We start from the raw sequence: 41,392 nt of genomic DNA, 5'->3' as shown, positions 1-41,392 counted from the left end.
TGTTTTAAGCTTTCACTGTCTAGTTTTGGTGGCAGGTCTTTTTCCATAATTGCTATATTCTGCTTCCCATACCACACTTGTCAATACCCCACCACCTGAATCCTTACGTTTGTTATTAGGTAGAAATGGTGAAATAGTTATTGGGATTAGTGGACTATTTTTATTTATTTTGTGTGTTACTGGCTTAATCTTATGGCCTGGTTGGCGCAAGCTAATTGCTGGATTTAAAATTAAATGGGATGGTCATCCCCAACGAGTCAATTTTGATATTCACAAAGTAAGCGGCATTGTTAGCGTTATTTTTCTATCCTTTACTGCATTTACAGGTTTTTGTTGGCTTTTTCATGATTGGACTTATCCCGTAATTTATGCAGTTACTTTTACAGCCCAACCACCAGAGGTAACTTCTACACCAATTCCTAATCAAGAACCTTTAAAACTTTCTCAGTTATTGGAAATTTCCAATAATGTTTTCCCTGAGTCATCAACATTTGCAGTCAATATTCCCAGTAAACCAGAAGATGCTGTTTATATCCACAAAAGTCAACCCCATGAACTTGTATTTTCTGGGAGTAGCGGCGTATATTTAGATCAGTACAGCGGTATGGTGTTACGAGTAGTTAATAGTTTGAAATTATCATTAGCAGACCAAGTATTTTATGCTTTTGAATATTTACACTATGGGACATTTTGGAGACTAACTAGCCGGATTATCTATGTTTTTGTTGGGTTAATTCCGACTTTGCTTTTTATCACTGGTTTAGTGATGTGGAAATATCGGTGTAAAAATAAAAAATCAAAAATTAGTCTTTGAATGTGGTTGAGATGGTTGTAGTTTTTCATCCATCTCACCAAGATTCAATGCCAAAAAATTGTTTAAATATCTACTCCTTGTTTCTACTTCTTACCTTCAATGGTAAATACTTTGCGTTCCGTTAAATGTGCATTAATTTCCTGGCGAGTACGCCAGATTGGACGCAATTTTTTGTCAGCAAATAGTTGTAATTGGTCGCTTCTATGGGGTGAATTTGGTTGTGTGGCGTTTCCATAACCGATAATTGCCATTGCTTTTATAGGCTGAGAAAATTCTACTGCTGCCACAAAGGAATCACCACTGACAGCTTGAAAACTTCCTTCGGTTTTTGGTGCAAAGTTGACAACTCGAAAAATGCCTAAATATCCATCACCACCATTACCAGATAAATCTTGTTGACCAACCTGGAGACGGAATACTGTTCCCCAATTAACTGCTAAACTGCCGTATTTCTGCTCTACTTCCTTGGCAGCTATTTCTAATAGTTTCACTGCCTCTTGAGGTTTAGCTAAACCATCTGGAGTGGTGCGCGGTTGCGTTTCCTTCCAAGGTTGACTGAAGGCATGATCAAAGTCTAATTTTTCTGCCCAAGCTGCAAATAAAACTGCACCGCGACTATCAGCATTAGCTTGTCTATCCCATGTTTCTAATACGTCGGCAGCTTGCTGTGCTAACTTATTGCCATATTTCCGGACTGCGGGAATTAAATCATCAAGAATGCGATCGCTCAATTCCATCCTCGTAGAATGTTTATAGGCAATCATTTCTGCTAAGGAAATTTTTTGATCTTCATCTAGCATCCTCGCTGAACGCTGGGCCCGAAAATCCATAAATCGGGGAGCCATATATGCTGGATAATCATCCGCTTTAATAGCTTGTGGAAAGGTAGTTGTCCAAGGTGGGTCATTGGCATTTTGCAACCAACCACTAGGAGGGTCTATTACCTTGGGTAAGTCTTGATAGGGGTGGTTTTTCGTCCACAGGGTTTTAGAGGTATCACCGGGAATTATACCTTCCCAATAGGCAAAATCCCCTTGAGAGCGTACAGGTACTTGACCATTAAACAGGTGCATAATATGTCCTGCGCGGTCTGCATACATGACTGTAAACATGGGTAGCTGTAAACGCTGGAGTGCTTGTTCAAATTGTGGTAAATTCTCGGCCCTTGCCATATCCCACCACTGTTCCAACACTCCAGGTTGGTCTAGTCCCACAACCCGCAAAGCAATAGCTGTATTCCCTTGTTCCGAAATTACTGGTCCCTGAACGGAACTTTTGATGACTAAAGGCTGTTCTTTGATGCTACCGTCTGTTTGCTTAACTGGGAGAGACAGGGTTTGAGTTTGTAATGGTAGAACTTTACCGTCAAACAAATAACCTTTGTCAGTTAACTGCAATTTGTAAATATCCCAACCATCATGGGTGTTGACAGTGTGAGTCCAACCTAAGTTATTGTTAAAAGCGATCGCTAAAACGGGAACTCCTACCAAAGTTGCACCGTAAGCATCAATTCCTGGTGCAGTGATTTGGGCTTCGTACCACAAAAACAAATCTGACCAAGGTAAATGGGGGTTAGCCAATAGCATAGCATTTCCACTAGCTGAACGAGATGGAGCGATCGCCCAACCATTAGAACCTGCTTGCGATTCTTGTTTCTGCATACCCGCAAGCATACCGGGATTCACAACAAAGGTGAAATGCAAGACCCTATGCAAATGAGCTAAAACATCCTCACCTGTAACAGGTAAAACTACCTTTACTCCATCATCAATAGCATCAGGATTTTCCTGGGCATAGGCATTAATCCCAGCCGCAAAATTATCCAAATAACGGCGAAAATCAGGGCTTTGGGCTTGATACCAAGCACGAGCACGACCAGGTATACCCATGGTCAGCACCCATTTATCTGAAGCTACATATTTCTCTCCCCAGTACCCGGCCGCACGTCCCCTAGCTTGGCCATACAGACGCAGTAACAAGTTACCATGACTGTGCATTTGCGCCCAACCAAAGGCATAAAATGCACCCTCATTATCCTGACCGTAAATATGGGGTATACCGTAAGTATCCCAAAGTAACTCTGTTGATTTCACTGGATAGGAAAAACCAGGATTTCCTAATAGCAAAACCAATAGCAAACTCAGTACAAAGGGTAAAATCTTCACAGATTTTCCTTTGTTAAATATGAATATTGATTGATTAAACATTGACTATTTGCGAGTAGCTATACCTAACTTCGCACCCTCAACTCGCCGCACTTGATCCATGACTGCCACTACTTGGCCGTGATTAACTTCTTCATCTGCATTGAGTACAACCATCAACTGTTGTTGTGGTTCCACCTTTTGTCTAATTCCGGCTTCTAGTTGGTCTAAACCAATCGCTTCCTTATTCAGAAATATTTCTCCAGTATTATTAATTGTCACCGTTACCTGTGCAGGTTTGTCTGTTTTCCCTGTGGCAGCTTTCGGTAAATTAACTGGTAAACCCTCGGAACGAGTTAAATACAAAGTTGACATGATAAAAAACGTCAAAATCGCAAATATCACATCAATCATCGGCACAATGTTAATTTGTGCTGGTATATCTGGCTCATCTTGTAGACGCATAGGTCTTTTCTCCTCGTTCGTAGCGACGACGGTATAAAAGTTCTAGCTGTCCACCATATTCTTGAATCAACGCCATTTGTCGCTGATACAGTCCCCGGAAAGTATTAGCAAATAAGAGAGTAAAAATTGCCACAATTAATCCGGTCGCCGTAGAAACTAGGGCCTCACTAATACCGCTAGTTACCCCAGGCGCTTTTGTTCCACCCACATCGCCAATATTCAGAGAAGCAAAAGAGGTAATTAATCCTAATACAGTACCCAGTAATCCTAACAGGGGTGAAAGGGCAATAATAGTATCAAAAATTGTTGTAAAGCGTTTGAGTGCGGGGATTTCTGCCTGTGCTTCACTTTCCAACGCCAAGCGAAACTCTTCGGGGTTGGGTTCTTCTAATTCCAAAGCCGTTAAAAAAATTCTAGCAATAGGCAAATCTGCGTTCTTTCGCAGTGTATCAATTGTACTGACCACATTATCCTGGCGATAGAGATTCAGCACATTTCTGACTACTTTTTGCTGTCGAGTATTGATTTTTACCCAAAATTTGATGCGCTCGCCAATTAATCCTACTGCCAATACCGAGGAACCCAGCAGCGGCCACATGACCACACCACCGGCGATAAACAAATTTTTGATGTCCATGTACGATTTCTGACGTTTCTAGATGAAATTTATTTACTTAGAATTAAAGCTACAAAGAAGAATCACTATTTTTAACTGGGAGTTGGTTACGGAAAGCAAATGATATTTCCTCTGCCTACACCTAACCTCAACGAATTATTTGGTTGTGTTCAGTCTGGCTAACGCTCAGTCAATTAAATGACATATCTTCTCAAAGTAATCTAAAATAAATGAAAATATTTGTCAATGAGTTTATCCTTTTTCATTAAATCTTATCTTTTTATTTGTGGGCGAAAAGCCTCAAGCTATTTATTGACAATACTTTGGTAGAATCCAGAGATTAGATAGCAAAGAAATAATTCTCAACTAAATGATTGACATTTGCATTTAATTCTTGATATTCTCTCAAAGTTACTGAGAATACGTAGCAATAAATCTATGAGCTTTTCCGGCACTGCTGTAGAGCAGCGAGAACAAGAATTAAAAACAATCAAAACTTTTTTGGTTTATAGTTTGCTAGGCTCGTTAGCACTACATATAAGTTTGCTCGTCTCTGGCCTGGGAAATCTCCTGCTGAAAGTGCCGGACATCGCAGAAGAACCTTTAGAAGTAACTATTTTAGACACCCCACTAAAACCAGAACCCATACAAGAAGTAGAACCACCCCAACCAGATGTAGTGGAAAAACCGCAGATTGTTAATCATGCAGAGAGTCAGCCTAGTGGTGGTTTGACTATTAATAGAAGTGAACCAACACCAGAACCACAGCAAAGCAGGGTAGTCCCTACTCAACCAATTGAGAAAATAGAACCTCTGAAACCCTTACCTTCCATCCCCAAAGACAACGTATCAGAAAAAACAGCACCTCAATCTCAACCTCAAAACATACTTAGTCAACCATCTTCTTCAGATAGCACCACAGTAGACGCATCTATCCAACCTAGTGCTAATTTAAGCAAGTTATTAGCAGGGATTAGAGACCAGCGAGGTAGTCAAACAGCCACACAACCCTCAGAAGGTACAGGACAGGGTAATGGTACCGTAGGCTCTAATTCATCAGGTGCTTCTGGTAATGGTGCTGGTGGCAGCAGTGGCAATGGAAATGGTAACAACACTGGTAATGGTAGTGGTCGTGATACAACCGTAGCTACAGCACCAACAACCCCTAAACTAAGAACTAATTCCAGTCCTGGTGATGGTCGTGCCGCTTGTCGAGAATGTAATAACAATTACCCCGAATGGGCGAGACGCAGAGGAGTGGAAGGCAGGGTAGAAGTTGCCGTTGATACCGATGCAGATGGCAATGTTACTAATGTGCGGTTGTTGAGATCCAGTGGTAACGACAGATTGGATGCAGAACATTTAGAAAGAGCACGAAAATGGAAGCTCAAGCAAAGCTCTAATGGTAGACAAGGGGTAACCATTGGGACAGAATATGCGATCGCAGGTTCTCAACGTCATCGTCAACTACAAGAACGCAAGAGACAACGAGAAACAGAAGCGAGAAATAGTGAATCTACTAATACCGCTAGTAACTCTGCCACCACGACACCCAAACGGAGAAGAAGGTTAGTAGCATCAACCAGTGAGAATGTTGCTAGTTCATCTTCCACTACTCCTACAAGAAGAATTCGCCGTAGACGAGATTTAGCAACATCTACCGAATCACCAAGAAGACAACAAGTTGCAAATAATTCTTCTTCATCGGAACCCACCAGAAAAAGAAGAAGACGCAGATTAATTAACCAGACTCCTTCAGTTAATAGCAGCAGTGGTAATACTTCCTCTCAACCCACCAGACGACGCAGACGTTTAGAACAGCCTGTTTCCTCTGAACAAAGCGCACCACCTTCATCATCTAGCGGTAACTAGCAAAGTGTAAATTCAATCGAGATATCGTTTCCAGAAAATGCGTTGAAACTATAGTAGATGACAGTGCTAAAAGCCAGTGTCTCAGTTTTAGTTAATGTCCTGGCTATTTATACCCCCAGCTTTGCTGTCCCCCTGCTGCATTGGCATCAGGGGGTATTATTATGTGCATCTTCAGAAAAAATTGGTATATAGCTATAACTATGATGAATAAAGGAGTTGCTACGACCAACGACGGATGTAAAACTTCAGCAAATCAATCAGAATATAGCCATATTTAAGAGCTTTTTTGCTCATATTCAATTAATCTTTACTAAGAGGAATCATGGACAGAAAATTGATTTTTCTGGCTTCAGCTTTTGGTTTAATTCTACTTTTAGGGGCTTGTCAACCTGCTACACAGCCTCCCACAAATACACCACCCACAGTACCACCTGCAACACCAACTACTCCTTAAAAAAATCATTGCAATAACAAGATTAGCTAATCACCACATAACTAATCATCTGGATGCAAATTGATGCAAAAACATGACAGCAACATCTGAAATAAGCACCCAGCCAAAGCAATGGCATAATTTACCCACGTCGAAGGTCGCTCAGAACTTAAACACCAATCCAGAAACAGGTTTAACTTCAGATGAGGTAGTAAAACGGCAAGAACGTTATGGTGCTAATGAACTTAAGGGTAAATCGGGAACGAACCCAATAATCAGATTTCTATTGCAATTTAACCAGCCATTGCTGTACATTTTGCTGATTGCGGGTGCCATTAAAGCTTTAATTGGACAGTGGGTAAATGCTGGGGTAATTTGGGGCGTAACTTTGATTAACGCCATTATCGGTTTTATTCAAGAATCAAAAGCCGAAAGTGCGATCGCAGCTTTAGCTTCTTCAGTCCAAACCAATGCCACTATTCTCCGCAACAGTCAAAAGGTACAAGTTCCCTCGACAGAGTTAGTACCAGGAGATGTCGTCTTACTCACTTCTGGCGATAAAGTCCCGGCGGATTTGCGTTTGGTAAAATCTCGCAATCTGCAAGTTAATGAATCAGCACTAACGGGTGAGTCAGTCGCTATTGAAAAAAATACCGCACCCGTTGAAGTAGATGCAGTTTTAGCAGAACGGGCTAACATGGCTTATGCTGGTAGCTTTGTCACTTTTGGTACTGGTAAGGGAATTGTCGTAGCTATTGGCGAAGCCACAGAAACCGGACGTATCTCCCAACTGATTGAACAAGGAACAAGTTTAAAAACTCCCTTGACGCGAAAATTTGATAAATTTAGCCGTACCTTGCTGTACATTATTCTGGGCATCGCTGCAATGACCTTTGCAGTGGGGTTGGCCTACGGCAATTCCTGGGCGGGAATGTTTGAGGCGGCTGTGGCTTTTGCTGTGAGTGCCATTCCTGAAGGTTTACCAGCAGTAGTAACTGTAACATTAGCCATTGGTGTTTCCCGTATGGCTCGCCGCCATGCGATCGTGCGGAAATTGCCAGCCGTGGAAACTTTGGGCAGTGCTACAGTCATCTGCTCTGATAAAACAGGGACGCTCACCGAAAACCAGATGACTGTACAAGCAATTTATGCAGGTGGGGAACAATATACAGTCACAGGTACAGGTTACTCGCCAGAAGGAGAGATTTTAGCAGATGAACAGCCTATAGACTGGCAGAATTTCCCTGTGTTAGCAGAATGTCTGCAAGCTGGATTGTTATGTAATGACTCGCACCTAGAACAAAAGGATGGACAATGGCAGGTTGTGGGCGATCCTACCGAGGGAGCATTGATTACTGCTGCTCATAAAGTGGGACTACATCGCCGCGACTTAGATACTCAAATGCCCAGGCTAGATGTCATCCCCTTTGAGTCTGAGTTTCAATATATGGCAACCTTGCATCAGAGCGAAAGTTCCTCCCAAAGAACCATCTACGTTAAGGGTTCAGTAGAAGCCATTCTCAAACGTTGTCAGCAGATGCTAGATAGGGAGGGTAACAAGACCTCTGTTGATGCAGACACCATACATCAAGAAGTTGATGTGATGGCGAACCAGGGTTTACGGGTGCTGGCGTTGGCAAAAAAATCTGTCTCAGCTACTCAAGATACCCTCGACCATAGAGATATCGAGCAGGATTTGGTATTTTTGGGATTGCAAGGAATGATTGATCCGCCTAGAACAGAGGCGATTAAGGCAGTGGAAACCTGTCAGAGAGCAGGTATTCAAGTCAAAATGATTACTGGCGACCATGCAGTCACAGCAAGAGCGATCGCCCAGCGTATGGGCTTTAATAAAAATGGTGAAGTGTTGGCTTTTACAGGTAGTCAACTTGCCCAAATGGAGCAATCAGAACTAGCTACAGCCATAGAAGATGGTTCAGTATTTGCCCGTGTTGCGCCAGAACAGAAACTCCGCCTCGTTGAAGCCTTGCAATCAAAAGGCGAGATAGTGGCGATGACAGGGGATGGTGTCAACGATGCACCAGCCTTGAAACAAGCAGATATTGGGATTGCAATGGGGGGTGCGGGTACAGAAGTCGCCAAAGAAGCCTCAGACATGATTTTGACTGATGATAACTTCGCCTCCATAGAAGCTGCTGTGGAAGAAGGGCGGACTGTTTACCGGAATTTATTAAAAGCGATCGCCTTTATCCTACCTGTTAACGGTGGTGAATCAATGACGATTTTAATTAGCGTCTTATTTGCCAGAGAATTACCAATTTTATCTTTACAAGTCTTGTGGCTAAATATGGTTAACTCTATTGCCATGACTGTACCTCTAGCCTTTGAGCCGAAATCTCAAAGAGTTATGCAACAACCACAGCGTAGCCCCCGCGAACCTTTACTTTCAAAAAGTTTGGTTAAGCGCATTGTGGCCATTTCTATCTTTAACTGGATTTTAATTTTTGGTGTATTTGAATGGATCAAACAAACCACAGGCAGTATTGATTTAGGTCGAACAATGGCCATTCAAGCTTTAGTAGCTGGTAGGCTATTTTATCTTTTAAGTATCAGTCAATTAGGCATGGCTATAATTAATCAACTGCGAGGAATTAGACAAACATTCAGCGATGCTTTTGCTATAGGAATTGGCATTGCTACGACGATATTTTTACAAATAATTTTCAGTCAGTGGAGCTTAATGAATAACTTATTTTCTACTGCTCCCTTGAGTTTAAATCAATGGTTCATTTGTTTAGTAGTGGGTTTACCAATGATTCTAGTAGCCTCACTCGTCAACCGTTTTGATCCTCTTGATTGAATTTCAATTTCAGGACTAAAAACAGCCATTCACTTTTATTAGATAAACGCAGAGCCGCTAAAGAGGCATTAATGCGACCAAGAATTGAGATATCAACAGATATTGATACTGTCAAGTTAAGCGGTTTACCGTAATTTAGTAATAATTATCATATTAATTCTGAAGAGCAAAACTAAGTCAAAAATTATCAGTAAATCCCATATTCAATAAATTGTTAGAACAAATAAGTACCAACAAATTATTCCGCTACTTACTTCTCTTCGCCCTTGGGTGGGGAATAGTCCAAGTTTTAGCTTACTTTTCCACGGTAATCGTCATTTTTATTTTGGCAGCCGTTGTAGCCTTTTTACTCAATTATCCTGTGCAGTGGCTACAGCGTTTTTTACCCCACACTGTAGCAGTGATGATAGTCTTTTTGCTCAGTCTCTTAATTCTGATTGGTTTTACATTGACAATCGGTTTTGCAGCTTTATCTCAAGGACAACAATTACTTCAGCAATCTCCAGATTTCGTTAATTTCGTTATCTCTTTATTAGAAAGACTACAAAATTTATTGCTACAGTGGAATTTGCAAGTAGATTTTAGTGCCATTGAAGCAGAAATTCGCAACCAGGCTTTAGCAGGAATTGCTGTGGGTTTAGGAACTGCTCAAAGATTACTCGCCAACTTAGTTGATCTAATTTTAATTGCCGTTGTAACTTTTTTTATGTTGCTCAATGGTGCAAGTCTTTGGAACTTCGTTCTGAAACTTTTTCCCGAACATTTGCGTAATCAAATTACAGGTGCTATTCAGCGCAACTTTTTAGGCTTTTTTTGGGGACGGCTAATATTATCAGTTTTCTTTGGAGTTTCTACATTTATTGTATTTTTAATTTTACAAGTGCCTTATACATTAATTTTAGCTACCATTGCCGGAATTTTTGATTTGATTCCAGGCATTGGAGCGACATTAGGCATTAGCATTGCAGCTTTGATTGTTTTACCGCAAGGAATTTGGCTGAGTATTAAGGTATTAATAGGTTGTATTTTACTGCAACAGGTCGAAGAAAATTTGTTGATGCCTCGGATTATGCAAGGCTCTTTAAATATTAATCCAGTGGTGATGTTTTTCGCCTTATTAATAGGTGCGAGAATTGCGGGATTAATAGGAGTTTTTCTATCAGTTCCCATTGCTGGAGTGATTATTAGTTTATTGGAGATAGATGAATTGAAAGCAGACCAATAAACTTTTGTTATTTATCATCAAGGATAAATACACAGTGGACTATTAGCAGGGTCTATAATTATAACATTTCCTACTGTAATAAAGTACAAAATTATCTGCGTTTATCTGCGCCCAAGGGAATTTAATGCTCCTGCTCAGTTCTGGTCATCTCCAACCCCACAGCAAATATTAATAGTTGACCCCAGAATTTCAAAGCTCTCAGTAAATTTAACAATTCAAAAGTAAACTATTTTGTTATAGGATGCCTGTAGGATTGGCTTATAGTTTTTTATGGCTAAAATGCCTGCTATATATAGTTTTTAGTAATTTATAACTCTTAATTTTTAGGTCTGGTGAGCAATCTGGGTCAGCCGCTATTGTTAAAAATGTTTACCATCAAAGCTGGGGTGCATATCAAGAATGGGGAAAGCAATCGGGATTGATTTGGGAACTACTAATTCTGTAGCTGGCTTCAAGTTGGCAGATGTGGAAGTGGTGACAGCTAGTGATAACACACCCCCAGATAGAAAACTGACACGCTCTGTGGTGGCTTGTGAACAGGGTAAGCTGTTGGTGGGCGAACAGGCATACAATCAGCTACGCCATGACCCGGAAAATGTGATTATTTCTATCAAGCGGTTGATGGGTAGGGGTTTTGCTGATTTAGCGATACAGGAACAAAAAGCCAAGTTTGGTTATAAAGTTGCCCAACCTAGTCAAGGGACAGATAATAGTTTGGCGGTGTGGTTGGGAGGTCAGGAATATCAGCCAGAGGATATTTCGGCAGAGATTCTCAAAAAGGTGGTGCAAAATGCCCAAGCCTATCGTCAGGGTATGGGAATGACTGGGGAAGTGATTGACCAAGCAGTCATTACTATTCCTGCCTACTTTAACGATAAACAACGCCACGCAACTCGTACAGCCGCCCTCAAAGCTGGTTTAACTCCCCTGGAATTGTTACCGGAACCAACAGCAGCGGCTATATCCTACGGTTTTGCCCCAGATAGTGATGATGTGAAGACGATTTTGGTTTACGACTTTGGGGGTGGGACTTTTGATGCTTCTGTGATTACGGCAGCGGGAAACCAATTTATTGAACATGGGAAAGCGGGTGATTTGTGGCTAGGAGGTGATGATATTGACTCTCGGTTGGTGAAGTTTGTCAAAGACCAAATTGCCCTAACAGAAAAAATCGCTGATATTGATGCTTTGATTGCCAAGATGCCTTTCTATCAACGGGTGCGATTTGCGGCTGATTTGAAAATAGCGGTGGAAAGAGCGAAGGTAGAATTAAGTTATGGGACAGTGGCGCGAATTGCCCCACCTACTCAATTATTAGATGAATTGGGAATTGCTATTCCTATTGAAGTGGAAATTACCAGGACGCAATTTGAGGGCATAATTGAGGATTTGGTGGATCGTTCTCTGCAAATTTGTCGAGAGGCTTTAAAATACGCCGATTATCATCTGGAAATGGTGGATGTGGTGTTGTTGGTGGGTGGTTCTTCCCAAATACCTTTGGTGCAACGGAAATTGCAAGCAGCTTTTGGTGAAAATAAGGTGGTGCTTCATCCCCGACCGATGTATGCGGTGGCCGAGGGTGCGGCAATTGTGGCCGCTGGATTAACTGATAAGGTAACTACTGTTTCTCGTGATTATTTTCTGTTGTTGGCAGATGGTAAGTATCCAGTGATTAATCGAGGGGATATTCTGCCGGTGAAGACGGCCCATACCTTTAAAACTGTGGTTGAGGGACAGCGGTTAATTCACTTTCAATTTTTCAGCCCTGATGGAGTGAGGGAAAATTTAGACGGGGTGCAGGAAGATGAAATTATTGGGGATATGTGGCTGGGTTTAGATGACAAATATCCAGAGGGCACGGAAATTCTGGTGACTTTGGAGTTGGACGAGAAAAATAGCGATTTGCGAATGATGGCAACTCTGAAAAATGATCCGTCGGTGCGGGTGAGTTGTGTGTTTTCCCGCGGTCGTGCTGATGAGAAAATATATCGGGACTTAGAAGTAGCGATCGCTCAACTCAATGAACAGGATTTAACCTCTACGGGTGTGGAAGCGGCTCTCCAGTTGGCTGTGCCTGTGGTACAGTTGGCCAATGAGATTATTGATCCCAAAACTGGTGTTGAAAGAACTGATTTAGGCGCTCGCGCTCGCGCTAGTTTACAACAATTTCAAGTATCCATGTCTCCTGAACGGTTGGAAGCGGAGACAATTATTCATGAATGCGATCGCATTTTGGCATTATGTGCATTTATGATTCCCGAAACCCAGCAGGAACGCCTGGTAGAATTGAGCCAAAGGTTGCACTCTGCTATTAATAGCAATAACATCTCTCAGATGCAGGCTGATACTGAAGATGCGAGAAGAGAACTACACAATCTTCCCCAAGATGTGAGGTTGATTCAAGCCTGTTTTCTCGCTCTCCAACAAGCCAAGACGGCAGCACCAACTCAAGCTAATGCTATGTCTGATAAACTTTCTCGGCTGCTAGTGGCAATGGCAAGGGGTAATGGTCATGAGGCCGAATACCTCTGGAATGAATTAAAACCAGATGTACATTATTGGTTAAATCAGGAATTACCAACTAATAGCATTATTACAGGACTCAGACGATGAGCATAAAACTTAATTGTCCTGTTTGTGGATACAAGGAAGTTCAGGGTAACATTTGTCCTAACTGCGATACAGATTTATCTGTCATTCGCAGAATCCAGGAGTTACCCCCAGTAGAACAGGTACTACCACAGGAAAACCCTTGGACAAAGGGTGTGGCAATTCTCATGTTAATGATTGGCATTACTGTGGGTGCAGGAGGTAGTTTTTTTGCCCTGCAAAATAATTTTCACAATGCTTCTATCTCTAATCAGAACGCCTCCACTGTTGCCAATGTCACACCAGCAACTACTGCCCCAGTAGTCAGGCCTACCACCCCGGAAGAGTTGAGAACCTATACGGTGAAGTCTGGGGACACTTTGAGTAAAATTGCCGCACAATTTTGCGGTAATGCAGGTGTATGGCAACAAATCGTGCAAGTTAACCCCGAACTGAAGCAAAGGGAAAGTAAAATTAATATCGGTGAGGTATTAAAAATTCCCAGTAACTGTAAGGGAGGTGTGAATGAGCGTCCTTGATAGTTTGAACTCTTTGAGTAAAGCTATCTCTGGCGTGGGAATTGTCGATATTTGGCAGGAACTACAAACAACCAAAGTATCCTGCCAAGAAGCTGCAAGACTCGCCCAAAATCGGCGATTACGGGAAGCTGTGGCCATGGCAGAAACAGCGATCGCTACTTGGTCGGGAAGGAAGGATTGGCCACACAAGTTAGTGATTCATACCTGTTTGGGTAATAGTTTAGACGAACTTAAACAGCAATTATCCCAGTGGCGTAAACAAATAGCTCAAGCTAATAAACTCATCACTAATGCCCAATGGACATTGCAAACAGACACTGGCAATCCTTTGGACACCCAAGCCCTAGCGGGAGCGATCGCTATTTATCAACGCTGTGATGACATCATTGAAGATGAAAAAGTTACCAAGGCCATTCAGCAATGTCAGGATGAATTAGCCCGTCGTCATCAGTTTAAGGAGTTGATGAGTGCAGGAGAAAGTCACGCAAAAAAGCATTATTTTAAACAAGCTATTGCTATTTATCACCAAGCCGGGAAATTATATCCCACTGAAGAAATTAAGCAAGCGATCGCTGCGGCTATGGCTTTGGTTCCCCAGGAGGAAAAGTACGAATCGGCTTTACAACGGGTAAAACAAGCGGAATCGGAAGGCAGATTCAGGGGGGCGATCGCTTTATTAGAAACTACTATTACTGCCTTTCCCCGGCTGGATGGTATCGATTTACTCAAGCAATTAAAGGCTGTGGTGAAAGGTCGTGAACAGTTTCGTCAAGGGTTACAAGCAGAGAAAAATGGCGATTTTCCAGCAGCAGAGTCTTTTTATCGCCACGCTCAAAAACTTTTAGCGGATACTAACGATTGTCAAATTCGTTTAGGCATAGTAGCAATTAAAACAGAAAATTGGCAAGAAGCACTAGCTTACTTAGAAGGTGTCACAGGAGAACAAGCGGCTTATTTACGTGGATTAGCTCTGGCTCGACAAGGCAATTTACAATTAGCTTATCGTCAATGGCAAACTGTATCTGACCCTATCATGGTGAGACAAAAGGAAACTTTACGGCAAGTTTCCCAGCGTCAACGACTGCTGTTAATTCAAGAAATTGAAACATCAGTTCACAGTGGCAATTTACTACAAGCCCAAACACTGAGTACAGAATTTTTCCAAAAATTTGGCGTTAATCCGGTAATTGAAGCTAATTTGTATGAACATATTCAACCCAGATTAGCTGCGGAATTTTGGCAAAATCATGATTGGGAAACCATCACTGAAGTCACTGAAAAAAAATGGATTGAACAGCCGAATATTACTAATTTACATAATTGGGCAATTGCCACATATTTTTATGTCCAAAATTACCCAGATAAAATTTTTAATTTAATTATTGCCTTGCCCACAGCTTTAGCAAATATCCGTAAAGATCCAATTTTGCAAGATATTCCTTGGTTAGGCAATCAAAGTATTGATTATCATCTGCTATATGCAGAATTTAAACGCCGTTTAGAAACCGCAGTCGATGAGCAAAAAGATATTGATATTGAAGTGTATTTAAATTTACGCGATCGCTTGCGCTTAGAGTGGGCAGCTTTGCAATTAATGATGGAGTCATCACCATCAGGGATGGAGATTAACGAGATATTTTTGACTCCTAGTTGTTATTCCTATTTTCAAAGTCATTGGTCAAATTTAGAAATTCAACTTAATTCTCAACAGCGAGTTTTATCTGCTCTGTATACGCCTTGGGGCATGGCAATTGCTGCTTGTCTAACCGGAGATAGAGAAAGGGCAATGATTCTCAAGCCCATGACAAATCCTACTACAGAAATAGAAACCTTTGCTCAGAACTTTGTCGCTTACTATGAAGGCTGTTATTATCTCCAGCAACAGCAATGGCATCATGCCGTCAAATTTCTCCAACAAGCCCAAGGGGAAATTCAATTAAATCCTGATTGGCAAAGAGAATTAGACCAACTATGTTTGTTACAAAGAGCAGCTATTCAAGATGTAAGTGAGCATTTAAGTTTTGCTCAAGTTTGGTATGACATATTCAGCAGTCAGGCAGCTAGCAGTTATTTGGCTGAATACAAAGCCGAGGCAATTCGCGCACAATTAGTCAATAAAAACATCGATTTATCGAACGCCTTAGAACAACTAGCAGCAATTAAAGAAATTGATGCTAATAATCCTGTACTTCTCGATTTAATTGAGAATTTAGAACTCAGTCGAGAACTAGAAGAAATAGAAAGATTATTTCAACAAGGTGAATATGAAATCATGGTGAAGAAAGCCAAAAATTCTCGCCGTGATCGAGTTAGATATGTCGTAGCGGAGTTTTTTATTGATATATTGATTAATAGCATTACTAATAGCAATTTAAATGAACCGCAAACAGCCTATCAATTAGGGAAATGGGCTTACGAAATCTGTCCTGACGAACCAGAATTTCAAGACGTGTATCGTAGCCTCAGACTTCGTTAAATCAGGGTGTATAACTACAGGGTGTGTCATGCAAAATAATCCTTATGATATTTTGGGGGTATCTCCCGCAGCATCAAAGGTGGAAATTACCAAAGCTGTAGCGTTAGCAATGAAGCGTAAGGAATATCCTGTTGATGTCATTGCTAGGGCGCAAAAAAGCTTAATGAAACCAGAGGAAAGGATTATTGCTGACTATTTGCGTCCTATTTTACCAACCATTAAGCGGTTCAAAGCTAGCGACTTATCGGCTTTAGGGCAGACAGCACCCAATCTCCAATTATTACCACAATTTGATGATTTAGACCAAGCGATCGCCCAAGCAGAACACCACGAACGTTTAGAGAGAGAACCTTTACCCATTCCTGTACCACAATTACTCAAAAAAGGCATTGCTGCTTGTAAGGATAAACGCTATCCCAAGGCGATTAAGTATCTTGAAGACTTTTGTCACAACTGTCAAGACCCCACCAGTGCTGATTACGCCCAAGGAAAAATATGGTTAATTAAAGCTTATCAAATGGTGGGACAATTACAACGTGCGATCGCTCTTTGTCAGGAGTTGAGTAATCATTCTCACCCCCAGGCTAAGACTTGGGCCCAACATATCTTACCTAAGCTATCTCAAGAGATTTCCCGTGTCTGACGTAACATCTAGCTATATTCTCACTCCAGAATTACGCGACTTAATCGTCGATAAAATTGGTTCTCTACAAAAAGAAAACACTTTATTACAACAATCTTTAAGAGAACAACAAACCCAAGCCACAGCCGAAAATGAAGAGTTATTCTTAGAACTTTTAGAAGTTGCTGATGCCTTAGAAGCTTTACTAGAATATTTAGAAAATAACTCTGAACCTAGTCCAGAATTTATTTCTCGTTTACCCAGGTCGATTAGTGTAGTTAATCGTAAATTTTTCGGCGTTTTAGCTAAACGTCAAGTTGCACCCATAGAACTACAAAGTAACGAACCAGATTTTAATTTATGTCGGGTTGTGGATAGAGAAGAAAGAACAGATGTGCCAGACCAAACTATTACTAAAGTGGTGAGAAAGGGTTTTGTTTGGCGGGGAAAGGTTTTACGTCCTACGGAAGTAATTACCGCTAAATCTGAGTGAGATTATATAGCAGGTGACAGGTGACAGAAAGAGAGGGGGAGAGGGGGATGAAAAAGAAGATATTCTTTTGCCTATAACTAAACCGTGAGTTAGGGCGGGCTGTTCGGCCCGCACCAAAAGAAATTTTTGGATATTTTTTATTCGTTTTACTTGGTGGATGAGTTGTTGCCAGCTAATACACCTTCTATGTCTGTCAGTTGAATTGGCCCTGAGAACTTGGGACTGGTAATCACAAAGGAAGGTGTACCACCTAGACCTAATTTATTCACTATTTCTAGGTCTGTGTTGATGGCATTGGTGGCTAAATTGCGATCGCGGTTAAATTTGCCTAAATCTAATTGCAGTTTTTTGGCAGTATCTAAATATAGAGTTTCACCCAGTTGTTTTTGATTGGTAAATAGGGCATCGTGGAACTCCCAAAATTTACCTTGTTGATATGCGGCCCAAGCGGCTTTAGCTGCGGGTAATGCTTCAGCGTGAATTTGGGTGATGGGAAAATGTTTATAAACTAAGGTGAATTGATTGGGATATTTGGCTAACAAATCTTTGAGGGCTTTATGTGCCTCAGCACAATAGGGACATTGAAAATCAGAAAACTCAATCAGGACTGTTTTGAGGTTAGTTGACCCAGTGGTGGGAGAGTTACCAATAATTTCTTTGGGATTGGTTTGTAAGGCTTGAATAAATTCCTGTCTAGATTTTTGTACCTTCTGCTGCTGTTGTTGCTGGTATGTTTGGATCGATTCAATGATAACTTCTGGATTTTGACGGAGTATTTGTAATACTTGCTGTTCTAGTTGGGAATTAACTTTGGTGTCTGCTTGTGCAGGGAATGACCAGGTAAGGGTTAGGCAAATCAGGCTAAGAAATATCCAGGTGCGAAGGCGTTGAAAGATTTTGAGCATAGAAAAACTCGTAATCAATACTCTCTTAGTATTACCTGAGAGCAGGGAAAAGCGATCGCACCGGATATAAAATTAACTACTCATCGCTTGGCTAATGCTGGTGTTTTTCCCTTCAACCCAATCATTAACTTGAGCATAAATACTCTGACTATTGGCACATGCTGCAATACCCACAAGCCTAAGCGACGGATAATGACAATGGGTAATATGGTGTTGGAAAAAGTCCGATCTAACAAGTCGGTAAAACCTAAAATTGCCAGATTCTCTTTTTGTCGCCAACTTTCATAGCGTTTGAGAGTGTTGATTTTGCCAATATCTTCACCAGCTTGGTGTGCAGTTTGGATCACTTCTGCTAAAGCTGCCGCGTCGCGAATCCCTAAGTTTAAACCTTGTCCACCGACGGGATGACAATTGTGTGCCGCATCACCAACTAAGGCGAGACGGGGGAGAACATAGCGATCGCTCTGCATTAGTTGTACCTGAAAAACGAAGCGATCGCCCAATAATTCTAATTTACCCATCTGCTGACCAAAGCGTTTACCCAGTTCCGCTAAAAATTGTTCATCATTTAAGCTGCACAAGGCTTGTGCTTCCTCATGGGGTGCAGTCCAGACGATGCGACAGCGATTTTCTGGTAAAGGCAAAATCGCAAAGGGGCCACTCGGCCAAAATCTTTCGTAGGCGGTATTATTGTGGGGGTTTTCCGGCTTCACAAAAGCCACAATACAAGACTGCCAATATTTCCACCCCTTAGTTTTAATCCCTGCCGCTTGGCGAATTGGTGAGCGAGAACCATCAGCAGCTACTAGTAATTTACTGCGAATTGTTTGGGTTTGGTCGCCAATTTTCACATCAACTGTAACTATATCTTCCCGGTACTGTGTCGCTACCACCTCAGCCGGACACAAATAGGTAACATGGGGACAATTCTGGACAAATTCCTGTAACGGTGCTAATAATGCTTGGTGTTCCGCTACATACCCCAACTCTGGTGTTCCTAAGTCGGAGGTTTGAAACTTGACCACGCTACCATATTCCCCATCCGTCAAGCGCACCTGTTGATATTTAGCAATATTGGGGAGGATTTTTTCCCATACCCCAATTCCTTGTAAAATCAGTGCTGACAACATATGGACAGCGTAGGCCTGACCCTTGGTGACAGACACCGATGTGGTTTTTGCTTCAATTAACAAAACACTCAGGTCAGAACCTTTTAAAGCGGCAGCTAGGGTTAAACCAACAATGCCACCGCCGACTATGACAACATCGTAATCGTATCCCCGCTGGTCTGTGGAGATTTGCGGAGGAGAGAAGGTTTGAGAAAGCTGCGTCAACGCCATTGTTAAGAGAAATTAAGGCTTCTTAACTTATATTCTTACGCGATCGCCTCTTTTGGGGCAAGTGTGGAAGAGAAAGGTGACAGTATTTATTTCTCCAGACCTTCCTCAACCTCGTGCTTCCCATGATTAACCAACCAAAATAGCCTCACGTTGGGCGGCTATTTTGTTCCGTATTTTTTGTAACCTGATTTCAGTTTTAGGTGACTTAGGTTTCAAGTAGCCTAGACGTAAAAGTTCACGTAAATCTTTTCTTCTTGGCTCGATTTTAGTCCCTAAAATATAATCAGCCAAAGGAACGACAATATTATAATTTTTATTAGTGAATTGATGATGCATGTAATGGTGAACCGCTAACCACCGGAAAATAGACCAGTCTGCAAAAAATACTGGCTGAGGTAAATGCATCTGACTGTGCATCGTATTCCAGAGAAAAGCATGTATCAATAACATGACAATAAAAGTTACACCTGCTAATAAGGAAAAGCTAAAAAATAAGCAGGCTATAGGTAATAAACAAGTTAATACTATTAAGATATCTACCAAGCGAAACTTGATATTATCGTTTTTTCCCTCAGGATTGGCTTCAAAATCGAAATCACGATACCAAACCCCATGATGCCTGACAGCATGACCTTCAAATATCTCTTGTAATATGATGTATGGTTTTTGATAAAACCGTCGAGGCAAAACCTTCTTATGCATGAAATTTTCGTGCATCTGATGTTCAGCAAAAGAAAAGATGGTTTCAGATAGCACAATAGACGTAATGAGCGAGAGAATCATGAAATTTTTGTGGGGATAATCTGTAGTAACTCTTGGTAAAGAGTAATAACAGGAAGACAGAAAAAATAAATCAAGATTAATTATCACCTCTAATAATACGGAGGTCAACTGAATTAAAAATAAAAAATATCAACTTTATTTTCTTTAAAATGGGTATTTCACTCAGTAAATTTAGCTACTTCTGAGCATTTTTTACACAAAGTATAAATTTTCTGGAAGGGAATCTTTAGCCACTCTTTACACCAAAACAGCACTAAAAATACAGAAGAATTTATTATTTTTTAAAAGTATCACAATCTCTCATTTGTTTGTACAGATAGGGGTGAATATAGATGAGATTAAGATTTATAGCAGGTGACAGGCTTCACCGTGAGTTTCGACAACACGGTAGTTGAGCGTAGTCGAAACTACTCCGTCAGCCGAATGGTGACAGTGCTAAAAACCTTTGGCTGTCTCATGCTTTATTGTTAGTTAATGTCCTAGCCGCTCTGTCCATGGCTATAATTCTATTGCTAGCATGATGGGTTATGTCATTCAGTATATTTTTACGTCTATATTTGTTAATACTAGATTAAGCCTTTTATAGCTATCCAAATATACGCATCTTCAGAAAAATTGGTATTAGGTTCGGTTGCTCTTTAATTAATCTAAAATCTATACTTGCTAATCTGATTTCATCTGCTGTGGGGTGAAATAAACCTCTGTAACTGTTCCTAATTCATCTCGATAATTACTACCAGTATTGACAATGACAATATTTTGATTTGGATTTGGTATGAAAACAGGAGAATAAATGGAGATTTTATCATTTATCTTTATCTTTCCCAGCCACATTTTCTGTAATTTTTTGATTGGCTCAACTTCTACATCTCCATTACGATAGCAAAGCCGACCGAAAGCTAAACCCGTTGTATTGTCAGGAACTGTGAGCAGATAAAAGTAATCAGGACTCAGCCATTCTCGCCAACTTTCATCTCCTCCTTTACCCAAATATTGAATCGATGATTGGGGTACTTTTGACCAAGTTTGTGGAGACAATGCTTTGGGAAAAATAATAGCTTTTAAATTTCTTTGTTTATTTAAGTCTACATCGACAATAAATGTACCATCACGCTTATTCACCCCATTTTGATCATAATTTTTTACTGGAATTTGAGTTAACGTGTTATTGTTATCACAAAGTTTAGTTTTTTGATTATTGCCACTTTCTAATTTTGTATAAACAATCAAGCAGATAATGATAATCAAAACTGGGAGAACTAGTTTAATAATAAAACTGATTTTCATCACTCTTTTCGTTGCTGTACGGGCGGGTTCACACAGATTTGCATCTTTCCACAAATAATATCGGTAAACCCGCCCCTATCTCTTAAATGCTTCCGGGCATATCTAACTTTTTCTCACATTCTCGCTTAGTGATGTAATGTCGATAGCGAAACATAGCTTCTAGTTGTACTTGAATTAACCAACCACTCACTAACTCCACCCCATCGCCACCAGGCATAGAATAGGCAATATCATCAGTTAATCTAGTTTTACCCTCTTCTGGTTCAAATTCGTGTCTGTGTACCCAAGTTTCAAAGGGCCCAGATATTTGTTTATCAGTGAACAGACGATATTTTTCACATTCGGTGTGTTGTGCTAACCAAGTTAAAGGTAAGGGGCCAAGAAACAAACGAAACTCTGTAATGGCACCTTCTCCCAGTCCTCCCTCACGTCGGACTACTTGAACTGGCTGCCAAGGTGGTGTTAGTAGATGTAATATATCTGGTCTTTCGTGGAATTTCCAAACTACTTCTACTGGTGCATCAATGACGGAAGAATGTTTAAAATGCAGCATGGAAAGAAAAACCTAAACTTTAGCCTTCATATTCACTATCAATTTCAATATCTAGCGTATCTTCGTCGATTCGCACATATAAAATATTGGGACGACAGCACACCTGACAATCTTCTACATAGCTTTGGGTCATTCCAGCACTAAAATCAATAAAAGTTAAATTAGGTTCCCCACAGTAGGCACAATAAAATTCTGATGTATTTTGCATTTTCTTACTACTCCACAGCACGTTGGATTTATTTAACCGTCTCTAATGGCTGGGAAGGGGTACGAAAATGACTCTGTGCCTCAGCCAAATGCTTTTGTAGTGTAGACTGCGGTAGGGGCCCTTGCAAGTGACTCCAAGGTAAAATTTGGTTTGTTGACCAGTTAGCGTACACATAAAAATCTAAATCGGGAATTTTCCCTTTAAGTTCTTTAAAAGCACGTTTGTAACTACCTAAGGAATCACCAAAATCGCGAGTGAGTTCGAGGAGTTGGGAAAGTCTGCGATCGCCCCGTGATAACAAAGCCTGTATAATTGACCAATTATAGCTTTCTGGTCGAAAATCTATACCTTGGGGCTTGAGTTGTTTTTGTAATAATTGCAACCTCTTCTCAGCTTGCTTGTTAACTCCATACCACTGAAAAGGTGTGTGAGACTTGGGCACGAAGGTACTACACCCTAGTGTTAAACGCAATCTAGGGGCAGCTTTTTTGACAGACTTCATCATTGCCACTGTTGCATCTAAGTCTTCCCCTTCCTCTCCCGGAATTCCCACCATCCCATATAACTTTAAGCTGGATAAACCACCTGCTTTAGCATTAATGGCAGCTTGAATTATTTCATCGTTATATAACTTTTTATTGATAATTTGCCGCAGTTGTTCAGAACCACTTTCTACGGCAATGGTAAGCGATCGCGTGTCCCGTTTCGCCAGAGTTTGCGCTAACTGCACTGTCACCGTATTGGTTCTGACAGAGGCAATACTCAATCTCACATCATCATATTTCGGCTGACTGATATAATCTAATAATTCGATAAATTCGGGATGTTGTGTCACCGAAGCACCCAACAAACCCAAACGATTAGTAACTTGTAAACCTCGTTCAATTGCTGGAATTAAAGATTTTTCTAAACTGGCAGTTCTAAAGGGTAAAGTTAAATAACTAGCCAAACAGAAGCGGCACATTTCAGGACAACTCCGCACCACTTCCACCATAAAAATATTTTCCCACGCGGCTTTTTCCGTCACCACAGTGGAAGCTGAGAGAGTATTTCCTCGATAGGTCTGTTTTTGGATAGTAGCTGGAATTTCTGCATCAATGGAATTAATGGATTTTATTTCTCCATCAGAACTAAAATATTCCACCTGATATAAACTAGGAATATAAATACCAGGAACTTGCGCCAATCGTTTTAATTTGGTTTCCCGGTTAGCGTTTCTCACTTCCTTGTAAGCATCAATAAAATCCCCCAATAAATTTTCCCCATCACCTAATAAAATCACATCAAAAAAATCTGCAAATGGTTCTGGGTTAGCTGTTAGCACCGGCCCACCACCAAAAACTAGGGGATGTTGTTCATTGCGGGACTGACTACGCAGAGGAATTTGCAACCATTCCAAAAGATGGAAAATATTTACATAATCTAACTCCCAAGACATAGAAAAGCCGAGTATTTCTGGTTGTCTGGGCAGTTGCTCATGCACATCTGTAAATAAACGACTCACCTGTAAATCATCACGCATAGCCAAAGTAGCCCATACCACCTGATAGCCAAGACTAGTTATTCCCACCGTGTACTCATTGGGAAACGCGAAAATCACGGGAATTGCATCACTCTGGGGATTTGCAGGTGTAAATAACAGTCGTTCTGAAGCAAATACAGATGAGGTCACAGGTTTCTCAAAAATGTTATCTATATTTCATTTTAACTCTTGAGTAATTGCATCTACCTTTAATTCCTTTCTTGCCGTTCACATCTGCACCTCAAGTAGAAGGAAAAAATCTATAGCTTTTTTGCGCTTGTTGGTGACATACAGCTGTATATTTTGTTAAGGGTAGGTCAAAAGTAAAGAGTGCCAAAAATAATTGCTATTCTAAACGGTAAAGGCGGAGTTGGGAAAACAACTACCGCAGTCAACTTGGCAGCTAATTTTGCTAAACAACAAAAAGTCCTGCTAGTAGATGCAGATATTCAAGGTTCTGCTAGTTGGTGGTTTAGACGTAATCAACAGGGAATGGAATTTGATCTAGCCCAAGAATCAGATCCGCAACTTTTAGGTGAATTACGAAAAATAACGAGCTACGATTTAGTAATAGTAGATACGCCTCCAGCGTTACGATCTGAAGCCTTAGCAGTAGTCGTAGGGGTGGCTGATTACCTAGTTTTACCCACACCCCCATCCGCAATGGATTTAGCTGTTTTGGTCGAGACAGTTCAACAAGCCGTTATTCCCGTAGGTACTCCCCATCGAGTATTGTTAACCAAAGTCGATCCGCGCAGTCTAGGAGAAGCAATAGAAGCGCAAAAAACCTTGTTAAAGTTAGGAATTCCCGCTTTTAATGTCCTGGTTCGTACCTATAAGGCTCATGAACGAGCAGCATTGGAAGGAGTAGCAATTACACAGTGGCGAGGAAAAAACGCCAGGGAAGCCGAATTAGACTACCGTCGTGTGACGGAAGAATTACAGCATGATTGGAGGAAATAATGCCTAAGAAACGTCTCGCTGATTTATTACAAGAAGAAGCACAAAAATTTACCCCTAATTCTGATGAGCCTACCATTGAAGTCACTGCACAAGCAATAGTTGTTGACACTATTACTGAACCAGAAACAGACACAACATCAGTTTCAGAAGCACCAGCAGTCAAACGGGCTAATTCTCAAAAAGCCGAATTGGAAGCTACTATTAAGGAACTGCAAAAAACTATTAATACAGCACAAAAACAAGAAATTCATTTCCAAGAGCAAATTAATGATTTGCAAGCTGCTTTATCTGAGAGAGATGGATTAGTAGAAAAACTTGCTAGAGAACTTTCGGAAGCTAAACAAACTGCGCTGCAACTAGCAGACGCTAATTCCCAACTCTTAGAAGAAATTAAAGCTTTAAAAGAGCCGAAAGGACATTCCAAACTCATCTACAAACAGCCAACAAAAACACACCGCAACCTACCGCATATTACCGCACCTAACAACGAACCTAAAGAAGATTTTGGTTCTAACACGTGGTTATATGATTAGCATGTTAATGTGGGGATAAATTTCATCGTGCCAACGGATTATTGTCGTGGGAGCATCCCAAATGTGTAAGTTTATTTTTTGCTTGAGTTCAAGACTTGAAATGAACGAACCACGTTCGCGAAGCGTGCCGAAGGCATAGGAGCGAAGGACACAAAGGTAAGAAGGAAGAAGAGAGTTTTTGGTTTTGCTGCGGTTATTTTTGCAAAATTGGGATGCTCCCATTATCATAGATAAGTGCATAGAAATCAGTGTTAAATTGACCTACAGATATTTCAATGGTTAGCTGTTGAATTGGCCCTGAGTTTATATTCAGGGCTAAAGTTTTTGTATTTTCACTCCACCGATGAGCGAATCCAGATAGCTAAACCTCCTCCTCTACCCCTTGCTGCAATCAAATCTTCTGTAACCAAAAAGAAGGCAAAAAATGGTAATTTAGCTATGGGTTGATGATAAAAATCTTCAGTATTTGCCTTGCCAGAACGAATTGGTTGATTGTAGAGCAAACGATTAAATACACTAATTTGCATTTGTGTAAAATCAAAGGCTAATAAATTCTTTTTTCCTAAATGTTTTGCCGGGCCAGTTAATTTCAACCCCACTGGGCCGAATTTTACCTGATTACCAACTTCTCCTTGGTCTAACGATGGTAATAAATTAGAACTAAAGGATATTTGGGCTGTAGCAAATTTGGGTAGATAAAAACCTTTGCCTAAAACGATTCCCCCACGCTGTCTAACTTTCTTAGTTCCAGTGGCAAAACATAAACGCCAGTTGCCAATTAAAGATGTAAAAGGATAGTTTATCTGTTGCTGCTTGGTAGTTTTTTCTGCTGTTAACAAAGCATCGACTACGATATCAGCAGTAGGAAGTTTACCTCCCTCTCGATAGGCAACTGCAACCTGAGAGAGGAGATTAATAAAATTATCTGTAGTAGTAGATGGCGAATCTGTGGTCATTTTTAAAAACAAAATTTCATATTTATTTCTCAATTGTAGCAATTTTCTTGATTAATATCTTGGTTAGTCGCATCAAGGGTAGGCTTGCTTGCATTCTTGAATAACAAATTTAGCCTACTCATTTTGTTGAAGCTTTTGTAATTTTTTGCAAAATAGATTCTAATTTATTTCTAATCTGTGTGAGTTGTTGCATTCCTTTATTAGCAGATGCTATGGACTCCTCTTGATTCCGTCTAGCTTCGGCAATTTTATTTTCAATTTCTTCATATAGTTTGATTTCAATTTCTGCAAGTTGCTCATTTATCTGCTCTTTTAAACTTTCACCCATTTTAATAAATTGACTAGTAATATTTAAACGACCCTGAGCTAAACTTTTTTCAGCTTCGTATTCCTGATATGTTTGAATAATTTCAGCACCTACACCCAAAAATGATACAAAATTGCCAATAATCATAAAAGAATTGCCAATATCCTTAGCCAAATTAACCGCTTCCCAAGGTCGAAAATTATAACCAAAAAACTCTCCTACTGAACGTACAGTATGATGTAGCTCACTACCTGCAACATCCATAGAACGTAAGAATCCTTCTCCTTGATAGGTATTTGTCCAATTATTCCTGAATGAATTCAGACCTATTTTTTCAGCAATTTTTGATAATTCTTCAATTTGTGCAACTATATTATTCAAATCTATAACTGCATCTGAATTTTCAGATGAAATGTCATATTGAAACTGCAATCTATTAACAAATGTTTTGACTAAATCGCTATTAAAAACACTTTCTATTTCCTTCTGTATAGAATAAAAAGCGTCATTGACACAAGACTCCATATCATTGGTAGCTTTGTCATAGTGAGTGCGTACATTAATTTCTGTTTGTTGGTTACAAATTTCAAAGTTTTCATCTCCCAACGCAGAAGCTAGTATTGTTCCCTCATTGGTTACTGCTGAAAATAAGTTTAAAGCGATATTTTTGAATTTATTTCTCAGTCTTTCTCGTTCTTGGTTTACTGTACGCCATAACCGTTTGAGAATCTCAAAAAATGCTGTATCTTCATTATTATCACGACTAATACAAATTTGTGCGTCATTAATTCCACTCAAAACTATTCTCACTGGTGTATCTAAACGAGCGAGAGAACGACGACTATCAACAAAGTTATTTAAAGCATCAATAAAACTATCAAATCTGCTAATTTCAATTAAAAAATCATCGTCTGTGTCTATACCTTCACAATAATCTTTAGCATCAATAAAACAGAGAGTAAATTCATCTATTTTATAAGGTTTTAATGCTTCTGCTATACTTTTACTGTAATTAATTATTTTTTGCTCATCATCTCCTGCTTCATCAGACATTTTATTAACAACTACCATCATTTTCCACCGATAACCTTTTTCATAAGCTAATTTTTTAAAGTTTTCTACAGTTATGGAATCAAATAACATTGATGTCAAACAAAAAACTAATAAATCAGCTTTATGAATAGCATCATACGTGATAGCATCATGGTCTTTACGTTCTGTAAAAAGTCCAGGAGTATCAATTAAATTAATTCCCTCCCAATAATAATTATTAGTTTTATCAGTCGCTATGTCTGCATCTATTTTAATATCACGCTTACCAGTAATAGCGGAAATTATTGTAGATTTACCAGCACTATATTGACCAACAAAAGCAACTGACAAAATACCATCTTTGCGATAATCCTCTAATTCGTTAATCATCTTTTGGCGAATTTGCAGTAATTCTTGATTATCACTTTGTAATAGTAATTGATTCAGGTTTTTATAGCAATTGTTAAGATGATTGACAACTTCAGCAGCTTGGATTTTTCTTTGTCCTGGTAGCATAATAGTTATATACTTAATTATTAACTGGGGATTTAATCACAACATCTTCTTGTAATATTGCTTGAATATCAGCTTGAGATTTACGAATATCTAACTCTAGTTTGGTATGAATTGTGAGTTTACGCCCAAATTGACGATCAACTTGAGAAATTATATTCTTGATTCCTTCATCGGTTAGCTGTTCATATTTTTCAATACACCAATCTATGATTCTTTTAGCATAGGCTTGATTAAGATAATTATTAGCAATATTTATGTGATTATTTGCAGTTTTTAGATTTTGGTTGATCGCTTCTAAACCTCCTATCAATTCATCAAAGTATTGTATACTATTTGTAGTAGCAGAATCACAGTAGTTAGTAAAACTATTCTTTAAGTCAGAGTTGAATGTATCTTGTTGTTTATTTAATTGTTCTCTTAAAGATGAGCTTATTTTTGCCACTGCTTCCCGCCGCTTTTTATCCTCAGATTTAAACCAAGAAGTGATACTAGCAATAGCTGTACCAATAGCTGTAGCAATCAAAGGTAGAGTAACAGGAATTCCCCCAGGTAAAAAAATCAATAGTGCGGCTACTCCTCCTATAACACCAGTAATAAATCCTGGATTAGTCCAAAAAGGTTTTTTATCATGTTCTTTCAGTTTAAAATCTTTACCAACATTAAGTTGAGCCATTAATTCTAATTCCGTACCTACCTCAGCAATTACTTCTTGAACTTCTTTATTAAACTTTTTCCCTCCATCCTCATAAGCTGATTGAATCCGTTCTTGAAATCTAATTTCTTTTAGATTCTTCTCCCAAGCAGCCTTTAAACTTTCCTGATTATCATTCCAATGTTTCTCTGCAAATAGTTGTATGCTATTATTGGCACTGACAAAAATTGAATCTATTTCTGATTTTAAACCTCTATAAATATCATCCTCAGCTTTTTTAATCTTTCTCTTGATTTCCTCACGTTTATTTTTCAGTGTTTGTATTAACTGTTCATAAATATTAACTTGTTCCGTTACCCATTGATAAGGTGAATTAATAGCTCCCACTGTGGAACCTAATAAAGTTTGTGATCTTCTAATTGCACCATATTTAACTAATGATTCCCGAATAGAATCTAGAAAATCTTGTATTCTACTAGCTTTAAATAGTTTATCTTTAATTTCTTGATGTTCTGGCTCATTATTCATCTGAGCAGCAAGCAACATTACAGGAATAATAGAGAAGTAATCATTTGCATATTGTTGTTTTGCATAGCGATGGATACGCTCAAAATGTCCACTAATCCCGCTATTACCTTCCATTTCAAATAGCTTATTGGGATTTTTCAAGAAATGCTCTAAACGCCGACTATCACGCAAATTGTGTTTAACATTAAGTAAAATAATTAATGGTTTGGTTTTCTCTTTCAAAAGTTTCATAAATTGAAACTCTGTTTCTTGGATACTATCGTTAGTAACTACATAACAAATTACATCTGATTCATCAACTATACTTTTTGCTATTTCTTCATCACTTTTACCCCCAGGTGCGCCAATACCAGGAGTATCAATAATGCGGATATTTTTCCATTCATAAACCCGATTTAAACGAGTGGTTCTTTGTGTTCCCACTCCAATAGCATCCCAACCTTCTCTAGTAATAATAGCGTGTAATGTGCTTTTTCCGGCTTTAGTTCGGCCCATAAAAGCAATACTAAAATGATTCAATGCTCGTTGTTTGGAGCGCAGAGAATCACGAACAAGTAATAATTCTTTAATAATATCTTCTTTTAGTGCTTTTCTACTATAGTCTAATTGTTGAGCTACTTCTTTAGCAGTATTAGCTTGACCTTTATTAGTAGTTCTATTTTCTATTTGCTTAATAGTATTTTCGAGATTGTTGGCTAAATCTCTGAGTGCTTTATCAACTTGAGCAAGTGACTTATATGCAAAATTATAATCTTCTTTAGCGATTTTACTACAATGTTCTATCGCTTTGTCATACTCTGGCCCTTTAATTAATATTTCTCTTTCTAATTTAGAAACTGTTTCTTTGATGGAATCTGGAGAAATTTTGACAACTAAATTAATTATAGCGCGTGATAGTCCTGATTTATATTCATTTTCCAAAAACTTAGCAGCTAGAGATAATTCCTCATCTTCATTATTTTTATAATTTTTTAGCGGTTGTTTATTTTTTGCTGCTTGAATTATTTTATCTATATCATTTTTTGACCAATGCCAGACTTGACCTATTTTATAGATAATCTCTCTTTCTAAAGGTGCAAAATAACCATCGATATGCGCCATAGTTAGTAATTGCCGCATTGTCTCGGTTTGCTGACCATGAGGAATTTTACCCGCAATTAATTCTAGAGACAGATGTTTATCTTCTTGAGATAAAATCTTTTCCATCTCTAGTAAAGTGTTTTCTTCAATATTTGCTGCTTTAGCTAAGTCACGCAAAGCTTGAGCTTCTTCTGAGTGGATCTGGTGATCTGCACAAACTATATGTGTTAGCAGGAGGAATTGATAATTTATTTGTTGATTGGCTTTAGGCATCTAAAACTCTCCGAATAGAGTTTTATCTTAGTATAAATTTTTAATATTCAAACTTCTCAACATCTCTGAGTGAAAAAGAAAACAGAGGACACCCATAAAGAGTGTCCCCAAAACTAACTAAAACTATTTACTATTGCCGTTACCATTGCTATGAACCAGAATGCGTTCCGCAAGTTTTTCTGGTACTTCTTGGAGATGGTCATATTCCCAATGGAAAGAACCTACACCAAGGGTAAGCGATCGCAACTCAACAATAAAGTCGTGCATCTCTGCTTGCGGCAAATAGGCAGATACATTATCCCAACCAGACCAGTCATTTCTGCCTTCATAGCCCAAAATTTGACCCCGCTTCCCACTCAACAGTTGCAATACCTTAGAGGTAAATTCTGTGGGAGTGTTCACATCAATCTTTAAAATCGGTTCCAACAGGGTGGGTTGGGCTTGGGGTATACCCGTTTGCATGGCTAACCTTGCCGCTTGTTTAAATGCCTGTTCTGAACTATCAACGGTGTGATAGGAACCATTGGTGAGAGTTACCTGCACATCTACTAAGGGGAAACCCAAAGGCCCGTGGGCCAGAAATTCCCGCACACCGTTTTCTACTCCCGGAATATATTGACGGGGAACTACACCACCAACAATAGTTTCTGTGAAAGTAAAGCCTTCACCTCTCGGTAGGGGTTTGATATCTAGATACACATCCCCAAATTGTCCATGACCACCGCTTTGGTGTTTGTACCGTCCATGCACAGAGGACACTGGTTTGCGAATGGTTTCTTTATAAGGTACTTGGGGAAGATGGGTGGACATGGGCAAATTATATTTGCGTCGTAGTCTATCTAAGGCTACATGCAGATGTATTTCCCCTTGACCCCACAAAATCACTTCATGGGTGTCACCATGTTGTTCCCAAGCTAGGGATGGGTCTTCTTCTAATAATTTGGTAATGGCGCTACTGAGTTTTACTTCATCGTTGCGCTTTTCTGGGGCGATCGCTAGGGCATATACTGGTTCCAATGGTTGGGCTTTTGGTAATGCCTTCACCTTGGCTTCTGTAGAGAGAGTATCCCCAGTTTTCACGCCATCTAGTCGGCTTAAAGCCACAATTTCCCCAGCCCCGACTTGATTCACAGATTGCTGCTGCTGCCCCATTAAACGGTAAATTCCGCCAGTGCGTACACCATTGAGGACAATTCCATCTGTTAATGTTCCTTGCCACACACGCACCAGGGAAAGTTTACCACCTTGGGGAGTGTAGAAGGTTTTCAAAACTTGGGCTATGGGTGCATTGCCAGTTTTAGCTGATAACCGTTTAACCGCAGTGCTTTCTGGTTCTGGTGCTTCCCGCAGTAAGGCTTCTAATAATGGTCTGACACCATAATCTTGTTCAGCCACACCAAAGAACACAGGTACTACCAAATCTGCCCCTAATTCTAATTTTAAATCTGTGAGAATTTCCTCGTGGGGCGGTTCAATATCTTCTAAAAGTTCTTCCAATAAATGATCATCAAAATTAGCCAAGGTTTCCAACATTTCTGCCCTGGCAATATGTTCTTCCGCTTTGAGATGTTCAGGGAAAGGAATGGGGTCAGCAGGTGCGCCAGGATGGTATTGGAAGGCTTGTTCACTTACCATATCGATAAAGCCAACCAATTGTTCCCCTTGCATGATGGGGTATTGATGAGCAACAAGGGGACGAGTGGAAACAGCTTTGAGGGCGTGTAAGGTTTCTAAAACGTGAATATTCGCCCTGTCCATTTTATTCACAAATACTAGATGGGGAATTTCCCAATCATCTAGAAATTTAAACAGAGGCGCGAGGGTGAGGACGCGATCGCGTATTGGTTCGCAGACAACTATTGCCGCATCTACTCCCATTAAAGCATTATATGTTTCTTGGGCAAATTCCACAGAACCTGGACAATCAATGAAAGTGAAGCGAGTATCTTGATATGTACAACTAGCTGCACTAACTTCCACACTCATCCGGCGATCGCGTGCTTCATTAGCACTATCTCCGACTGTGTTACCATCCTTAACGTTACCTTTGCGGGAAATTGCCCCTGTTACAAATAACAAGCTTTCCAGAAAAGTGGTTTTACCACTTAAATAGGGACCAACTATGGCAACATTGCGCGAACCACCGTTGACTTTTTCGTTCATAAAACCTCCTTAGCGGTCATTTACCCCAAACCGCATTCCTATGTATTTTCGGGAGTCATTAACTACCCAAATTGGGAGAACAAATCCTGCTTTATTCTGTTATTATCCTTCTTTTAATCTGTGTTTAAAAAAATTGTAGTCTGTTGTAAGATTTACCTTAAGTAATGTTAAGTAAGGCTAATTTTTATGGCAAATATAAAATATTTATAAAATATTTTTTGTTTGCACAAACTTTTATATAAACAAAGTAATCACAGGCAGTTTTAGTTGCAACTAACAATGAAATTACTATTAAAAAATTCTAGTTTTATCGGTTTTTTGAGCTTACTTGTGCTGGATGTCAATATTTTGCCAGTTTATGCTAGTTCTGCCTTATTCTCTAATCATTTACTCGCCCAAGGTTACAATCGACAAACAGCAGTAGAATGGTTAAACCAGGGTTTACAAGCCATACAAATTGGTAAGACCCAGGATGCCATGACCGCTTTTCGTCAGGCTATCAAACTAGACCCCACATTAGCGCCAGCACACTATAATTTAGGGTTAGCCTTGCGTCAAGTGGGACAACTCCAACCCGCAGCAGACGCATTTTATCAAGCCACACAGGCTGACCCGCAGTTTGCTCTAGCCTTTGCTAATTTAGGTGGAGCATTATTAGAAGGTAATAATTTACAACTAGCAAATGATTATTTGCAGAGAGCTATAGAAATTGACCCCAAACTAGGTTTTGCTCACTATAATTTGGGATTACTGAGAAAACAGCAAGGAAACTGGAATGGTGCGATCGCTGCTTTGCAAAAAGCCATCCAACATAGCGTTAATGCCCCAGAGCCAGCATATCATTTAGGTACTGCTTACTTACAAATTGGTCAACTAGATGCAGCAAAATCTGCCTTTGAACAGGCAATTAAAATTAATCCCCGTTATGCCGAAGCTTACTATAACTTGGGGACGATTTTATTTACTCAAGGCAAAACTAATGAAGCCTTAGCAGCCTTTAGAAAATCTGCGGAAAGTAATAGTAACTATGCCAACGCTTATTATGGTGCTGGGTTAGTGTTTCTGCAATTAAAACAATATCCACAAGCTGCCCAAGTCTTCAAATATGCCAAAGACTTATACCAATTCCAAGGTAACATGCAATGGGCAAACAATGCCCAACAACAATTACAAAAGTTAAACATTAAAAACTAAAAAAAAGTTTCTGGGTATTGACTGCAAATGGTTAGTAGGAAGCACCAATTTAAGAAAATTTATTTTTGGGGTTTTCTAGAAAAATGTTAAGAAAATTTTTCGTATGTTAATTTATTTTGTCTAAGTTTATCCAAAAAGATTTTGTTTTTGACTAAAAAACGTTAAATTGAGTTAATATGGGTATTGAATTTTAAATAAATTAAAAATTATATTAATTTATGTTAATGTTTATTTATAAATAAATGTGATATTTTCAAATTTAAATGTTAAACCTCAATAATTTAGAGGAAAAATTTTTTCTTACCCAATACTCAGCAAATTAAGTCTCAATATAGATAATACGCTTTGGTGTCTAGAAAGCCTGGTAATTATGTCTTCATGATTTTTGCTGATCAGTCTGATAAGTTACTATATAAATTGGAACACATTTATTGAGTCGTTCTTTTAAACCTGTGTACCTTCATTCCCACTCGAACTTTGACAATCCACCCAATCAGCCTGGTGAACAAGGTTTACAAAGACTGCTGGAACGCCTGGTGAGAAAAATCCGGCGGGACGAGCTAGTCAGACGGACAATACATGAAGTCAGAACAGCACTTCAGGTAGACCGTGTAGTAGTCTATTACTTTTATGAACACTGGCATGGGCAGGTCATTTTTGAATCCTTAAGTTCTAGGGACTTCACAATTTTAGGTTCCACAGGGGCAGATGATTGTTTTAGTGATGAATACGCTGCCATGTATTTAGAGGGACGGGTGAGAGCGATCGCTGATATAGACTTAGAAAATATACAACCTTGTCATAGAGATTTTCTCCACACCATTCAAGTCCGTTCCAACCTAGTTGTACCGATACTAATACCTAGAGGTTTATGGGGCTTACTCATTGCTCACCACTGTCAAGAAGTTCGTCACTGGTTGCCCCAAGATATAGAGATAATTCAAAAAGGAGCGCATACCCTCGCCCTTGATCCCCAGATTTTAGATTGTTGATTGATTGAAAATTTTATCTGTTGTACCAGGAAGACCCTGTAGGTAGCGTTCACGTAGCGAGTAGAGTTGAGACATTCAACGTAGGGGCGGGTTTACCAAGCTCATGATTATTTGTTGACAATACTTGTGAACCCGCCCAGACAATTCCAGGTAAAAATAGAGCAGGTAACAGGTAAAAATAAGGTGTAGGATATTAATTTTCTCCCCTGGGCCCTTCTCCTCTTTCTCTTCATGTTCCCATATCCAAATCCTCCTCTCTCCAGTTCCAACCCAGCCCTGTGTACAGCGATCGCTAATCGGATTGCTCAAGCACCTCAACAAAGAATTACCTTTGCTGAATACATGGATATGGTGCTATATCATCCAGAACAGGGTTACTATTCCAGTAACGGAGTGAAAATTGGATTTCAGGGAAGTGATTTTTTTACTTCTGCCAGTTTGGGAGCAGATTTTGGTGAATTACTGGCGAAACAAATGCGCCAAATGTGGGAAATTTTAGGGCAACCTAAACCATTTTCCCTGGTAGAAATGGGTGCAGGCTTAGGAAATCTCGCCCTCAATCTTCTTAGCTACCTCAAACACCATCATTCAGATTTTTTCGCTGCCATAGAATACATCATTATTGAAAAATCCCCCAGTTTACAGCAAGAACAACAGCAACGCTTACAGGAATTTGCTGTTCATTGGTGCAATTGGCAGGAGATAAAACCTAACTCAATTGTGGGCTGCTTTTTCTCTAATGAATTAGTTGATGCCTTCCCTGTCCATCAGTTTATATTGCAAGATGGTCAGTTACAGGAAATCTATGTCACGACCCAGACCAGGGAAGAAAAAGAGCATAGTTCTGCTGCTGCCAATATCTCCTTTGTGGAAGTAGAAGGAGAACCATCAACACCAAAATTAGGTGAATATTTTCAGTTAGTAGGAATAGATTTAAGCCAAAGTACCTATGAAGATGGCTATCGCAGTGAAATAAATTTAGCTGCTTTGGACTGGTTGAGTATAGTGGCAGACTGCTTGCAGCGTGGCTATGTGTTAACAATTGATTATGGCTACCATGCTCATCGTTATTATCATCCCAGGCGATCGCATGGAACCCTACAGTGCTACTACCAACATCGTCATCATCACAACCCTTACATTAACATTGGGCGACAAGATATCACTGCTCATGTTGACTTTACAGGTTTGGAATCTTGGGGAAAGCTTTGCGGTTTAAATCCAGTGGGTTGGATACAACAAGGTTTATTTTTGATGGCTTTGGGATTAGGAGAAAGACTAGCAGTCCTATCCTCTCAAGAGCAACCACTATCTGAGTTACTCAACCGACGAGAAGCCTTACATCAGCTAATCGACCCCACAGGACTAGGTGGGTTTGGTGTCTTAATTCAAAGCAAAGGACTCAAAGAAACAGAAGCACAACAAACACTCACAGGATTAGCCATTCCCAATTAGAAATCAATCTTAAACCGCAAAGCTCGATTTAATAACCCTGTAACAACTTTGAATAGACTAGCATAACAAAGATAACCGTCAGGTTAACCCAACAGGAAAGTCAAAATTATGACCACTCATGATCTGTTAATGCTAGTAACTCTACTTGCCCCCGGCATCTTACTTTCAGTTGTGATTATGGCTACATTTGCCGCCGGTGGCTAAGGAGGCAGGGGAGGCAGGAAAAGCTGGAAAAATGAGGGGATAGGGAGATAAGGAGAAATTCTTTCCTTGCTCCCTTACATCCTATAGCCGTAGACAAGATGGTTAGGACATGAACAACAACTAAAACCTGAAGACTGAAAGGCTTTTAGCACTGTCACCTGTCACCTGTCACCTGTCACCTGCTATAACTCTACATTCTGCGCCTCTGCCTCATGACCAACGCCCAATAACCAATGACGAAGGAAAGTGAAACATGAAAGTCGCATTTCTGGGAACAGGATTGATGGGACTCCCGATGGCTCAAAGGCTATTAGCTGCCAATATAGAGCTAATTGCCTACAACCGCACCCCAGGAAAATTAGAACCACTCCGGGCAGCTGGGGCGGAAATTGCCACACAACCACGTCAAGCAATTCGTGCAGCTGACTGCATTATTCTCATGCTTTCTAATGCTGCGGCTATTTATCATGTCTTACTTACAGATACTTCTTGGCATACCCTCTCAGGACGTAGCATCATCCAAATGGGGACAACAACTCCCTTAGAAAGCCAAGACATTAGAGATGCAGTGGTAGCCGCTGGTGCTGAATATATAGAAGCGCCGGTACTAGGCAGCATTCCTGAAGCAGAAGCAGGTAAATTGATTGTCATGGTCGGTGGGCAACAGGAACAATATCAACGGCACTTAAATTTACTTAAAAACTTTGGTCCGGAACCTGTATATATCGGTCCTGTAGGTTCTGCTTCCTCACTCACATTGGCACTCAATCAACTCATAGCTTCCCTCACCACTAGTTTTGCTCTCAGCTTGGCATTCGTGCAGATGCAAAAAATTGACGTGGATTTGTTTATGCGTGTGCTGCGGGATAGTCAACTTTATGCCCCTACCTTTGATCAAAACTTGCGTCGGATGTTGGAAGGCGACTATAGCAAAGCCAATTTGCCTAATAAGCAATTGGTCAAAGAAATAGAGTTATTTATCTCAGAAGCTAAAGCCCTGGGTTTAAATCTCAGCAGCATTGAGGGCGTAAAGCACATTCTCCAGTCAGCCATGAAAATGTCATTTCCAGATGATGACTACTCCTCTGTATTCTCTGCTATTCGCGAATGGGGCGAAGCTAGTGGGGAATAATGCAGCAATGGGGGCCAGTCATCTCTAAAAAATTCTCACGTATTTGTACTCTGTGTACCCATATTTTGATAATTTAGTACATAGTTTGCAACAATTTTTAGAATTTACGGAAGGGATCACGTTGAGTTACCATCCAGAAGCCATTGCCCCCCACGGTGGAAAGTTAGTTAATCGAGTTGCTACACCGGCACAAAAGGAACTATTTTTATCCAAAGCGCAATTTTTGCCACGAGTTACACTGGATGAGCGAGCCGTTTCTGATTTAGAAATGATTGCCATCGGCGGTTTTAGTCCGCTCACAGGTTTTATGAACCAAGCAGACTATAATCGCGTGGTGGCAGAAATGCGACTGGCTAATGGTCTTGTTTGGTCAATACCAATTACACTTTCAGTAGACGAAGAAGTTGCAGCACCTTTACAAATAGGTGGTTTAGTTCGTCTAGATAACCCCAAAGGTGAATATATCGGGGTTTTAGAATTATCAGAAAAATATCATTACGATAAGCAGCGCGAAGCTATCAATGTCTATCGTACCGATGAGGCCAAGCATCCAGGGGTACAGGTAGTTTACAATCAAGGTTCTGTTAACCTGGCAGGCGATATCTGGTTATTACAACGTGACCCCCATCCTCAATTTCCAGCTTATCAAATTGACCCTGCCGCCTCTCGGCAAATGTTTAAAGAAAAGGGCTGGAAAACTATTGTTGGTTTCCAAACTCGTAACCCCATCCACCGCGCCCATGAATATATTCAAAAGTGCGCTTTGGAAACAGTTGATGGTCTATTTTTACATCCATTGGTTGGGGCAACCAAGGAAGATGACATCGCAGCTGATGTGCGGATGCGTTGTTATGAAATATTGTTAGAACATTACTATCCTTTAGATAGAGTAATTTTAGCTATTAATCCAGCCGCGATGCGTTATGCTGGGCCCAGGGAAGCAATTTTCCACGCTTTGGTGCGGAAGAATTACGGCTGTACTCACTTTATTGTTGGACGTGACCATGCTGGTGTAGGTGACTATTATGGCACCTATGATGCTCAATATATTTTTGATGAGTTTGCACCTGAAGAGTTGGGCATTGTGCCAATGAAGTTTGAACATGCTTTCTACTGCACACGCACCAAACAAATGGCGACCACAAAAACCAGTCCGAGTAAGCCAGAGGAACGAGTTCACCTGTCTGGGACAAAAGTAAGAGAGATGCTACGCCGAGGTGAGTTGCCACCACCAGAATTTTCCCGTCCTGAAGTAGCAGCAGAGTTAGCCCGGGCTATGCGTATTCAACAACCTGCCTTGGCTTAGGGTGGAATCATCTCCTGGCTATCAACTGAACTTTACATACAGCCTTTAGCCCTTTAAGCTGTTAGCTGAAGGGCTGAGGACTAATAGCTAATTTATGAAACGGCGGACGTTTTTACAACGAATGGGCTGCCTGCTGGCGGTTTTGGGATGGACTGAAGCTGAGTGGCTAACTTTAGGAAACCCCTACTATCAAGCTTTGGCCCAACCCAATAGCCGCAAATTGGCTTTATTAGTGGGCATTAATCAATACCCATCTGGTCTTGGTCTGAGTGGCTGTTTAACGGATGTGGAATTGCAAAGGGAATTGTTAATTCATCGCTTTGGTTTTACAGCCTCTGATATTTTGACTTTGACGGAAGAACAGGCGAGTCGAGAGTTTATTGAAGCGGCAATTTTAGACCATTTGGGTCAGCAAGCAAAGACAGATGATGTGGTTTTTTTCCACTTTAGCGGCTATGGGACAAGGGTTCAATTGCCAGGTTCGCCGGAAGCCGTGGAAAATGCCTTAATTCCCGTTGATTATTTTGATACACAAAAAAGTAAATTTGTCAACTATTTATTAACAGAAACCCTGATACTGTTGTTGCGATCGCTCCCCACAGACAAAGTGACCGCAGTATTAGATACTAGCTATTATACTTCTCCAGAATTACTCTCTCATGGTTTGGGAATGCGCGCCCGTCCCGAATTAACAGCCGTACAATTAGCTCCAGGAGAAATTGAGTTCCTCCAGCAATTAAAAAGCCAAAAACTAGTTACTAATAATGGGTTGATATTATCAGCTACTTCTGAACCACACCAGGTAGCAAGGGAGTTTATTTTTGGTAATGTCAGTGCGGGTTTATTCACCTACGCTTTAACTCAATATCTGTGGGAAACAACCCCAGCTACAACTATTCAAGTGTTGCTTTCCCATGTTGGTAGTTCTATGTACCAGTTTGGCAATAAACAACAACCTAGCTTCTTAAGTAGTAAGAAAAATATTCAAAATAGTACGATTATTGATAATTTTCCCTTTGATAAATCCAGTGCTGAAGGAGTTGTTACAGGTATTGAGGATGATGGCAAAATAATACAGTTATTTTTAGGAGGAATACCACCGCAAGTATGGGAATATTATGGAGTTAATTCTCGTTTTTCTTTGGCAACAGGAGAACAATTAGTTATCAAATCACGGACTGGGTTAACAGCAAAAACCCAAATAGTTAATCCAGAAACAAATATACTGCCAAATATCGGCCAATTGGTACAAGAAACCATCCGTGTATTACCTCGCAATATCAATTTAACAGTGGCCTTAGCACCAGAATTAGAAAGAATTGAACGGGTAGACGCAACTAGTGCTTTTGCCAATATTAGTCGTATTGCTAATGTTATTTCTACAGAACCAGGGGTTGATTATGTATTTGGGAAATTACCACAAACATCCAGCCGTTATGGATTATTTTCTCCTGCCAATGAACTGATTGTCAATTCCGCTGGGGAAGCAGGGGAAGCGGTAAAAGTAGCAGTTCAAAGATTAACACCCAAATTATCTACCTTGTTAGCAGCGAAGTTATGGAGACTAACAGAAAATGAAGGTTCTTCTCGCTTGCCAGTCAAGGTATCTTTGGAAATTGTCAACAATATCTCTCCGCGTATTGTCTTGCAAAGAGAAACTTGGCGTAACCGCCGTCCAGACACAACCACCAATAAAGCTGTCAGTAGCCAGGGAACAGCTATTCCCACAGTTCCCGTTGGTAGTCGGATGGTGTACAGGGTGCAAAATTTGAGCGATCGCTCCCTATATTTTATATTAGTGGGGTTAAATAATAGCAGAAGTGCGATCGCATTTTACCCTTGGCAAACCCGACCAGAAACAGCCTTATCAGAAGCCAAACCCCAACTACAAGAAATCCTTATCCCCCCAGGACAAACCTTAACTCTACCCCAAAATGATACTATCTCCGGTTGGTTGTTACCATCACGCCCCTTATTATGTGAACATCAACTAATTTTTAGTACCTCCCCCTTCCATACGACTTTAGCAGCATTAAGTACAGCTAAATATTCTGCCGCAGAACCCCAACCGATTAGCTCTTTAATCAATGCCCTAGAAGTTGCTCAAGCAATTCTTGAAGATATACATAACGCTAGTGAAATTCAAGTAGATATGAATAATGCTGGGGCTGATGCTTACATTTTTAATGTGAATAATTGGGCTAGTCTCAACTTTAGTTTTCAGGTTGTTTAAATTATCAGCACTCAGGAAAAATTATCAAAACTAGATTTTTTAGTTTTTAATTGATATAACCCACCTTCCGCCCCCTAACTGTCACAGAGGGAAATTACGGAGAGAAAACATCTAATTGAGAATAAAAACAGACATATTGAGTGTAAAAAGACATTTGAATAACAGT

Annotated in this window: 32 protein-coding genes; 18 read left to right on the top strand and 14 right to left on the bottom strand. The window is 40.1% G+C overall.

The window, feature by feature from the left end; all coding sequences use genetic code 11:
- Positions 1 to 49: 49 nt before the first annotated feature.
- On the top strand, positions 50 to 814 hold the full coding sequence (locus H6G73_RS22000) for a PepSY-associated TM helix domain-containing protein (RefSeq protein ID WP_190608340.1): 765 nt from the start codon (positions 50 to 52) through the stop codon (positions 812 to 814).
- A gap of 83 nt (positions 815 to 897) precedes the next feature.
- Here the strand turns inward: H6G73_RS22000 and H6G73_RS21995 are convergent, their stop codons facing one another.
- The 3 genes from H6G73_RS21995 to H6G73_RS21985 are packed head-to-tail and all read right to left on the bottom strand — an operon-like array spanning position 898 to position 4,060.
- On the bottom strand, positions 898 to 3,021 hold the full coding sequence (locus tag H6G73_RS21995; RefSeq protein WP_190608338.1) for an acylase: 2,124 nt from the start codon (positions 3,019 to 3,021) through the stop codon (positions 898 to 900).
- A 3-nt stretch (positions 3,022 to 3,024) separates the two neighbouring features.
- Positions 3,025 to 3,423, bottom strand: a complete 399-nt coding sequence (locus tag H6G73_RS21990) for an ExbD/TolR family protein (RefSeq protein ID WP_190608336.1) — start codon at positions 3,421 to 3,423, stop codon at positions 3,025 to 3,027.
- On the bottom strand, positions 3,407 to 4,060 hold the full coding sequence (locus tag H6G73_RS21985) for a MotA/TolQ/ExbB proton channel family protein (protein ID WP_190608334.1): 654 nt from the start codon (positions 4,058 to 4,060) through the stop codon (positions 3,407 to 3,409). Before H6G73_RS21985 ends, H6G73_RS21990 begins: the two co-directional genes overlap by 17 nt.
- 417 nt (positions 4,061 to 4,477) lie before the next feature.
- On the opposite strand from H6G73_RS21985, the gene H6G73_RS21980 reads away from it, so the two are divergent.
- The 9 genes from H6G73_RS21980 to H6G73_RS21940 all read left to right on the top strand — a co-directional run bounded on the left by H6G73_RS21980 (position 4,478) and on the right by H6G73_RS21940 (position 17,109).
- Positions 4,478 to 5,911 (top strand): energy transducer TonB, encoded by a 1,434-nt coding sequence (locus tag H6G73_RS21980; protein ID WP_190608333.1) that lies wholly within the window; start codon positions 4,478 to 4,480, stop codon positions 5,909 to 5,911.
- A 322-nt stretch (positions 5,912 to 6,233) separates the two neighbouring features.
- The gene (locus tag H6G73_RS21975; RefSeq protein WP_190608331.1) at positions 6,234 to 6,365 is read left to right on the top strand and encodes a beta-Ig-H3/fasciclin; all 132 of its coding nucleotides are present in this window, start codon (positions 6,234 to 6,236) and stop codon (positions 6,363 to 6,365) included.
- Positions 6,366 to 6,438: 73 nt separating this feature from the next.
- Positions 6,439 to 9,165, top strand: a complete 2,727-nt coding sequence (locus H6G73_RS21970) for a cation-translocating P-type ATPase (protein ID WP_190608330.1) — start codon at positions 6,439 to 6,441, stop codon at positions 9,163 to 9,165.
- Positions 9,166 to 9,376: 211 nt separating this feature from the next.
- On the top strand, positions 9,377 to 10,390 hold the full coding sequence (locus tag H6G73_RS21965; RefSeq protein WP_190608328.1) for an AI-2E family transporter: 1,014 nt from the start codon (positions 9,377 to 9,379) through the stop codon (positions 10,388 to 10,390).
- A 399-nt stretch (positions 10,391 to 10,789) separates the two neighbouring features.
- Complete coding sequence (locus tag H6G73_RS21960; RefSeq protein ID WP_190608327.1) at positions 10,790 to 13,003, top strand: Hsp70 family protein; 2,214 nt, start codon at positions 10,790 to 10,792, stop codon at positions 13,001 to 13,003.
- Positions 13,000 to 13,518, top strand: coding sequence for a LysM peptidoglycan-binding domain-containing protein (locus tag H6G73_RS21955; protein WP_190608326.1), 519 nt, complete (start codon positions 13,000 to 13,002; stop codon positions 13,516 to 13,518). Before H6G73_RS21960 ends, H6G73_RS21955 begins: the two co-directional genes overlap by 4 nt.
- A complete protein-coding gene (locus H6G73_RS21950; protein ID WP_190608325.1) occupies positions 13,505 to 15,994 on the top strand; it encodes a peptidase M, neutral zinc metallopeptidase site in 2,490 nt (829 codons plus the stop codon). The genes H6G73_RS21955 and H6G73_RS21950 overlap by 14 nt, the downstream gene beginning before the upstream one ends.
- Positions 15,995 to 16,022: 28 nt before the next feature.
- Complete coding sequence (locus tag H6G73_RS21945) at positions 16,023 to 16,637, top strand: molecular chaperone DnaJ (RefSeq protein ID WP_190608324.1); 615 nt, start codon at positions 16,023 to 16,025, stop codon at positions 16,635 to 16,637.
- Positions 16,630 to 17,109: a nucleotide exchange factor GrpE gene (locus tag H6G73_RS21940; RefSeq protein WP_190608322.1), complete on the top strand. Its 480-nt coding sequence runs from the start codon at positions 16,630 to 16,632 to the stop codon at positions 17,107 to 17,109. Before H6G73_RS21945 ends, H6G73_RS21940 begins: the two co-directional genes overlap by 8 nt.
- 146 nt (positions 17,110 to 17,255) lie before the next feature.
- Here H6G73_RS21940 and H6G73_RS21935 read toward each other — a convergent pair whose 3' ends face one another.
- The 7 genes from H6G73_RS21935 to H6G73_RS21905 form a co-directional block, all read right to left on the bottom strand.
- Positions 17,256 to 18,014, bottom strand: coding sequence for a DsbA family protein (locus H6G73_RS21935; RefSeq protein WP_190608321.1), 759 nt, complete (start codon positions 18,012 to 18,014; stop codon positions 17,256 to 17,258).
- A gap of 80 nt (positions 18,015 to 18,094) precedes the next feature.
- Positions 18,095 to 19,354: an FAD-dependent hydroxylase gene (locus H6G73_RS21930; RefSeq protein ID WP_190608319.1), complete on the bottom strand. Its 1,260-nt coding sequence runs from the start codon at positions 19,352 to 19,354 to the stop codon at positions 18,095 to 18,097.
- Between the two features lie 126 nt (positions 19,355 to 19,480).
- Positions 19,481 to 20,137: a hypothetical protein gene (locus tag H6G73_RS21925; RefSeq protein ID WP_190608317.1), complete on the bottom strand. Its 657-nt coding sequence runs from the start codon at positions 20,135 to 20,137 to the stop codon at positions 19,481 to 19,483.
- Between the two features lie 663 nt (positions 20,138 to 20,800).
- Positions 20,801 to 21,424: a hypothetical protein gene (locus H6G73_RS21920; RefSeq protein ID WP_190608316.1), complete on the bottom strand. Its 624-nt coding sequence runs from the start codon at positions 21,422 to 21,424 to the stop codon at positions 20,801 to 20,803.
- Positions 21,425 to 21,506: 82 nt separating this feature from the next.
- Positions 21,507 to 21,977, bottom strand: a complete 471-nt coding sequence (locus H6G73_RS21915; protein ID WP_190608314.1) for an SRPBCC family protein — start codon at positions 21,975 to 21,977, stop codon at positions 21,507 to 21,509.
- A 19-nt stretch (positions 21,978 to 21,996) separates the two neighbouring features.
- Entirely contained in the window at positions 21,997 to 22,185 is a 189-nt protein-coding gene (locus H6G73_RS21910) for a CPXCG motif-containing cysteine-rich protein (RefSeq protein ID WP_190608312.1), read from the bottom strand.
- A gap of 28 nt (positions 22,186 to 22,213) precedes the next feature.
- Complete coding sequence (locus H6G73_RS21905; protein ID WP_190608310.1) at positions 22,214 to 23,857, bottom strand: B12-binding domain-containing radical SAM protein; 1,644 nt, start codon at positions 23,855 to 23,857, stop codon at positions 22,214 to 22,216.
- A gap of 180 nt (positions 23,858 to 24,037) precedes the next feature.
- Between H6G73_RS21905 and H6G73_RS21900 the strand changes: the two genes are divergently transcribed.
- Together H6G73_RS21900 and H6G73_RS21895 are read left to right on the top strand one after the other, a co-directional pair.
- The gene (locus tag H6G73_RS21900; protein ID WP_190608309.1) at positions 24,038 to 24,670 is read left to right on the top strand and encodes a ParA family protein; all 633 of its coding nucleotides are present in this window, start codon (positions 24,038 to 24,040) and stop codon (positions 24,668 to 24,670) included.
- Positions 24,670 to 25,203 carry a hypothetical protein gene (locus H6G73_RS21895; protein WP_199317822.1) on the top strand — a complete coding sequence of 178 codons (534 nt, stop codon included), beginning with the start codon at positions 24,670 to 24,672 and terminating at the stop codon, positions 25,201 to 25,203. Before H6G73_RS21900 ends, H6G73_RS21895 begins: the two co-directional genes overlap by 1 nt.
- Before the next feature lie 332 nt (positions 25,204 to 25,535).
- On the opposite strand, the gene H6G73_RS21890 is transcribed toward H6G73_RS21895, so the two are convergent.
- From H6G73_RS21890 to H6G73_RS21875, 4 genes are all read right to left on the bottom strand, one after another.
- The gene (locus tag H6G73_RS21890) at positions 25,536 to 26,159 is read right to left on the bottom strand and encodes a hypothetical protein (protein WP_190608307.1); all 624 of its coding nucleotides are present in this window, start codon (positions 26,157 to 26,159) and stop codon (positions 25,536 to 25,538) included.
- A gap of 118 nt (positions 26,160 to 26,277) precedes the next feature.
- Positions 26,278 to 28,014, bottom strand: coding sequence for a GTPase (locus tag H6G73_RS21885; RefSeq protein WP_190608305.1), 1,737 nt, complete (start codon positions 28,012 to 28,014; stop codon positions 26,278 to 26,280).
- A 13-nt stretch (positions 28,015 to 28,027) separates the two neighbouring features.
- A complete protein-coding gene (locus H6G73_RS21880) occupies positions 28,028 to 30,547 on the bottom strand; it encodes a GTPase (RefSeq protein WP_190608303.1) in 2,520 nt (839 codons plus the stop codon).
- A 123-nt stretch (positions 30,548 to 30,670) separates the two neighbouring features.
- A complete protein-coding gene (locus H6G73_RS21875) occupies positions 30,671 to 32,710 on the bottom strand; it encodes an elongation factor G (protein WP_190608301.1) in 2,040 nt (679 codons plus the stop codon).
- A gap of 279 nt (positions 32,711 to 32,989) precedes the next feature.
- Here H6G73_RS21875 and H6G73_RS21870 point away from each other — a divergent pair, with 279 nt between their 5' ends.
- The 6 genes from H6G73_RS21870 to H6G73_RS21845 all read left to right on the top strand — a co-directional run bounded on the left by H6G73_RS21870 (position 32,990) and on the right by H6G73_RS21845 (position 41,226).
- Positions 32,990 to 33,904, top strand: a complete 915-nt coding sequence (locus tag H6G73_RS21870) for a tetratricopeptide repeat protein (RefSeq protein ID WP_190608300.1) — start codon at positions 32,990 to 32,992, stop codon at positions 33,902 to 33,904.
- A gap of 452 nt (positions 33,905 to 34,356) precedes the next feature.
- Positions 34,357 to 34,896: a GAF domain-containing protein gene (locus H6G73_RS21865; protein WP_190608341.1), complete on the top strand. Its 540-nt coding sequence runs from the start codon at positions 34,357 to 34,359 to the stop codon at positions 34,894 to 34,896.
- A 231-nt stretch (positions 34,897 to 35,127) separates the two neighbouring features.
- Positions 35,128 to 36,351, top strand: a complete 1,224-nt coding sequence (locus H6G73_RS21860) for a class I SAM-dependent methyltransferase (protein WP_190608298.1) — start codon at positions 35,128 to 35,130, stop codon at positions 36,349 to 36,351.
- 457 nt (positions 36,352 to 36,808) lie between these two features.
- Positions 36,809 to 37,687, top strand: a complete 879-nt coding sequence (locus tag H6G73_RS21855; protein WP_190608297.1) for an NAD(P)-dependent oxidoreductase — start codon at positions 36,809 to 36,811, stop codon at positions 37,685 to 37,687.
- 121 nt (positions 37,688 to 37,808) lie between these two features.
- Positions 37,809 to 38,993, top strand: coding sequence for a sulfate adenylyltransferase (gene sat, locus H6G73_RS21850; protein ID WP_190608295.1), 1,185 nt, complete (start codon positions 37,809 to 37,811; stop codon positions 38,991 to 38,993).
- A gap of 94 nt (positions 38,994 to 39,087) precedes the next feature.
- A complete protein-coding gene (locus H6G73_RS21845) occupies positions 39,088 to 41,226 on the top strand; it encodes a caspase family protein (RefSeq protein ID WP_190608293.1) in 2,139 nt (712 codons plus the stop codon).
- Positions 41,227 to 41,392 lie beyond the last annotated feature (166 nt).

This window comes from Richelia sinica FACHB-800, assembly GCF_014698825.1.
GTDB lineage: Bacteria > Cyanobacteriota > Cyanobacteriia > Cyanobacteriales > Nostocaceae > FACHB-800.
Note: the sequence above shows the minus strand (reverse complement) of the source record. Positions and strands in the feature narration are given on the sequence as shown.

Excerpts from the sequence above, each read along its gene's own strand:
- H6G73_RS21995 (WP_190608338.1), bottom strand. The coding sequence starts at position 3,021 with ATGTTTAATCAATCAATATTCATATTTAACAAAGGAAAATCTGTGAAG.
- H6G73_RS21990 (WP_190608336.1), bottom strand. The coding sequence starts at position 3,423 with ATGCGTCTACAAGATGAGCCAGATATACCAGCACAAATTAACATTGTG.
- H6G73_RS21985 (WP_190608334.1), bottom strand. The coding sequence starts at position 4,060 with ATGGACATCAAAAATTTGTTTATCGCCGGTGGTGTGGTCATGTGGCCG.
- H6G73_RS21980 (WP_190608333.1), top strand. The coding sequence starts at position 4,478 with ATGAGCTTTTCCGGCACTGCTGTAGAGCAGCGAGAACAAGAATTAAAA.
- H6G73_RS21975 (WP_190608331.1), top strand. The coding sequence starts at position 6,234 with ATGGACAGAAAATTGATTTTTCTGGCTTCAGCTTTTGGTTTAATTCTA.
- H6G73_RS21970 (WP_190608330.1), top strand. The coding sequence starts at position 6,439 with ATGACAGCAACATCTGAAATAAGCACCCAGCCAAAGCAATGGCATAAT.
- H6G73_RS21960 (WP_190608327.1), top strand. The coding sequence starts at position 10,790 with ATGGGGAAAGCAATCGGGATTGATTTGGGAACTACTAATTCTGTAGCT.
- H6G73_RS21955 (WP_190608326.1), top strand. The coding sequence starts at position 13,000 with ATGAGCATAAAACTTAATTGTCCTGTTTGTGGATACAAGGAAGTTCAG.
- H6G73_RS21950 (WP_190608325.1), top strand. The coding sequence starts at position 13,505 with ATGAGCGTCCTTGATAGTTTGAACTCTTTGAGTAAAGCTATCTCTGGC.
- H6G73_RS21945 (WP_190608324.1), top strand. The coding sequence starts at position 16,023 with ATGCAAAATAATCCTTATGATATTTTGGGGGTATCTCCCGCAGCATCA.
- H6G73_RS21935 (WP_190608321.1), bottom strand. The coding sequence starts at position 18,014 with ATGCTCAAAATCTTTCAACGCCTTCGCACCTGGATATTTCTTAGCCTG.
- H6G73_RS21930 (WP_190608319.1), bottom strand. The coding sequence starts at position 19,354 with ATGGCGTTGACGCAGCTTTCTCAAACCTTCTCTCCTCCGCAAATCTCC.
- H6G73_RS21925 (WP_190608317.1), bottom strand. The coding sequence starts at position 20,137 with ATGATTCTCTCGCTCATTACGTCTATTGTGCTATCTGAAACCATCTTT.
- H6G73_RS21920 (WP_190608316.1), bottom strand. The coding sequence starts at position 21,424 with ATGAAAATCAGTTTTATTATTAAACTAGTTCTCCCAGTTTTGATTATC.
- H6G73_RS21915 (WP_190608314.1), bottom strand. The coding sequence starts at position 21,977 with ATGCTGCATTTTAAACATTCTTCCGTCATTGATGCACCAGTAGAAGTA.
- H6G73_RS21910 (WP_190608312.1), bottom strand. The coding sequence starts at position 22,185 with ATGCAAAATACATCAGAATTTTATTGTGCCTACTGTGGGGAACCTAAT.
- H6G73_RS21895 (WP_199317822.1), top strand. The coding sequence starts at position 24,670 with ATGCCTAAGAAACGTCTCGCTGATTTATTACAAGAAGAAGCACAAAAA.
- H6G73_RS21890 (WP_190608307.1), bottom strand. The coding sequence starts at position 26,159 with ATGACCACAGATTCGCCATCTACTACTACAGATAATTTTATTAATCTC.
- H6G73_RS21885 (WP_190608305.1), bottom strand. The coding sequence starts at position 28,014 with ATGCTACCAGGACAAAGAAAAATCCAAGCTGCTGAAGTTGTCAATCAT.
- H6G73_RS21880 (WP_190608303.1), bottom strand. The coding sequence starts at position 30,547 with ATGCCTAAAGCCAATCAACAAATAAATTATCAATTCCTCCTGCTAACA.
- H6G73_RS21875 (WP_190608301.1), bottom strand. The coding sequence starts at position 32,710 with ATGAACGAAAAAGTCAACGGTGGTTCGCGCAATGTTGCCATAGTTGGT.
- H6G73_RS21870 (WP_190608300.1), top strand. The coding sequence starts at position 32,990 with ATGAAATTACTATTAAAAAATTCTAGTTTTATCGGTTTTTTGAGCTTA.
- H6G73_RS21860 (WP_190608298.1), top strand. The coding sequence starts at position 35,128 with ATGTTCCCATATCCAAATCCTCCTCTCTCCAGTTCCAACCCAGCCCTG.
- H6G73_RS21855 (WP_190608297.1), top strand. The coding sequence starts at position 36,809 with ATGAAAGTCGCATTTCTGGGAACAGGATTGATGGGACTCCCGATGGCT.
- H6G73_RS21845 (WP_190608293.1), top strand. The coding sequence starts at position 39,088 with ATGAAACGGCGGACGTTTTTACAACGAATGGGCTGCCTGCTGGCGGTT.